Source organism: Coleofasciculus sp. E1-EBD-02 (assembly GCF_040218245.1).
Classification (GTDB): domain Bacteria; phylum Cyanobacteriota; class Cyanobacteriia; order Cyanobacteriales; family Coleofasciculaceae; genus Coleofasciculus.
Genome location: NZ_JAVJQN010000085.1, coordinates 1 through 57671, shown reverse-complemented (window position 1 = coordinate 57671; position 57671 = coordinate 1). Strand labels below are relative to the sequence as shown.

Below are 57671 nucleotides of genomic sequence, written 5' to 3'. Positions count from 1 at the left end.
AAAGCAGTAGGCGGACTTGCTTCGCTTTCGCTTCAATATCTGTATCTGTCTTCGCATCAACATCGTTGGACATCGTTGTTACCCTATCCGTCATGGAAATTTCTGAGTCTAAAGAATGAACTTTTGTAAAAATACTCCCTGCTATACTAACCCCATCATCTAATCACTTGCCAGTTCAGTCGCGATCGGTATAAAGCCAGTACAGCGTCAGTAGGAGGCAGTTTAGAGAAAAATCAATGCATTCCATTGATAACCCCCCAGTAAAACCCACCCTCACGCCACAAATGATGTGTTTTGCAAATAGTCTCTAAGTATTTTTACTTAATTCAGAGTCTCAATCGTTCAATTTGATCCTGTTTTCAACGGGTTCAGGATGATCACCTGCTCATCAATCGTTGCCCATAATCGTAACCTAACTTAATACTTTTCGGGCAAATGTTAACTTCCATGTCATTTCCTTGTCTTTCAACTTGAGAGTGGTAAAGTAAAAGTATGAAGCAAATAAAGCTTCACCGGACAGATACAAAAGCAACGTTTAGATTCACAGAAAGAGGTAAAAACGCTGGCTAAATCAATCAATCTGTCTTCTCTAAAAACAACAGCAGCAAACCATTTAGACGCTGATATTTCCTAAGCTAGTTAATAGGGAGTAAGGCAACTGAAACTTGAATTCAGTGCAACTCCAGATAGAATTACTAAAAGAAGGAAATCACTCAGCAAGTCGATCGGACGTGCTGCTGTTGTTTTAGCATTTCCAGCCAAATTAATAGGAGAGGGCGACCCAACCCAATTAAACGGATTGGAGTTTTGAATTAGTGGAAGCGGATCGTCCCTACAGGTGGTTAATCTTGCATTTCTAAACAGGAACGCGATCGCACTTCGGGGAACCTCCAGCTAGAGCGTCGATCCAGTAATAGCCGTTCGGTTGTAGGGTGCGTTCCTGGAAGTGAATTCTACTGCTCCATCGATCGCCGATTGGGAACGCACCAAGCTTATGGCTCGATGAATTACTCAGCTATACTTTGAGTAGTGACCTCGACTCATCCCTCCATGACTGATTCGCCAACCAATCTTCCCATCCGACGAGACTTGATAGACGACACCCAAGCTCTGGCTAAAGAGCTAAATATGTCTTGGAGTCGGCTGATTAGCCTTGCTCTGAGTGAATTTCTGCGTCGATACCGTGAACGAAAGGAACTGCTAGAACAGGTCAATGTGGCTTACTCCGATGGACTTGACGAAGAGGAGACGCAACTTCTACAAGCAATGCGTTCAACTCATCGTCGTGTCATCGAAGGAGAATGGTAGTTAAACAAGGTGATATCTATTGGGTGGATTTAGGAGATCCGGTTGGCTCGGCTCCTGGCTTTCTCCATCCTCATGTGGTGATCCAAAATGATGCTTTTAACCAAAGCCAAATCAGAACCATTGTGGTTTGCGCCTTAACATCCAATCTGAAGCGAGCCTCTGCACCCGGAAATGTGCTTCTGGAACAAAAAGAAGCAAACCTACCGAAGCAAAGCGTGGTCAATATTTCCCAAGTCTTTACAGTTGACAGGAGCCAACTGGCTGAAAAAATTGGCACTCTGTCGCCCAGACGAGTTCGTCAGATTCTAGATGGTTTGCAATTGTTACTGGAGCCTGATGAATTTGATGAGTGGGAAGATTGATTTGCAAGCATTCTGAATTTACTTTATCTTCTATACAGATTGTAGTTAAACCGTCAAGTAAGCGTAAGTTTTGCATTTTGTCAATATAAATGTACCTGGTAGGGGCGACCCGCTTGCATTAATTAACAATTGTAGTCCACTCAATTTGATCGGGTCGCCCTCTCCTCTCAGCTCAGATGTCAGCAAGTGTTTCAGGAAGGGAGAAACCGCGATCGCGAGGAGGCTCTCCTCTGCTCCTAGTGGTCTGTCAAGCATATCCAAATCGAGAAAGAATTAATCTAACTTCACATTTTCCTCCATAAAAGTAAACTTACGTATCATTCCCTTGTCCTTTCAATCAAAGGTGGTAAAGTAGAACTATGAAGCAAATAAAGCTTCACCGGACAGATACAAAAGCAACGTTTAGATTCAAAAGAAGAGGTAAAAACGCTGGCTAAATCAATAAATCTGTCTCATCTAAAAACAACAGCAGCCAACCATTTAAACGCTGATATTTCCTAAGCTAGTCAATGGGGAGCAAGGCAACTGAAACTTGAATTCAGTGCAACTCCACAGAGAATCATCAAGAACAGGAAATCACTCAGCTAGTAGAACTGAAATGCTGCTGTTGTTTTAGCATTAATTAGCCAAATTAATAGGAGAGGGCGACCCAACCCAATTAAACGGATGGGAGTTTTTAATTAGTGCAAGCGGGTCACCCCTACAGATGGTTAATCCTGGATTTGTCACCAGAAATGTGATCGCACTTCGGGGAACCTTCAGCTAGATGAAACCCGCTTCGGGGAACCTTCAGCTAGATGAAACCCGCTTCGGGGAACCTTCAGCTAGATGAAACCCGCGCAGGCGGGTTTAGTTTGTGTAGCTGCGGTTTTAACCGCCCCGTTCTATCATATCCGGTTCAACTCCTTAATGGGTTTGAGCCTTCAGTCGGATATTCATCTCCTGACTCACAGCAACTTTACGATTTTGTCGCACCGGAATCTCAATAATAAACTCTGTTCCTTGTCCAGGAGTAGAGTTACATTGCAAAATTCCCTTATGCTTGTCTACAACAATTTGATAACTAATCGAGAGTCCTAAACCTGTCCCCTTACCAATCGGCTTAGTCGTAAAAAACGGATCAAATAACTTTAACTTCACATCATCAGTCATCCCTGATCCATTATCACTAATTCTCACCCGAATATAATCAGCCGAGGGCGCTTCTGATTGAATCCGAATCATCGGCGAAAAATTTGTCTCATTCCGGGCGACAACTTCCTCTAACGCATCAATTGCATTACCCAGGAGATTCATAAACACTTGATTAAGCTGCGACGGATAGCACTCAACCAAGGGTAACTCCCCATACTCTTTCACTAATTCAATCTCTGGATTGTGACCATTCCCTTTTAGCCGATTTCGCAATAACAGTAAGGTACTCTCCATCCCCTCATGAATATCCATGGGTTGCATTTGGGCTTGATCCAAACGCGAGAAATTCCGCAAACTCAACACCAAATGACGAATTCGTTCCGCCCCAATCTCCATTGAACCCAAAGTTTTGGGCAAGTCTTGCATGAGAAACTCTAACTCAATCTCTTGGGCGTGATCTTGGATTTCGGGTGCAGGTTCAGGATAATACTCTTGATACAACTGCAGCATGTTTAATAAATCGTCGGTATATTCTTTGGCGTAGTGGAGATTACCGTAAATAAAACTGGTGGGATTATTAATTTCATGGGCTACCCCCGCCACTAATGTCCCTAATGTGGACATTTTTTCCGTCTGCACTAACTGCGCTTGATAGGCTTTTAAATCATGCAACGCTTGCTTCAGTTGTTCCGCTTGGGCGGTGGCTAAGGCGGCGGTTGTGCGACTATGGGCATACAGTTCAGCTTGATCAATGGCACTCGATAGTTGATCAACTACTGAAACAATTAATTCAACTTCCTGTTCACTCCAGTAGCGGCTTTCCTGATAATGTTCACAAACCACCACGCCAATTTTATTGCTGCGAGTTTGTAGGGGTACAATTAGCAACGCTTGCAGTCCATCATCCAGGAAGCGATCGCGAGTCTTACCCTTAAGCTGACTATCGCTGGCAATATCGTCAATCCGTAGCAACGATTGCTGCTGAATCATTAATGGAAAATCCGGCAAAAGTTCGTCCGCCGTATTCCATTGCACTCCCTTATTTTCACTTAACTCTCCCGCCACTTCCATGGGTTCAAAGCGAGGAGGAGTACCGTAAGGATGATACCACAAAAACTGGCAGCGATCGATATGCAATAAACTACAGATTTCACTCACCGCCGTCTTCAAAATCTGTTCTAATTCCAACGAACTGCGAATTTGACTCGACAAGCGACGTTTCAACAGTTTTTCTTGATCTTGTAACTCGCGAAATTGGGCTTCGGCTTGCAATAATTGGTCTTGAGTGCGTTGCAACTTTTCATTCGTCGTCACCAGTTGCGCCATCGCCGCTTCCAATTCACGGGACTTTTGTTCCAGTTGGCAGTTATATTGAATCGATTGGGAAACCTCTGCCAGCATATCAATAACCACGGGTGAGATCTGATTACTTAACTTCTCAATTCCCAACCAAGGCTGAGGTTTAAGGCGTCCGACACTGGTAAAGACAATTTCAAATTGACCACCCTCCAAAATCTTACCAATCCGGCAATGTTTGCTGACGTGGTTATTTGTCTCAATCCGAATCTTCCCTCCCGGCGCTGCAAAGGTTTGCCCATACGCCGCTTCTCGCACTGATTCCACATCAAAGCCACCCGCTTTTTCTACGGCTTGTTTCCAGAGATAAACCTGGGTATACGCCGACTCAATCGGATCACTAGTGACTTTATCGTGACCATAACGTGCCTGGAAATTCTGGACAAATTCGCGGTTTTTCGGGGTATTAATACTCTGAAAATAACTCCAACTGGCATAATGACCTGCTGCGATATTTCCCCCCATTCGCCGCAGTTCCTCTTCAGCGACACTCACCGCTAAGATGGGAATCTCCTCTGCTGTGATTCCGGCTTCTTGGTACTGTTGATAAAACGCTAAATTACTATCCCCATTCAGGGTATTAAAGACCACATCCGGTTTAGCTTCTTTAATTCTGGCGATTAAATCACCAAAATCGGTCATCCCTAACGGAACATACTCTTCCCCCGCTAAACTTCCCCCTTGCTGTTTAAGTTGCGCCTTAATTAACTTGTTAGCGGTTCGGGGAAAAACATAATCAGATCCAATCAGATAAAAACGTTTTCCCTTATGTTCCAGCAACCAGTTAACCGCTGGACCGACTTGTTGATTTGGACAAATACCCGTATAAAAAATGTGGCGAGAACATTCGAGTCCTTCATATTCAACCGGATACCACATCAGGGCGTTGAGTTCTTCTAAGATGGGTAAAACCGCCTTACGACTTGCAGACGTCCACCCGCCAAAGATTGTGGCAACCTGATCCTGTTCGATCAACTTTCTGGCTTTAATCGCAAACGTCGCCGATTCGGATGCGCCATCTTCGATCACGGGTTCTATCTGATGTCCTAAGACACCACCCGCTTGATTAATTTCCGCGATCGCCATCAATTCTGCATCCTTTAACGAGGCTTCGCTAATCGCCATCGTGCCGCTTAAAGAATGTAAAATGCCAACACGGATCGCAGCACCAGATCTGATCACTGACTGGTTGAATTCGCTCATTACTGATGTTCCCGAAATGTTCTCCCGTTAAGTGCCTCTCTACTGTCCAATAATCCTTTAACCGTTGCTTTTTATTGTTGACGTGATCAATTAATTAATCATCTTATTGCAATCTGGATTAATTATTCCGTTTAAGATTTCTCAGTTCTTCCCTGTTTAATTAAAACCTGGGGAAGTGACAAAAGCCAAACACCCTGAGCGCGAATCCCTGGTCTTCCATGAAGCTGCATAAAGCAACGATAGGCCAAATGCACGATTGAGGCAAATGCTAAACATTTGACTATTGCTTTTCACAATGTCCCTTTGAATACTAACCTACTGTACTGATGGGGAATTGTATCGATTTTTACCTTTGATTAAATCGGTGACAATTCTAATTATTCGTTACCAAAACTTTACAATTTCCCGGTTCCCTGTTCCCGGTTCCCTGTTCCCTGTTCCCCGTTCCTTGTAACTAATGCAAAACTTCCTCAATCTGGTGCTGACTCCACAAGTCTTGATAAAGCCCTGGACGTTGGATCAGTTCAGAGTGAGTCCCCATTTGCACAATCTTCCCCGCATCCATGACAAAAATCCGATCAGCGGTAGCGGCGGCGGAGAGTTGGTGGGAGATGAAAATCACCGTTTTGCGGTCAACGCCTGTGGAAAGATTTGCCAAAATTTGGGTTGCCGTCTGATTATCCACACTAGAGAGGGCGTCATCTAAAATCAGAATCGGCGCATCCATCACTAAAGCCCTAGCCAGGGCGATTCGCTGACGCTGACCACCAGAGAGAGTAATTCCCCGTTCTCCCACCATTGTTTCATACTGTTGGGGAAAATTGAGAACTTCGGCGTGAATTTGGGCTTGTTTAGCCGCCTGTTCTATCTCCGGCTGTTCGCTTCCCGGTGCGCCGTAGCCAATGTTATTTTTTAGGCTGGTACTAAATAAAAAGCTATCTTGGGGAACGTAGGCGATCGCGGATCTTAAATCGGGTAAGCGTATCTGAGTGACATCGGAGTTATCCAGAAATAACTGACTTGGCGCAATATCTAACAGGCGAGGCAAAACATTCGCCAGGGTTGATTTTCCTGAACCAATCGCCCCGACAATTGCCACTGTTTCACCGGGATGAATATGAAAGTCAACGGCTTGCAGGGCGGGAGTTTTGGCATCGGGGAACGTATAGCTGAGGCGATCGGCTTTCAACTCTCCCTGAATCGGTTGTGGAAGCGCGATCGCATCGGGGGCATTTTTAATTTTGGGTTCAATGGTTAAAATTGACTCTACTCGGTCAATACTCACCTCACCCCGTTGATAGGTAGTAATCGTGAATCCGAGTAAAGCGGTGGGGAAGACTAACCGTTCTGCATAAAGAATCAGGGCGACAAAATCTCCTATAGTAATCGCCCCCCGCGCGATCGCACCCGATCCAAACCACATCAACAGGAGTAAGCTGATATAGGATAGGGCTTCAATCACCGGAAACAGGACATTACGAGTGCTGGCTAATCCCAGATTTGCCGATAATAGTCGTTGATTCAAACCTCGGAAGGCACGGCGTTCATTTTCTTCCTGGGCGTAAATTTTAATCAGGGAGATACCACTCATATCTTCCTGAACCAATTCGCTGAGGTTGGAGAGTTCTTCCTGAACCGCCTGTTGTTGGGTACGCAGCTTATCACTAAACAGGCGCACTGTGATCAACATAACTGGATAAACCGCCAGCGCCAAGAACGTCAGCCGCCACTCAATCGACATCATCACGGGTAGCGTCAAACCGTAGGCAAAGACAATATTGGCTAAACTCAACACCGCAAACCCGACAAGACGGCGGATATTGTCCACATCACTCGTGGCGCGGTTAATCAAATCACCGGCTGTATTCGTAGAGAAATAAGACGGTTCTAGGGTAAGCAGATGCTGAAAAATCTTTTGCTTGAGGTCAAATTCTACCCGACGCCCCACTCCAAAGATGAGGATACGCGATCCCATGCGAATCGCCCACATCAAGGATGCCAGGATAAAGATTAGTCCGACTAACTGCAACACCTGATCAAAGGCGAAGGCGATGCGGAGTTCCTCAATGCTATCCCGAATCAGCAGAGGAATGTAGACCCCCACGGCGTTGACAATCAGCAGAGCCAGGATACCCAAGGATACCTGAGTGGTATGAGGGTGCAGATAGCCCAATAATTTTTGGATACGAGAATTAGCCATGTTACAAATCCTAACAATTTTTCGGCACAGACAATGGCTGATTTCTCGCGTTCAGGTTCCCAAAATAATCATTAGGGGCTACAGGATGCCGCGATCGCAGGTGCAGTGAGGAGTAGGGGCCACAAGCCTTGCGCGATCGCACTCAAGTTTTCTCTACCATTCCTTTGTCCCCCGAACAATTGAGCCACCAGGTTTAGGGATGCTCCCAGCCAACGCCAAGCTCATTCCGAATCAATCTATCATTCGATAGAGATTAACGATTAATTGTTCAGAGTTGATTGGGGAGCCTGTCAACTTTTTTCTAATCATTGATACCAAGTTGCCGTCTAAGGTAGAATCTGGGGCTAAAGCCCCTACTACTGGCGTGGTACATCTAAAATTGTGGAATAGACTTGACCATTGAATCGGGCGCAAGTCTTTGCGCCCCTACAGTTTCCGGGACTCAAACCAACATAATCTAGGGCTAAAATTCTCTACTACAAGCCGAATCTAATCTATCAAATTAAGTGTCCGGTTCCATCAGTTTACCCACTTCAGGTGACGGCAGCACATTTCCATTGTGCGCTGCCAACTGGGTGATTGTCTCGTTTTATCCCAAGTGCGGGGAGACAAGGCAGAGGACAGAAGGCATAAGGCAGGAGGCTCCAAGGCAGGTCAAATGACAAATGACAAATGACCAATCATGAAACCACTTGATAATTAAAACTCAAGGTTGCCCAAGCATTCACATCTAATGCATACACATCAGAACCGATACCTAGACTATCCGGAGTAATGTTACTGGCTTGATGCAAGTCTTGTAGAATCGCCCGTGTGACTTCTAGGGGATTAAACAAATCACCCACTCGTTCTCCCTCTCCCTTGGGACGCATGGCTGCTTCTAATGCCGCGATCGCACCTTTGAACGGAGAAGGGCTGCAAATCAGTTGAATTTCCGCCACACCCACAGGACCAGGAATCATCCAATTAAAGGATGTCGAAGGTTGGGGCAGAATCAGAGTTTCCCCAGGTTTGATCGCACCACTAATCAGCGGTGGATTTTGCTCTGACTCCAATCCTTCCGGGGAAGGGAGTTGTTGATAAAACGCGATCGCACCGCCGCTACTTTCCAAACCCAACACCATGAAATACAAAGGGCGATCGCTATAATTTTCTACGCGATACTGCACCCGACTACCAATGGGTAACTTGGGCATTGTTGCTGATCCCACCGAGGGCGATGTATTACTCGCATTTTTCTTCGTTTTATTGGTAGCGAACCCAACAGACGTGCGCCAGGTTTCCCGTTGGATGATTGTCTTAGTTTCCGGGGCAATCATTTCCAGCGACGCCCGAATCCCCAGGCGCGATGACCCTTCATTCGCGGTCAACCGCAGCCATTTCATTGCCAATAAGGTTTTAAATTTGGGATTTAAGCGATTCACTGCTGATTTAACTGCCTCCGCCTCCTCGCCTAGACTATTAGGAATTGGGTTCCGGGCAAGGGAAAAGAGTCCATAGCCTCCTTTAAACTTCGGTTCTGACGTTTCTGTTGCCTGTTTTTTTCCTCTGCCAAACACATAATCTGTTGCTTGTTCCCCAGCAACTACAACGGATGACACCGAAGGAATACTAGCAAAGGCACTGGTTGCATCCACCCGTTCAATGCGTTCTAAGTGAGTATCCAGGGCAATCGTTAAACCCATATTTCGGGGTAATACTCTAATCCGTTCGCGTACCAGTTGACCCACTTGCGGTTGCACTTTTTCCCCACCATTGCCACTCAGTATACGTGCCTTGGCGGTTAACCCGTCTTTGGATCGCAGTTGGAGTTGAACGGATTTAGGGACAGGTTGGGCGAGGTTATCCGTAGCTGAGGAATTTTCGGGCGGCGACGGCGGTAAACTCAGCGATTCCCCATCGAGCAACTCTAGAACCGAATTGGGACTATAGTACTCCAGCACAGGTGCAGGTAATCCCGCTAACCATAGCTGTGCCACTTTGCCATTTTCTTCAATCCCCGTGACAACTCCATCTGCCCCCAAGGGAGGATTGGGGGATAAGTAATAGGCAAGCAAGGAATTTTGGCTCTTTTGACCCGTTAACTGAGGCTGTTGATCATTACCCGCGAATTGATTAATCATCCCAGTGGTGCGACTGACGCTAATCTGAACACTGGTTGCAGCCGTGGCTTGCCAAAGATGCTGAGTTAGAGCATAGGTGAATAAACCCGCACTAAAGCCATTCCACTGCGTCTCAGTTGCGGGTTGAGACGAACCCGCCGCCGTTAACACCAATCCTGGCATTTGCATGGATTTATCTAATGATTTCCAGGGTTTGGATGAGGCTTTGATCCGCTGCACCAGTTGTTCTTGAAACGCCAGTTCGTCGGGATTAGGCGCTAGGGCGGGTTTGCGGGCAGAAGAGCGGACTTTGAGACTGCCTTTGAGGATATTCACCGCTTGCGTATGACTGGTATCAAGAACTGTTGTCACCTGATCCGTCGCTAGCGATCGCAACAGCAATGCCAAGGTTTCAGCTAAAAAATCATTAGCAGCGGGTTCGCCTTTTGTGGGTAAGATCCCATCAACGGGTACAAAACTGTTTTGCCAGCGTACCGCCGAGGCTACGGTTTCATCTTGCTGAGGCATCTGTACTTGGCTACCGTAACCACTAAAGTGGAAGACAACCACATCACCCGCCTCGGCTTGCTTGGTCAAATGTTCAATAAACGTGGTTTCAATCGTCTCGCGAGTGGCTTGGCTATTCGTCAGCGTCACGATATCGTTCGCCTGGAACCCAAACCGATGAATTAACAGTTCTCGTTGCAACTCCACATCCGTTACGCACCCCGCCAAAGCTGTCGTGCGCGGATACTCATTGATCCCCACCAGAAGTGCCAACTTACGTCCACCGGGTTGTGCCAGCACCTGAAAATAACGCTCCAACAAAGGCACGGCTAAACTTTTATCACCAAGGAGTGATAGTACCGTTTCACTGACTCCCAGTGCCGCTAGACCCCAGCCAGCTTTTTGCAGGAAAGTCCGCCGATTCAGTCCCATATTAGCCATCTACGCTGTTAATCTCAGCTATCAGCCTACCAGGAATAGGTTAGCGCGTTGTTAGAAAGTTTTGAGTTTTGATCCTTCGCTTCGGAAAGAAGGCATAGTGTGTAGGGGCGGGTTTTACCGATAACGTTTAGGAGAAAACCCTAATTTCACTAAACCCGCCCCGGCTGAATCCCCCATCTCCCCCATCTCCCCTATCTCCCCTATCTCCCCCATCTCCCCCATCTCCCCCATCTCCCCCATCTCCCCCATCTCCCCTATCTTCCCCATCTCCCCCAGCTTCTCCTGCTCAGATCTGTGGCGTCTTTCCCGACGACTGCTCCGAGTTGAGATTCAGAAAGAGGCGAATACAGTGAGCCACTTTTTTGTAGTCCCAGAATGGATCAGCATCGGGAGTGATAGCTAAATGCTTACCCGAATTCAAAACCAGAGCCACTCGCTCTATCTGGCGATCTTTGGCATCTCTAATCGTTTCTATCGTCACATCAACAATCTCGGCAAGAGGGAGTTCAATGGTTGTACCCCTGAGCAAACCCCGTTGCTTGAGCATCATGCGATCGCGCACTTTATCAAAGCTCAAGGTAACGACTTTCCCTTTACGCACCGCCACGAACAACCCCACCCCAATCAATAAACTGCCAAACAGATAACTAAACCAGCGATCGTCTTGCTGCACGTTCAGGGATACCTGGTCTTGATTCATAATAAAGGTATTAATTTGGGAAGCAATAGATTCTTGCTGATTACTATCGGCACTATAATCCGACGTCAAGGGAATCTCACTGCTTCTAGTCAAGAGGACAACCCGATAAGTCTCATTACTCTCATTCCTGGGATTGATCTCAATGCTGACATCTCGTAAACTCTCTAAAGGAATAGTTCTAACCTCGGCTCCGACCAACCTGGAGTTAACCAATTCACAACTGCCCGTTTGTCCAGTTCGCTGACAGGTTAGACCTGATCCCCCTTGAAAGGAAATTACCCCTAGCCCGACGGCGGCGAGAATACTACTCAAAAGCCACAGCAACAGAGGTCGATGGCGGATGGTCAGCTTGATGCGATTGTATTCTACGATATCCATTCGTTGTTTGCCTTTACCCTGAATTAGCCAATGAGCCGACTAATTTTTCTTTAGATAACGTCTAGGATATCTTGACTACAGATATTTTAAGTTAAAACAAAATAAATCTTAATTGTTTACTTGTTTTCAAAAATAGAGAACAAGTCAGCCTTGTTTTGGTTTTTTATTTATACTTTATTTTTGATAAATAGGACTTTTATTAATTCATAATTATCTGATAAATCCGCTGATAAGTACCGAGACATCAATTTTGTTAATTGAGTTAAAGATTATCAACACATCTAGATTCCTTGTTCTTTTTTCCTATTACATCATGCCTGCCTAAGTCGGTTGGTGGAAAAAGCCCAAACTATATTAAGTTCTGTAAATAATCCTCAAACCCTTACAAATGACCAATGACCAATGACCAATGACAAATTGCCCTTGTGTCAGAATAAGGTAACGTCTTGGATTTACAGGTAATGGCTTGGATAACGGGACAGACGTTACAAAATGGCAAGTACACGATACAACAGGAATTAGGACGGGGACGTTGTGCGATTACCTATCGGGTTCAGGATGATACCGGAAAGGATTTTGTCGTCAAAACCCTCAATCAGGATATTCTCAGTCAACTTCCGGATGCAGAACGAACCAGTATCGAGTCAAAGTTTTGTGATGAGGCGCTGAAGCTGGAACGCTGTAAACATCCTCATATTGTCCGAGTTTACCGCACGTTTAAAGAGGAGTCACTGTTTTGTATTTTGATGGAGTATATCGCCGGGATTAAACTCTCTGACTTGACGCTACCCATACCCCAACAGGAAGCCTTGGTTTATATCCAGCAGGTGGGTGAAGCGTTAATTGAGGTGCATCAACAGGGATTACTGCATCGGGATGTGAAGCCAGAGAATATTATGGTACGCGCTGGAAAGCAGCAGGCGGTGCTGATTGATTTTGATTTAGCCGGAGAGTTTAATAATCCGTTAACCTCTCGTTGGAAAGATAAGCAATTCGCCCCGGTGGAGTTAAGTTCAACGAACCGAGAACGGGGGGCGTATACGGATGTTTATTCGTTAGCTGCAACATTGTATGTTTTACTGACGGGGAAATTTCCCGCAACGGCGTTAGATCGTTTGGATGATATTGCTGAGTTAGTTGAACCAAAGACGCTAAAGTTTGATATTTCTGAGCGGGTGAATCAGGCGATTGTCCAGGGTATGAAATTGGAATATGGCGATCGCCCGCAAACAATGGAGGAGTGGTTAGCGTTATTGGGAATCAGGCGGGGGATAAGGGTTGCTGAATTTCCGCAAACGAAGGCGGAATGGGTGAAGGTGGGAAAAATAGTGGGGGGAATTCTGGGAATAGCCGCCGCCATTGCTGGGATTATATCGATGACGATTGATATTGGAGTTTGGTCTCCGGATTCTTCTTCTCCCTCACCAGAGGAAACCAACTGAAGGTAAGCCAGCCCTCACCCCCAGCCCCACACCCAAGCTTGGGAGAGGGGAGCAAGAAGGGAGCTAGAGAGATTAAAATTCTATAAAAATTATTGATTTTAATAACAATTACTTGAAAAAAGCACCAATTCGAGTAAACTGAAGCTCTTAAACATTATTTGTCTGTAAAATTGGTAACCGATGACATCAATCCCGTCGAAAATTCCCGAATTTGAAATTGTCCCCATCGAAGAATTTAGCAAAGAGAAAGCCGTTTGGGGGTACTACGTCAATAGTACTGCACCAATTAATGCTGAAGATCTGGTTCAAAAAGTTAATCAGAAGGAAAATCCCTTAACCCAACAGCGACTCCGAGAAATTGCTGACTATCTCGTCAATAGTAAAAATCCGCAAATCGTGATCTCGGTTCATGGCTATGGAACTCGACGCTCTGAGGCGCAAAAACGATACCGGAAAATTTATAAGTATGTTACAGAGAATTGCGAACCGGAAAAGCCGAAAGAGACTGTTTTTATTGGATATCGTTGGCCCGCAGAAAACCCAATGAAAGATGACCCCCAACCCCCTAGTAATAAACCGACGACTATTGGTGACAAGTTAAACTATGCCTTCCAGTCACTGCCAACACTTCTAGCCCTTGTCTTAAGCTTTGGGCTTATTCTGGGAGTCATTACGGCTTTTTTAATCGTTGCTCGACCCTCTTTATTGGGTCACTCGATGACTCAACTTATTACATTGGCGTTAGTTGCCATCATTTCCTTCTTTAGCACTAAAGCTGTTTTGAAGAAAACCGATTTACAGGATTTACTGCCTCGGTTACCGATTTACATCCTCTTAGGTGGGTTGCTCATCGGTGGGCTGGGAATTTTCCTACCTTTGCCACTCAATGGGGTAGTTAATGGGTTATTCGTCATTCTGTTAATCCTATTTATCCTGTCAGTGGGAATAATCCTGGCGTTACTAGCACTCAGGTTATCCACCTATTTGCGCGATCGCAACCGGGCGATGAACTATGGTGTTGTGGATTTAGTGGAATTAATCCGGCAAATTGACCAAGCTGTGATCGAATGCCAACAAAGCGAAGATATCCGAATTAAGTTAAATTTTTTGGGTCACAGTATGGGCTGTTTTGTGGTAACCAATGTGGTGCGAATTCTTTCCGATGTCTTCGATACAGAATCTATTAACAAACAACCCTCTAACTATATTGGTCGCGTTTTTAGTTTGGGTCGATTAATTCTGGTAGCCCCGGATATCTCTACCGATTCGATTATGCCTGTGCGGTCAAACTTCTTGCGATCGGCGTTACGTCGTTGCGAAGAGGCATATTTGTTTAGTAATGAAGGCGATTTAGCCCTGCGACTGGCATCAACGGCAGTGAATTACATTAATTTTCCCGCCAGAACTCGTTTTCGCGGTTACCGATTGGGAAATTTAACAGTGCAACGATTTGCTGATCAATATGACTATCGCAATCAACGTCTGACTGAGAAGGATTACGGAATTGTGAACAATAAAAATGGTCAAATTGAATCGCCGTATTGTTGTCTAGAAATTCGGGCGTCTAATCGGGAACATCAACAACTCGATGAACTGGTTCCCGTGGGTCAGGTTGACAAGGAGATTGTAAAGGGTTCTGATGTCTCAACTATCGATTTACAAGACGTGCGAGTTGCGGATCGGTTCACCTATTTTGATTGCACGGATTATTGTGATTTTACTGACTCAGAACCTAATAAACCAACAGGTGTAGTTAGCCAGTCTTTGAAAAAATCGGCATTAGTGGTGTTTGATTACGTGCGGTTGAGTATTGCGTATTTTGTTAAAGGGGAAATTAATACCCATGGCGGTTTCTTTTATGGCAAGTTAAGTCAGCAACTTATGTATGAGCTGGCTTTTCTCGGCTTTCAAGGCTTGTTGGATAACTTAAAACCGGGGAAGAACCGAGATGAGCAAATCCAGGAGTTATCTCAACAGTGTTGCGAGAAGTATATTCAGGTAGTTATTGCTCCAGAGCGGGTTTAAGATTCACATCTCTGGTTCGGTATTAGTAGGTTGGGTTGACGCGCCGAAACCCAACTTATTAGCAACGGATGAGTTTATGTAGTGGCGTGGCACACCTGAATTGATAGTTTACCGTTACATCCAAAAAATGTAGGGGCGCAAAGCTTTGCGCCCGATTCAATGGTGAAATCTATTCCACAATTTTAGCTGTGTCAAGCCGCCATCGTGTGTTAGCCAAGCGTAACGCACCAATGGCATAATATAAGCTTGATTTGTGTAAGTTATTAACCACATCCATTAGCAAAATAGTATAATCGTTATCTGTTGATATTTCCTCAAGCTTTGTGATTGGTGGGTTACGGCGGATATCAAATTAGAGGGTTGCTTTTGAGATAGTATGACCGCCTAACCCACCCTACTGAGACTTATTTTTTTAGGTTTTGGAAACGGATGAGGCAGAATAAATAAATAAGGGCAATTATCCTTAATTAACACGATTCATTAGCAATTTGATACATAATACGTATACCATCGAACGCCGTGAATGGTCAATTATAAGGGCGGGTTTAGGCACAATTGTAGGGGCGGGTTTAGGCACAATTGTAGGGGCGGGTTTAGGAAATAAAATCAGCCATTCAGAAATAACTGAGCAACAAAACCCGCCCTATCTCACCGCTAACTGACAAAGGAAACCCGCCCAGTTTCTCAATACTGCTAGGCGTCAGCGTTGCGTTAACTCTGACTTTGTATTCCCCGTGTCTTGTTTCTCGGTTTCTCATTCCCAGATTTTATACCTATATATGTAAGTGACAATTAATCTCTTAATATACACACCTATAAATCATAAAGACATGATAAAGTGATTTTGAAAAGAATATACACAGTAAATTACTGAGCGATAGGGCGCTGCATCGCTTGGCGGTCATTGTTGTGACATCTTAAATCCCAAATTTTCCCCTGAATTCAAGGAGGTGATGTCTAAACGCAAATCGTTTAGATCCAAGTTCTCATGGCTATTTCCAAGGGCGATCGCCTGTGTCTGTTGTGTCGTGTGCGATCGCCTATCCCCTGCAATCCCCGCAATCCCTTTGTCTGTCAGGAAGACAGCGCCAACAGCGAAGGATGCGCTAACTGTCATCTACCCCATGCAAACATAATGAAACACAGTGATTGGCTACGCCTACAAATCGAAGGTGAAAAACTTTGCGCCTTGCTGAGACAGCACAATTACCAATGCTTGAAACAACCCCGCCGTTTGTCTTGGACAATCCAAAAAAATGGCAATTCCTACACCTTAACCTGGCTACCTGAACCTGTAACGGATTGGAACTTACTCCCCCACGACACTACGCCAACCTATCAAACTCTGTGGAACTTGATCCAATCCACGCTGAATATTATCCGAGGTAAAAACCTGCCAAACCCAGTCCAGTCTACCATTCCAGCCTTGAACCGTCCCTGGGCGATCGTCCGCCTGCTTCCGAATGAGCAACGCTACACTATCGCTCGATTCTACAACCGTCAAGATGCTGAAGATTATATCAGAGTTCTCAACCGCTCTATTCCAGCCGCCCGATTTGAAATCACCTTTGATGTTTCCGCCGATTTGAGTTAATCCAGATCAGTTTTATTATCGGTAAACCTGCTTAATTTTTCATCTAATCCTACACCATTTACTATTGAACGGAAATGACTATTCTATTTCGCCGCATTAAACCTCGTACTTTCCCGATTACATTGGATATGATTGCCCAATTCTTAGGCATTCCCAAATCCATGATTATTCGTGCCGAACATTGGGCTTATGTACTGTTTGTGCATCGGCGCGATCGAGGTGGACAATTCATCATAAAAGATGTAGTTGGCAAAGTCTGGAACACAACTCCTCTCTTGCTCCCCTCTTGCTCCCCTCTCCCTATTCCCCCCTTTCAAAGGGGGGTTAGGGGGGATGGAGAGGGGTTGGGGGTGAGGGCTGTAGCTTAAGTTGATATCTGTTCCCTAATTAACGTTACAACGCCTCATCCAAGGCTTCAGCTTCTTCCTCAGAACCCGATAAAGGAACCAACGCCACCGCTGCGATCGCGTCATCCTCATCTAAGCGCTGGACTCGTATCCCTGTCGCCATTCGGGATTGGGGGGAAATGGCATCCAAGGCTTGGCGAATGATAATCCCTCGCATTGTCACCATCATCAACTCATCCCCTTCATTCACCACCCGCAATGCAGCGAGTTTATCTTTCTTATGGCGGAACTTAATTGCCACTAATCCCATTCCTGCCCGATTTTGCAGCCGGAATTGAGACACTGGCACTCGCTTACCTAAACCGCCTGTGGTAACTACTAAAACCCAAGGTCCTTGACCGGCGGTTTCGTGAACTTCTTCCCCATTCACTTCATCGCTGGTATCGTCTTCTGTTTCCACCTCTTCACTGTTAGCTGTAGCAATCAGCCTCTCGACCACTTGAGCCGGGAGAATATCCATACTGATCAACTCATCCTTAGAGCGCAGTTTCATCGCCTTCACCCCTCGTGTCGCCCGACCTAGGGGACGCAGTTGATCGTGATCGGCTTTAAAATGAATTGCCATGCCCTGACTAGAACCAATGATAATACTATCTTCGGCTCGGCATAGACGCACCCAGCGCAGTTGATCGCCTTCACCCAGAGAAATGGCAATTAACCCATTTGCCCGGATATTACTAAAGGCATCCAACACCGTTTTTTTGATATACCCTTTACGAGTTAACATCACCAAATACAAATCATCGGTGAACTCAGAAACGGGGACAACCGAGGTAATTTTTTCATTGTGGGGAATAGGAAGCATCTGCACGATGGGAACCCCTCTGGCGGTGCGAGATGCGGCAGGGATTTGGTAGGCGCGTAGGGAATAAACGACACCGCGATCGCTAAAAAACAGTAGGCTGTCGTGATCACAGCAGGTGAGGAAATGCTCAACCCCGTCATCCTCCTTCATCCGGGCAGCCGCTTTGCCTCGTGTTGCCCGGGCTTGGGCAGCAAAGGAGTGAATCGGCATCCGTTTAATATACCCTTGTTCGGTGACTAAAATCACCGCTTTTTCATTGGCGATTAAGTCAATATCATCCAGTTCCCCTTCCACCTCTTGAATCACCGTGCGGCGCGGTGTGTCGTGGGTGGTTTTAATCTGCAGCGCTTCGGTTTCGATAATTTCCAGAATCCGCGATCGATTTGCCAGAATGTCTTGCAGATCGGCAATGCGAACTTGTAACTCTTCGTGTTCCGCTTGAATTTTCTGGGCTTCTAATGCCGTCAAGCGTCGCAGTTGCATTTGCAAAATGGCGTCTGCTTGGGCTTCGGACAGTCCGAATTGCTCGATTAATTGACTTTTGGCAGTAGCGGTATCGGCGGCGGCGCGAATGACAGCAATTACCGCGTCTAAGTTCTCTAGGGCAATGAGTAACCCTTGCAGTAGATGATCCCGTTCCTCGGCTTTGCGGAGTTCGTATTGGGTGCGCCGGGTAATCGTTTCAATGCGGAACTCCAGGAAGACTTCGAGGAACTGCTTGATTGTCAACAGTTGGGGTTCATTCCCGACTAATGCCAACATATTGGCACCAAAATTGCTTTGCAGGGGAGTTTGCTTATAAAGATTATTGAGAACTACACGGGGATAGGCATCCCGCTTCAGTTCAATCACTATCCGCATTCCCCGACGATCGCTTTCGTCGCGAATATCGGAAATGCCTTCGATGCGCTTATCATTCACCAGTTCGGCAATTTTTTCAATTAATGCCGCCTTATTAGTTTGATAGGGCAGTTCGGTGACAATAATCGCCTCTTTATCCGGGCGTCCCCGGTGTTCAATAGTTTCCACTTGCGCCACACCCCGCATGGTGATTGAGCCGCGTCCAGTGGTGTAGGCGTCTTTGATGCCGGATCTGCCCAGGATTTGACCGCCAGTGGGAAAGTCAGGGGCGGGAATATACCGCATCAATTCTTTCTCGGTGATTTCTGGGTTATGGATTAGGGCGACTAAGCCATCTACCAATTCCCCCAGATTATGGGGAGGGATATTAGTTGCCATTCCCACCGCAATACCCGATGATCCATTCAGGAGTATCTGGGGAACCCGGGCAGGGAGGACAATCGGTTCTTGTTGTGATCCATCGAAGTTATCCAGAAAATCGACGGTTTCCGACTCAATATCCCGGAGGAGGGAGTCTGTGGCTAAGGATTGCAAGCGGCATTCTGTGTAACGCATTGCCGCAGGTGGGTCATTATCCACCGACCCAAAGTTACCATGTCCGTTAATTAGGGGCGATCGCATGGAGAAATCCTGTGCCATGCGAACTAAGGCATCGTACACCGCTGTATCGCCGTGGGGATGATATTTACCCAAGACTTCACCCACAACACGGGCGCATTTACGGAACGGGCGATCGGGCGTGAGTCCCAGTTCATGCATCGCATAGAGAATCCGCCGATGTACTGGCTTGAGTCCATCCCTCGCATCGGGTAGCGCCCGACCCACGATGACGCTCATGGCATATTCTAGGTATGACCTAGACATTTCGCTGCGAAGATTTGTCGGGACAATCCGCTCTTGGGAGGTACTCATAGAACGAAAAACTCCATAAAAATTCAGGATTTAGGCAAAAAAAGCGCAAAAAGTGAGCTAAACCGCCATGTTTAACCCAAATAGTTGCTAAAATGTGCTACTTTCTTTTAATATTTTAACACAACTTTACCCGGACTCGGAGTCAGGGAAAGCCTTATTGGGATAAGGGATAGGCGTGTTTTCCAGGGAGTGCGATCGCGTAGAGTCCAAATGAGCAGTTACTCACTACTGACTTATGAGCGGTTTTAAGATAGTTTAGAGTTACGTTGCCGAGTGCCGTATAGCGTACAGGGGAACCCGTACACAAGCCAGCCCGACCGAAACAGGCAAATCTTGCCAACGAGGAATCGGGTTAAAGGTAACGGCTGATTGATAGTAGGCGATCAGTTAGGCTTTCCGCCTTGCTAAGCGCCCTGTAATTACCCGAAACAAGGAAACAGGAACCATGGAAGTAGCCATTGCAATAATCGCATTTTGCATCATTGCGACTCTGGTAATGCCGGGGCTGCTGTCTCGGAATCTGACAATTGCGTTGCTTGGCTTTGCTGTCTTGTATCTAGTCAGACCGAATCTACTGACCACAGAACAAGCTCTGGCGATTATTGTTTTCGGTATTCTTTTTATGTTGGTTATCCCTGATCTGGCGAAAAAATAGTGAGCATTATCAACAGGATGGGTAGGGGCGCACAGACGTGCGCCCATCAATGTTTTCTATATAAGCAAATTTTCAGTATCATTTTTTCGTAAGCATCATTCCTTTTAGTCGAGGTGAGCCTGGGGAGACGAATTTGTAGATACTCCAACCATCCAAATCAAACAACCTAAAATGTGGTCTACTGGAGGTAGAGCATAATCCATCAAATCTATAGTTACTGTTGACCCTTCTAATTTCAAAAAACGCCATTGAGTCCCGTTACTAACTGACCCGTAAATTGTCGAGATACTCACCTGATTAGCTTGATTAAACATTTGAGCAGCAACCATTTCTGCGATGCACTGTCCCAAGCCTTCATTCAGATTATCTCGTTTGGCTTCCCCCACCACAACCACTGGTGCTTCAATCTCCAATTGTTCTTGAGAACTACTAATCAAGTAATCAACATAGCCATTCAATCCTTTACTCATATCCACCGTAAAATCCCGACCCGAAAAAAGGCTGATCTGATTTCTAAAAATTCGTCTCACCTCTTGCAAAATGGGATAAATAATCCCCTCTGACTTAGCCTTTTCTGAGCCAACCGCAATAGCCCACGGCAAATCGGTCAACGCTTCTTGTAGCCTAGCACTAGGAGCTATAGGATCAATGGGTGGTAGAAACCGTCCTCCTTCAACAGTCGTTAAGTTAAACTCTTTTTTAGCTTTAGCTAAGGTGAAACTACTGTATGCCATCGTTTAAATATTACGAATTTGATTTAACCGTCCATACACTTGCTCTTCAAGGGTAATGATCGTCACAGCAATTGTTTAAGTGATACTTGCACGGGTAGCGATCGCACCATCTAACAATCTCAATTCCTACAGCTTTGCTCCCGATTTGTTGTCTGAGACGTTAGCAATTCTTCTTTAGTAACCGGAGTTCTTCTCAGCGTATCTAAAGGAATTAAAAACTCCCCATTTTGAATTTTAATATCTAGGGCATTAATCACAAATCTGACATCCATGAAACTGGCATCTTCGTAATCATTACCTTCATAGCGTTTGATTTGCTCTTCCGTCAGTCCAGCTAAGTTCGCTAGTTCTTGATGGCTGAGTTTAGCCGCCATACGCGCTTTAATTAAAACTTGCGGTAAATAGTCAATGTCGTCGAGCTTCAGTACGATAGGGCTGTGGCGATCGTGGGATGTAAGTCTTTCATATTCAGCGATTTCTGCTTTTAATTTATCGAGATGAGATTGTAATGAACTTCTCATCAGCTCCCAGCCGTCAGGATAATTTGTTTTCCTGGCTTCATCTCTCTCTATTGTAGCTATAGATTTTTCAAATTCTCCGATCAGCTCCTGAGTAACTGTATACTCTTTTTTATCTTTAATCATAAGCTCCACCTCACTAAATCTATGGCAATAATCCCTTTTTTATTGTACTTTCTATCTTGCTGAAATAATTCAAAAGAATCCATTCCGTAATTGCCGATGGGTTGGTCTGATGGAAAGATTCAACCTCCATATTTAACTTTCTGTCCAGCACGGTCATAATAATTCAGTAATCGAGGAGCATGAATTCTGAGATAGTCTATATCTACCTCTTCTCTATCCCAACAGGCATCGAAATCCCCTGGGTCTGCTTTGATGGTAACAAAGCTGCCATTGATATACATTGTCCGGCAACCTGCTGCTTTTAGCTGCTCTATTGCCATTTGCAGTCCCCGTATTAAACGCAACCTAAGCGCATTGGTTCCAAATCGTTCTACAAATCCCTCCCATTCGCAAAAATGCACTCCTGGCGGTAGATTGCCGTTTTCGTCGAAGTCTGGAATCACTCCCTTACACCTGTTCCACAAGTTAATTGTCCAGCTTTTGAGCGTACCATTTAAGGTGGAGGCTTAGACCAGGTGCATGGCGGGTTGGCGGGTTCCCCGGATTGTGAATGAGCGTGCGGCTTTCGAGGCAAGCTGGCTCGGATGGATAAAATTGTCGCCAATTTCCTAGACAAAGCTAGAGAATTATTCTATACTGAGCAATTGTGACCAAATTGCCAGGTTGCGCGATCGCGACTTACTCGATCGCAACTTAGGTCAACAGAAGCTGTGGTCTTGGATTTATCCAGTCAAACCACCAAGTTGAGGTATGCTAGTTCTACAGTAGAACTACAGTGAACTCAGATCAAAAAGCCAGATAGCTCTTGTAGTGGCAGCTTCTGACCTTTGGCACTTGCACTGCGCCTCGTGGGGATACTGAGGAGATAACTCTTTAAGTCCCAGCGTTCAAAGGCGACGCGGTTAGTCAGGACTAACCAAAATTTCCACAACTAACCAGGCAAGAATTAACCTCAATCGAGGAAATCCCTGTCGATTAGTCAGGAAGATAACCTGCTGAGGTAGAGCGGATTCACTTGTGAATCAACGCCAAATTTGCCTCGCTGTACCGTCTAGAAAGGAGAAGCCAGTGTCTGTCGGTATCCTCGGCACGAAACTCGGCATGACCCAAGTCTTTGACGAGGAAGGACGCGCCCTTCCTGTCACAGTCGTTCAAGCGGGTCCTTGTCGGGTGACTCAAATCAAAACCAAGCAAACGGATGGCTACAGTGCTGTACAACTGGGCTATCACGAAGTTAAAGAAAAGGCAGTCAATAAGCCAGAAAAGGGGCATTTAGCCAAATCTGAGGCTCCCCCTTTACGTCACCTGCGCGAATATCGCCTAGATAGCACCGACGAATTCCAACTCGGTCAAGTTATTAATGCGGAGATATTTAGTGCGGGTCAACTGGTTGATGTCTCTGGAAATACCATTGGTCGCGGCTTTGCTGGCTATCAAAAACGCCATAACTTTAAGCGCGGACCTATGGCGCATGGTTCAAAAAACCACCGCTTACCCGGTTCCACTGGTGCTGGAACAACGCCCGGTCGTACCTTCCCAGGGAAGAAAATGGCGGGTCGTTATGGTGGTAAACGTCAGACCATTCGCAAACTACAGGTGGTGCGCGTAGACACAGAGCGAAACATACTGATTATTAAAGGGGCAGTTCCCGGTAAGCCAGGAGCGCTTTTAAATATTGCACCCACGAATAAAGTCGGGCGATAGTCATGGATTGTTGATTGTTGATTGTTCATTATTCATTGTTTATGCCCACCGATGAATCATGAACAACCAGAATAAAGACTAAGGACTAAAAACTATGGTCGATTGTATAGTGCGAAACTGGCAAGGGGAAGAAGTGGGACAGGCAACCCTAGAGCTGAAAGTCGCCAAAGAAGATAGTGCGTCTCACATTGTTCATCGAGCATTAGTTAGACAAATGACCAATGCTCGTCAAGGAACCGCATCCACAAAAACCCGCGCCGAAGTTAGAGGCGGCGGACGGAAACCGTGGCGGCAAAAAGGAACGGGTCGCGCTCGGGCTGGCTCAAACCGCTCACCCTTGTGGCGAGGTGGGGGCATCATCTTTGGTCCCAAGCCTAGAGACTATAACCTGAAGATGAACCGCAAAGAGCGGCGCTTGGCATTGCGAACAGCATTGCAGGGTCGAGCGGAGGATATGATTGTCGTCGAAGAGTTTGCCGATCAACTGCCCCGTCCTAAAACCAAAGACTTGATGGACGCGATCGCGCGTTGGGGAATTGATCCCAATCAAAAAGTCCTGTTGATTCTACCGCAACCCGCACAGCAGGTTTATTTATCAGCGCGTAATGTGCCAAGCATCAAGCTAATCTATGCTGATAGCTTAAATGTCTACGATGTATTGAACGCTGACAAAATTGTCACCACCAATACAGCCCTTGCCAAAATTCAGGAGGTTTACAGTGACTAAATCGACTAACCCCCGAGATCTGGCAGACATGGTGCTGCGCCCAATTGTAACTGAAAAAGCCACGTTGCTTTTAGAAGATAATAAATATGTCTTTGATGTGGTTCCCAAAGCCACTAAACCTGAAATCAAAGCGGCAATAGAAAGCCTTTTTGATGTCAAAGTTACGGGTGTAAATACCTTAATGCCACCTCGCAGAAAGCGTCGCGTCGGCAGATTTATCGGGTACAAGCCCCAGTATAAACGGGCAATTGTCACCTTAGCGCCTGAAGACTCAATTACGTTGTTCCCAGACGTATAAAACAATGGTGAGTGTTGAATGTGTCGGGGCGGGTTTGACTACTATCTTTTATTACCCAATCCAGATGCAACTAAAGCCGCCCCGACCGAGTTTTCAGGGACAAATGACGAATGACGAATGACGAATGACAAATGACTAAAGGATAGTTTTATGGGAACTCGTAGTTATAGACCCTATACCCCTAGTACCCGTCAGGTTACGCTCTCAGACTTTGCGGAGATTACCCGCGATGAACCAGAAAAATCGCTAACGAAATCTAATCACCGTCCCAAGGGTCGCAATAATCGGGGGGTGATTACCAGTCGGCGTCGAGGAGGTGGACACAAGCGCCTCTACCGGATCATCGACTTTCACCGGAACAAGCACAATATTCCGGCTAAAGTAGCATCCATTGAATATGACCCTAACCGGAACGCCCGGATTGCCCTGCTTTACTATCAAGATGGCGAAAAACGCTATATTTTGCATCCGGCTGGTTTAGAAGTAGGCGCTTCTGTGATTTCTGGACCCGATGCTCCAATTGAGGTGGGTAATGCTTTACCTCTGAGCAATATCCCTCTAGGAACCAGCGTGCATAACGTAGAACTGATACCCGGAAAAGGTGGTCAAATCGTCCGTGCGGCTGGGGTGAGTGCCCAAGTCGTTGCCAAAGAAGGAAAGTATGTCACGCTGAAGCTACCCTCAACAGAAGTTCGCATGGTGCAGCGAAATTGCTATGCCACGATTGGACAGGTGGGGAATAGTGATGCTCGTAACCTCAGTTTAGGGAAAGCCGGTCGTAGCCGTCGCTTGGGACGCCGTCCTAAAGTCAGAGGAAGCGTCATGAACCCGGTTGATCACCCGCATGGTGGTGGTGAAGGCAGAGCGCCTATTGGTCGATCAGGTCCAGTCACACCATGGGGTAAACCCACTTTGGGTGCTAAAACTCGGAAGCCGAAAAAACAAAGCACGGCTTTAGTTGTCCGCCGTCGGCGCAAATCCTCAAAGCGAGGACGGGGTGGGCGTCAAGCTTAACGGTTGCATCCAATTACTGACCATTTACCATATTGAGATTATGGGTCGTTCATTAAAAAAAGGTCCATTTATTGCCGACAGTCTTCTGAGTAAGATTGAAGCCTTGAATACTAAAGGCGAAAAGCAGGTAATTAAAACCTGGTCACGCGCCTCAACCATTCTGCCGCAAATGGTGGGTCATACCATCGCCGTTCATAATGGCAGAACCCATGTGCCGGTTTTTATCAATGAGCAGATGGTGGGGCATAAATTGGGCGAATTTGCTCCAACTCGTACCTTTCGCGGTCATTCTAAAAGCGATCGCCGGGCGCGTTAATCGACGCGGAGTTGGCAGCTTTTATCTCGCTCTTCCCCATTAGAGATCACAAAAACTATGGCGACGATAGATACGACAGTAGAAACCAAAGCGATCGCACGTTACATTCGCATGTCCCCCTTTAAAGTCAGGCGGGTTCTTGATCAGATTCGCGGACGTTCCTACCGCGAAGCCCTGATTATTCTAGAATTTATGCCGTACCGGGCGTGCGAACCCGTGCTGAAAGTCCTACGATCCGCCGTGGCGAATGCCGAACATAATGCGGGTTTAGATCCAACAAACTTGGTGATTAGCCATGCTTCTGCTGATATGGGACCCAGCTTTAGGCGATATCGCCCCAGAGCCCAAGGTCGAGCTTATCAGATTCGCAAGCCAACTTGTCATATAACGGTGGCGGTTTCACCTCAAGTTGAGGACTAGTTAATCGTCATCAATGATCACGATTGACAACGGACAAACAAAAAGTAAAGGAAGGATTCGTGGGACAAAAAATTCATCCAATTGGTTTTCGCTTAGGTGTCACTCAAGAGCATCGCTCCCGTTGGTTTGCTGATACCAAGCGTTACCCAGAAGTCCTGCAAGAGGACTACATCATCCGACAATATGTCGAAAAAAACCTGAGTAACGCCGGAATTTCGATGATCCGGATCGAACGCAAAGCCGATCAAATTGATTTAGAAGTTCATACAGCCCGACCCGGTGTCGTGGTTGGTCGGGGCGGTAGTGGCATTGAATCTTTGCGTACAGGTCTACAAGACCTTTTGGGGAGCAATCGCCAAATTCGCATCAATGTCATTGAAGTCGCTCGGGTGGATGCCGATGCGGAGCTAATTGCGGAGTATATTGCCCAACAGCTCGAACGCCGGGTATCCTTCCGTCGAGTTGTCCGTCAAGCGATTCAACGGGCGCAGCGGGCAGATGTCCAAGGCATCAAAGTGCAAGTGAGTGGTCGCCTGAATGGGGCGGAAATTGCGCGAACGGAGTGGACTCGTGAAGGTCGAGTTCCCCTACATACCCTGCGGGCGGATATTGATTATTCCTACCGTACCGCTAGCACTACCTATGGGATTCTCGGCGTGAAAGTTTGGATCTTCAAAGGCGAAATCATTCCGTCTACCGAAGATGTCGCCCCGCAACCCACCGCTCAACCCCGTCGTCGTCAACAACGGCGTCGCCAACAATTTGAAGATCGTTCCAATGAATAAGTCTTTTGTCTTTTGCCCTGAAGCAGGTGACAACAGGTAAAGGAGAAACAATCACGACTAACTGATAACGGACAAAAATCACTATGTTAAGTCCTAAACGTACAAAATTCCGCAAACAGCATCGCGGGCGGATGAGAGGTCAAGCGACGCGCGGCAACTCCCTCAATTTTGGGGACTTTGGCTTGCAAGCGATTGAACCGTCTTGGATTACGGCGCGTCAAATTGAAGCGGGTCGTCGAGCCATGACTCGCTATATTCGCCGGGGCGGAAAAATCTGGATTCGCGTGTTTCCAGATAAACCTGTGACCATGCGTCCGGCGGAAACTCGTATGGGTTCCGGGAAAGGGTCACCTGAATATTGGGTAGCTGTGGTTAAGCCCGGTCGAGTTCTCTATGAAATCGCTGGTGTTCCCGAACCCCTTGCCCGCGAAGCCATGCGTCTAGCGGCTAACAAATTTCCCATTAAAACAAAGTTCATTACTCGTGAAGGGGAATAAGTATTTATGCCTTTGCCCAAAATAGACGACGCCAGAACCTTAAGCGATCAAGAGTTAGCCGATGAAATTTTAGCTGCCAAGCGTGAGTTATTTGAACTGCGGTTGCAACAAGCCACCCGCCGTTTGGAAAAACCCCATCAGTTTAAGCATCTCAAACATCGCATTTCTCAGATGATGACTGTCGCGCGAGAACGGCAATTGGCAGCAGTGTCTGAAGAGACAACCCCACAAACGGTGAGTGATTCAGCCGATGCAGCGACAACGGCTACAGCCACGACTCAACCCCCTCCAGCCGAGGTAGAAGAGTCGGTTCAAGCCGATGAGCAAGAATCAGTGAGTGAACCCGAGGCGACTGAAGTCACCCCTGAATCCTCACCATCTGAGGAAAAAGAAGAGGAGTAAACCGCGATGGCAGTTAAAGAACGAGTTGGTTTGGTTGTGAGCAACAAAATGGATAAAACCGTGGTTGTTGCTGTCGAAAACCGATCGCCCCACCCGAAGTACGGCAAAATTGTTGTCAATACCAAGCGATACAAGGCACACGATGAAGAAAATCGCTGCCAAGAAGGCGATCGCGTCCGCATTCAAGAAACCCGACCTCTCAGTCGCACGAAACGCTGGCAGGTTAAGGATATTCTCAATAGTGCCTCAATTTAATTAAGGCGTATTGACCCTTCGCCACCCTCGAAGGAACTTGGTTTTGGGTTTTAAATGGTCACGAATCGGTGAGAAACGATCGTGAAATCCACTCAGACTTGCCTCACAACTCATAACTCTGAATCAAGAGTACAAATCAGATGATTCAACAACAAACCTATTTAAATGTGGCTGACAATAGCGGTGCGCGTAAAGTAATGTGCATTCGCGTCGTCGGTTCCGGAAATCGACGTTACGGTAGTGTGGGTGACGTGATTATTGCTGTGGTGAAGGATGCAATTCCTAACATGGCAATTAAAAAGTCCGATGTGGTTCGGGCGGTTATTGTCCGCACTCGTAAAGGATTGCGCCGGGAAAGCGGCATGAGTATTCGTTTTGACGATAATGCAGCTGTAATTATTAACCCGGAAGGTAATCCCAGAGGAACTCGTGTATTTGGTCCAGTAGCGCGAGAACTACGGGAAAGAAATTACACGAAAATTGTGTCCTTAGCGCCGGAGGTACTCTGATGGCTAAAAAGACAGAAAATGCGCCACCGCGTTACAAAATGCACGTAAAAAAAGGCGACACGGTGCAAGTGATTAGTGGTCACGATAAAGGTAAGGTCGGAGAAATTCTGCAAACCTTACCGAAAGACAGTAAGGTTGTCGTCAAAGGCGTGAACATTAAAACCAAACACGTCAAGCCTCAGCAAGAAGGGGAAACCGGTCAAATTGCTACCATTGAATCCCCGATTCACAGTTCCAATGTCATGCTGTATTCGGAAAAGCAAAAAGTGGCAAGTCGTATCTGTTACACCTTGACTGAAGAGGGACGCAAGGTACGAATGCTGAAGAAAACGGGTGAAATTATCGACTAAATATCTTCGTCAAGTCCTTTCAGTTATCAAAAACAAATGACAAAGGACAAATGACAAAGGACAAATTACCCTGACAAAGCCCAGGGAAAAAGGATAACCATCATGTCTGACCGATTGAAAACACTCTATCAAGAGACAATTGTTCCCAAACTTAAAGAACAGTTTGGGTATACAAACATTCATCAAGTCCCGCGTGTGACCAAAATCACCGTCAACCGGGGATTAGGAGAAGCATCTCAAAATGCTAAAGCCCTGGAATCCTCATTGAGTGAACTGGCGATCATTACCGGTCAAAAACCTGTGGTCACCCGTGCCAAAAAAGCGATCGCGGGATTTAAAATCCGTGAAGGAATGCCCGTGGGGGTCATGGTGACCCTGCGATCGAAACGGATGTACTCGTTCTTGGATCGCCTAATTAGCTTAGCCCTGCCGCGAATTCGTGACTTTCGCGGGATCAGCCCTCGCAGTTTCGACGGTCGCGGTAACTACACCTTAGGCATCCGAGAACAATTGATTTTCCCGGAAATAGACTACGACAGTATCGATCAAATTCGTGGCATGGATATCTCAATTATCACCACCGCAAACACCGATGAAGAGGGTCGCGCTTTACTCAAAGAGATGGGAATGCCTTTCCGGGAGAAATAAGCCTGTAAGAATAGGAAGGAACTAATGGCGGCAAACGATACAATTGCAGATATGCTGACCCGCATTCGGAATGCGTGCTTGGTGCGGCATCAAACAACAAATGTCCCAGCAACAAAAATGACCCGTGCAATTGCCCAGGTCTTGAGAGAGGAAGGTTTTATTGCCGAGTTTGAAGAAGCTGGGGAAGGCATCAAAAAATACTTAGTTATTTCTTTGAAATACAAAGGAAAAACTCGTCAACCCATTATCCGAGCGCTGAAACGGGTGAGTAAACCCGGTCTCAGAGTTTACAAAAATCGCAAGGAATTACCGCGAGTTTTGGGTGGTATTGGTATTGCGATTATTTCCACGTCCAGTGGCATCATGACTGACCGGGAAGCCCGACAACAAGGAATCGGTGGTGAAGTGCTGTGTTACATCTGGTAGCACGGCTCAAATCAGCACTTAAGCTCTTTTGAATTCTTTTGCCCGGATAAGGAGTATAAAATCATGTCGCGTATTGGCAAACGCCCAATAACAATTCCCAATAAAGTGACCGTGACCATTGAAGGTCAACAAGTTACCGTCAAAGGACCCAAAGGAGAACTCCAACGAGTTCTACCGAAACAAGTCATCGTTGAACAAGAAGGAGAAACCATCCAAGTGCGGCGGCGGGATGAATCCAAACTTGCCCGTCAGCGCCACGGATTGTCTCGTACCCTGGTTGCCAACATGGTTGAAGGGGTGTCTAAAGGCTTTGAGAGACGTCTAGCCATCCAAGGGGTTGGTTATCGCGCCCAGGTGCAAGGACGTAACTTAATTCTGAATGTCGGATACAGTCAACCCGTGGAAATTGTCCCTCCTGAAGACGTGCAGCTAGCGGTTGAAGGGAATACTAACGTGATTGTTAGCGGGATCAATAAAGAAATCGTCGGCAACACAGCAGCTAAAATTCGCGCGGTGCGTCCCCCTGAAGTTTATAAAGGGAAAGGCATTCGCTATGCCGGTGAAATGATTAGACGTAAAGCTGGTAAGGCAGGGAAGAAATAACCGATGAAACTTACTCGTAAAGAATCAGTCCGCCGTAGACATCGGCGCGTGCGCCGGACAGTCCAAGGTAGTGCTGAACGTCCAAGATTAGCGGTCTTTCGCTCAAATCAGCACATTTATGTGCAGGTTATTGATGATCATCAACAACATACCCTAGTGGCAGCTTCGACGTTAGAACCTGGACTGAAGTCAGAGGTAAAATCAGGTGCCACTTGTGACGCCTCGGTTAAAGTGGGTCAGTTAATTGCCCAGCGAGCGTTGGAAAAAGGCATATCTCAGGTTGTTTTTGACCGAGGAGGAAACCTTTACCATGGTCGCGTGAAAGCTTTGGCAGAAGCGGCGCGTGAAGCTGGGTTAGACTTCTAGAAGTAAGTAAAGCGAAATTTAAATTATGGCAAATCGTCGCAAAAGTAGCCGCGCTAAAGAAAAAGACAGCGCCTGGCAAGAACGGGTTATTCAAATCCGTCGGGTTAGCAAGGTGGTCAAAGGCGGTAAAAAATTAAGTTTCCGGGCAATCGTTGTCGTTGGCAATGAGCGTGGTCAAGTTGGTGTTGGTGTGGGCAAAGCCAGTGATGTGATTGGCGCTGTTCGCAAAGGGGTTGTCGATGCCAAAAAGCAAGTCATCGATGTTCCCTTAACCAAGTCGAATTCCATTCCTCACCCCTCTAATGGAGCGGCTGTTGGAGCCAAGGTTATGGTACGACCTGCTGCACCCGGTACAGGGGTAATTGCTGGCGGCGCGGTACGGACGGTGTTGGAATTGGCAGGAGTCCGTAATATCTTAGCCAAGCAACTGGGGTCTAATAATCCCTTGAATAATGCCAGAGCTGCCATTAACGCCCTAGATGCGCTACGGACATTCAAGGAAGTGGCGCAAGAACGCGGGGTTGAAATTGAGAAGCTCTATGTCTGATTGTGTAGGGGCGGGTTTAGGAACTCGCTTTTCGCCATGAATAGTAACCTTTGTCCAAAACCAGCCCTAAATGAGAGAGTTTTCAGTTTAACCATCTAAATTATGAGAATCCATACTGTAGCACCCCAAGACGGTGCAAAGAAACGTCGTCGTCGTGTTGGTCGCGGGATTAGCGCGGGTCAAGGTGCAAGCTGTGGCTTTGGCATGCGCGGACAAAAATCGCGATCAGGTCGGGGTACAAGACCGGGGTTTGAAGGGGGTCAGATGCCTTTGTACCGCCGCTTACCTAAGCTAAAACACTTTACGGTGATTAATCCCAAACATTACACTACGATAAATGTAGGTAAGTTGGCATCACTCCCTGCCAATACAGAGGTGACATTACCGTCACTGATGGAAGCGGGTATCGTCACCACTAACGACGGACCGCTGAAAATTCTGGGCGACGGGGAGTTGACTGTATCGCTAAATGTTAAAGCTGCTGCCTTCACGACTGGCGCTCGTCAAAAAATTGAGGCGGCTGGCGGGAGTTGTGAAGTGATTGAGGCGTAACTTTTTAGCGTTGGCGGGTAATGGTGATGCTAATCGTTTGAGAAAAGTATACAGTTAGGTTTTGATCTAACCAAGGTCTGTAAGGCGTTTTTGACCGCGCCATCCAGGTTATTGATCTGGAACTCTAATAAGATCCGAAGGGACGCGATGTTAAATGGTTCCGAAGTATCCTATTAGAATCCCTGTGTATACCAGGGAGAGGTCAACACTGTGTCATCTAGAGGTACCCCTTTATGGTCGTCAGTCGAGACAAAGCTCCAACGGCTCAAGAAACATTTATGCAGATGGCACAAGCTGCCGGTCTTAGAGGTCGGTTGCTTTTGACCATCGGCTTGTTGATCCTCGCCCGGTTTGGTGTCTTTTTACCCGTACCGGGAATTGATCGGGCAAAACTTTCCACAGATATCCAAAGTGGTGGTATTCCCATCGCTGGCATTTTAGATTTTTTCTCTGGGGGAGGATTCTCGGCTTTAGGCATTTTTGCCCTGGGAATCTTGCCCTATATTAATGCGTCGATTATCTTACAGTTGCTGACGGCAGCGATCCCTACGCTGGAAAATTTGCAGAAGAATGAAGGGGAAGCTGGACGCCGGAAAATTTCTCAGATTACTCGGTATGTTGCCCTGGGTTGGGCGATATTGCAAAGCGTGGGTCTGGCAATATGGGTAAATCGTGACTATGCCAAGAATCCTGGAACTCTCTTCTTTTTGGAAACCGTGCTGGCAATCACGGCAGGTTCAATGTTTGTGATGTGGCTTTCGGAACTGATTACCGAACGTGGGATTGGCAACGGCGCATCCTTGTTGATTTTTGTCAACATTGTGGCAGTTCTGCCTCGGACATTGGATCAAACGATTGAGTTGGCACAGACGGGGGGGCGAGAAATGGCAGGTAAGGTGGTCATTTTGCTCCTGGTTTTCCTGGTGATGATTGTGGGGATTGTTTTCGTTCAGGAGGGAACACGCCGGATTCCGATTATTTCGGCAAGACGACAAGTTGGACGTCGCCTCTATCGGGAACGGACGAGTTATCTGCCGCTACGACTGAACCAAGGTGGGGTAATGCCGATTATCTTTGCCTCAGCGGTGTTTATTCTGCCTACTTCCCTGGCTAACTTGCCTGGCGGTGGTAATGATGCAGGCATTTTCGGCTCATTCGTCCAAGCGGTCAATCAGGTGACTGTGTATATCAGTCCGACTGGTCCGACGCCGTGGCTGTATGTACTGGTTTATCTGGTGTTAATTCTCTTTTTCAGCTACTTCTATGCGTCGTTGATCGTGAATCCGGTTGATATGTCGCAGAATTTGAAAAAAATGGGAGCGAGTATTCCGGGAATTCGTCCAGGTAAAGCCACAAGCGACTATATTGAGCGAGTGCTGAATCGGTTGACGTTTTTGGGTGCCATTTTCCTGGGACTGGTGGCGGTTGTGCCAACGGCTGTGGAAAGTGCCACGGAAGTGACCACGTTTAGAGGGCTGGGCGCTACCTCGTTACTGATTTTGGTCGGTGTGGCAATTGACACAGCGAAACAAGTTCAAACGTATGTGATTTCACAGCGCTACGAGGGTATGGTCAAGCAGTAAAATTTCTGCTAGGTCATTGGTTACTTGTCCTTTGTTCATCGTTGATTAAGTAGGTGGACATAATTAAAGTTAGCAGTGGAGATTAGGGAACAGGGAACAGGGAATAGGGAACAGTAAGGGTTTGAGGCTTGTTTACATAACTTAATCTAGTTAAGTTTATTTCCACCAACCTACTTAAACCCAAATGGGGTGTCTCGATAATTCAAAGCTGGACTTGAGCAGACATCAAATTGACAAAGGACAAAGGACGAATGACAAAGGACAAATGACATAAGACAAATAACCAATGACACGATTAGTTTTTTTAGGACCACCAGGGGCAGGAAAAGGAACACAAGCTCAGCATATCGCTCAGCTTTATCAGATTCCTCACGTCTCTACCGGGGATATTCTACGGAGTGCGATCGCCGCATCTACATCACTCGGACAAAAGGCGCAGTCTTATATGGATGGCGGCGAGTTGGTGCCAGATAAATTGATTCTGGATCTAATTCGCGATCGCCTCAAACAACCTGATACTCAAATGGGTTGGATTTTGGATGGGTTTCCGCGTAATGTCAGCCAAGCGGCTTTTCTGGAAAATCTACTTCAGGATCTCGATCAGCGCTGCGATTATGCCATTTATTTGGATGTCCCCGATGAATCAATCCTGAAACGGTTACTCTCACGGGGACGCCAAGATGATAATGAGCAGACGATTCGGCGACGCTTAGATGTCTACCGTCAACAGACGGCGCCGGTGATTGAGTTTTACCGCGATCACTCAATCTTACGCGAGATTGATGGGGATAGACCAATGGAAGAGGTTACGGACTCTCTCAAGCAGGTGATGTCGAGTTAATGCTCAAACCGGAAAACGAACGCCGTCTCACTTTTGAGGGATGTTCTCCTCTGGGGTAAGTCGTTACTATTTCTAAGGCTTCCCGTAATTGGGACAGGCTCTTTGTGGGAGGATTTTGATAACATAAGTTAACACTCCCTGGACAAATCTCTATCTGTGTGGAGGGGAATTAGTGACCAATTGTATTGAGGAACGACAAAATTGGCTAAACAAGACTTAATTGAAATGGAAGGGACGGTAACCGAATCCTTGCCGAACGCCATGTTTCGGGTTGATTTGGATAATGGATTCAACGTCCTTGCCCATATTTCTGGCAAAATTCGCCGTAACTACATCAAAATCTTACCGGGCGATCGCGTCAAAGTTGAACTCACCCCTTATGACTTGAGCAAGGGGCGAATCACCTACCGACTTCGCAAAAAATAAAAATCGGTAGGGTTGATTTATGGAGTTATTTGACGAGAAAACAAAAAAATGATATGATAATGTGCTTGCGTTGTAACTAAAAAAACCATGAAGGTTAGAGCATCCGTCCGCAAAATTTGCGAAAAATGTCGCGTTATTCGACGTCGGGGTCGAGTAATGGTTATTTGTCCAAACCCCAAGCACAAACAACGTCAGGGGTAATCCACCAGACTCTATAAGACTCATTTGTAGCACAAAACCAGCAAAAGGGAGAAAAATACCGTGGCAAGAATTGCCAGTGTAGACCTACCTCGCGATAAACGAATAGAAATTGGTCTAACCTACATCTACGGAATTGGTCTATCTCGCTCCAAAGAAATTCTGGCAAAAACGGGCGTTAATCCGGATATCCGCGTCAAGGATTTAAGCGATGCTGACGTAGCCACTCTGCGATCGGTGGTCGAGGGCGACTATCAGGTTGAGGGTGACTTAAGGCGCTGGGAAGCCATGAATATCAAGCGCCTTGTTGATATCGGCACCTATCGCGGGCGTCGTCATCGCCAAGGGTTACCTGTGCGCGGTCAACGAACCCGCACCAATGCCCGTACCCGCCGGGGTAGACGTATTGCTGTTGCCGGGAAGAAAAAAGCACCAGCGAAGAAGTAACACTCTTATTCAGTTCACACCCATCATTAAGATAGCCAACTAAAGCGATATGCCGCGACCAACTAAAAAAACTGGTACAAAAAAGCAGAAACGAAACGTTCCCAATGGAATGGCATTCATCCAGTCCACCTTCAACAATACCATCGTCACCATTTCTGACACGCGAGGTGATGTTGTTTCCTGGGCATCAGCGGGATCAAGTGGGTTTAAGGGAGCTAAGAAAGGCACCCCCTTTGCCGCTCAAACCGCTGCCGATAACGCCGCCCGTCGAGCGACAGACCAAGGAATGCGTCAAATTGAGGTAATGGTTAGCGGTCCTGGTGCAGGTCGAGAAACGGCTATTCGCGCCCTGCAAGGGGCAGGACTAGAAATTACCCTAATTCGGGATGTCACGCCAATTCCTCATAATGGTTGCCGTCCCCCGAAACGACGCCGCGTCTAGGATCGGGAAATTGGGAATGGGAATTGGGGAAGCCCAACCCAGAGTTTGATTTAGGGTATATCTCAATCAAACCTTCACGTTGGTTTAACCCCCATCCGTCTCGACTCGACAACAAAATCAAGTGTCAGCATCGAGCGAATTATGCCAACCACTAATACTTTGCTTAGTGCCACTTGTACCAAATGGTGGGTTAGGCGCAACAACAATTCAAAAGTACTCGCTTGGTGCTTTTGATGGGTTCCTATGAATTAAAGGAGGGAGGTCACTCCGTGGCGCAGTTTCAGATTGAGTGCGTAGAATCCAAAACACTAAAGAATCAAAGTCAATATAGCAAATTTGTCCTAGAACCTCTCGAACGCGGTCAAGGTACAACAGTTGGCAACGCCCTGAGAAGGGTTCTCCTGTCTAACCTGGAAGGGACAGCAATTACCGCTGTCCGGATTGCGGGAGTCAATCATGAGTTTGCCACCATTGCGGGAATCAGAGAGGATGTCCTAGAAATTCTCCTGAATATGAAGGAAGTCGTCCTCAAAAGTTATACACCCGGTCCCCATATTGGTCGAGTCATGATCACTGGACCCTCAACCGTGCGATCGGCTCAGTTTGACCTACCGTCGGACGTAGAATTTGTTGATCCGGGTCAGTATATCGCGACCCTAGCCGACGGTGCCAAACTGGAAATGGAGTTTCGCATCGAACGAGGCAAAGGATATCGCTCTGTAGAACGGGGTCGTGATGAAACATCTTCAGTCGATTTCCTGCAACTTGACGCCGTATTTATGCCCGTGACAAAGGTCAACTACAGCGTCGAGGATACTCGGATTGACGGTTCCCTGGAAAAAGACCGCTTAATTTTAGATGTTTGGACAAATGGCAGTGTGTCACCCCAGGAAGCACTGAGTCAAGCCGCTAATATTCTGGTGGATTTATTCAATCCCCTGAAAGATATCGAGCTGAAGCCAGAGCCTGTGGGTCGTCCTGAAGATGAAGATCCAACCAGCCAAATTCCGATTGAAGAACTGCAACTGTCGGTGCGGGCATATAACTGCCTCAAGCGAGCGCAAATTAACTCCGTTGCTGATTTACTAGATTATAGCCAGGAGGATCTACTCGAAATCAAGAACTTTGGTCAGAAGTCTGCCGAAGAAGTCATCGACGCCTTGCAAAAACGCTTGGGGATTACATTGCCCCACGAAAAATCGGCTAAACCAACTTAAGGATTGAGACTAAATGGCTAATCGAGTTGACGATTAGCCATTCGATTGAGAAATTGTTCATTGTTGTGGGATTGTAGAGGAAGAAAAGACAATGCGTCATCGTCGTCGTGTACCCAAACTGGGAAAACCAGCTGACCAGCGTCGAGCGCTGCTCAGAAGCCTAGCTACGGAGTTGATTCGTCATGGTCGGATCACCACCACTAAAACGCGGGCAAAAGCTGTGCGTTCCCAAGTGGAAAAAATGATTACCTTGGCAAAAGATGGCTCCCTAGCCTCTCGCCGTCAAGCCTTGGGTTATATTTACGACAAGCAATTAGTTCATGCCTTGTTTGAAGGGGTGAATGATCGCTATGGCAACCGTAACGGTGGGTATACTCGCGTACTCAGAACCCTGCGCCGTCGTGGGGATAATGCGGAAATGGCAATCATCGAGCTGGTGTGAACTCAAGTCATGTCCGAGTGCGAGGTTAAGCCAACTCAACGCATCGCCCTGGTGATTCAATACCTGGGTACCAAGTTCTCGGGTTGGCAACGACAACCTCTCCATCGCACGGTACAAGCGGAGATTGAGCAAGTTCTGTCCACTGTCGAAGGAAAACCCGTAACCTTACACGGGGCGGGGCGTACTGATACAGGGGTTCATGCCGCTGCCCAAGTCGCCCATTTTAATAGTAGCCGTCCGATTCCCGGTGAGCGGTGGATGCATCTGCTCAATAGCCGACTACCGGAGGATATCCTGATTCGGGCATCAGCCCCCGTACCCGCCAATTGGCATGCTCGCTTTTCGGCGATTTGGCGTCGGTATCGGTACAGTATCTATACAGACGCTTGTCCCAACTTGTTTGTGCGACCGTTTTGTTGGCATTACTATCACGCTCCCTTAGATGAACATCAAATTCAGGAAGCACTGAATCCACTGCGGGGCAAACACCACCTGGCGGCGTTCCATCGCGCCAACTCTGGACGGAAGCATTCCTGGGTCACGGTTCAGGACACCCACTGTTACCGGAATGGTTCATTTATTCATATTGAAATTCAGGCGGATGGATTTTTATACGGCATGGTGCGGCTACTCGTCGGCATGCTGGTGGAGGTAGGGCGGGGCAACCTTAATCCCCACGAGTTTACTCAACTGTGGGTGAATCAACAGCGGGAGCGGATCAAATATTCAGCGCCAGCCAAGGGGCTGTGTTTGTTACGAGTGGGGTATCCCCATTCGCCGTTTCCGCCAAAAACCTGGTTTGATACTCAGCCTAAGTTCATCTTGCCGACTGAGATGCCCCCCCAATTGTGTTTAGGTTAACTGTATACGTAATCAAAAAAACTCATGCAAAAAACTTACCTGCCAACTCAGGATTCTTTAGAACAAAATTGGTACGTTATCGATGCCGAAGGTCAACGTCTGGGACGATTGGCAACTGAAATTGCCATGATTCTTAGAGGGAAAAATAAACCGACCTATTCCCCGCACATGGATACAGGGGACTTCGTTATCGTGGTCAATGCCGAGAAAGTCGTCGTGACCGGAAAAAAAAGCAGTCAGAAGCTCTATCGCCGCCATTCCGGTCGTCCGGGTGGGATGAAAACGGAAACCTTTGCCCATTTACAAGCCCGCCTACCGGAGCGGATTATTGAAAAGGCGGTGAAAGGGATGCTGCCCAAAAATTCCCTTGGTCGCAAACTTTTTACTAAGCTGAAAGTTTACGCGGGTGCAGCTCATCCCCATGACGCTCAAAAACCTCAAACCTTAACCATTGATACCATTCCAGGAGAACAAGACTAATGCAAGCAACAGAACCGATGGAAAATCGCGCTGTTTACTGGGGAACGGGTCGCCGGAAATCCTCAGTCGCCCGGGTGCGCCTCGTTCCAGGGACGGGTCAACTCGTTGTTAACGGGCGTCCCGGCGATGTCTACTTTAATCTGAATCCAGCCTATTTAATGGTGACCAAATCACCATTGGAAACTTTGGGTCTAGAAAATGATTACGACATTTTAGTCAATGCTCACGGTGGTGGGTTGACGGGACAATCGGATGCCATTCGCTTAGGTGTGGCACGGGCGCTTTGTGAACTTGACCCGGAAAATCGCTCTCCGTTGAAGATGGAAGGGTATTTAACCCGCGATCCCCGTGCCAAAGAACGGAAGAAATATGGCTTACATAAAGCCCGCAAAGCTCCCCAATACTCGAAGCGTTAGAATTGGGAGAAGAGAATACGAATCATCAGGGGTGATTTCGCCCCAAACGACACAAAGGACAGAACGAAGAAACGCTTGCTCACAGAGGAAAGTAACCATGCCAAAACCTGATATTCATCCCCAGTGGTATCCAGACGCCAAAGTCTATTGCAACGGAGAAGTTGTGATGACGGTTGGTTCAACCCAGCCCGAAATTCATGTTGATGTATGGTCGGGAAATCATCCCTTCTACACCGGAACCCAAAAAATTATTGACACGGAAGGTCGTGTGGAGCGCTTTATGCGGAAATACGGCATGTTAGAAGGGAATGCCTCGGAGCAGCAATCGTCTAAAGAGAAATAGCGAGTTGAAGTGTGTTCGACTGTAGCGGAGCCTAACTCTTAATAGTTAGACTTCGCTCTTCAATGCTTTTTTAGGCTATTTTAATGGAGCGATCGCTGTAACCATGGCGGAAACTTACCTACTCGATAAATTACAATCGGTTGAACAAACCTTTCACGAATTAACGCGCCGTTTGGCTGACCCTGATATTGCCACTGATCCGGTGGAAGTGCAGCGGGTGGCAAAAGCCCGTTCGTCCCTAGAGGAAGTGGTTAGCACCTACGAACTCTGGAAAACAGCCCAGGAGGAACTAACTGGCGCTCGCCAAATCCTCAAGGAAGCCAATGGGGATGGTGAAATGCACGACATGGCATCCCTGGAAGTTGAGGAACTGCAAACCAAGCTGGAGGAGTTGGAAAAACACCTGAAAATCCTACTTTTGCCCCGTGATCCCAATGATGATAAGAACATCATGTTGGAGATTCGCGCCGGAACCGGGGGCGACGAAGCCAGTATTTGGGCAGGGGATTTAGTGCGAATGTACTCCCGCTATGCCGAAACTCAGAACTGGCGGGTGAAGCTATTGAGCGAGTCCCCGGCTGACATGGGTGGGTTTAAAGAGGCGATTCTGGAAATTCAAGGGGAACAGGTTTATAGCAAGCTGAAGTTTGAAGCGGGTGTTCATCGGGTGCAACGAGTCCCGGTGACGGAAGCAGGAGGACGAGTTCATACCTCAACCGCGACTGTGGCGGTAATGCCAGAAGTGGATGATGTGGAAATTGAGGTTGATCCGAAGGATTTGGAGGTTTCCACAGCCCGTTCCGGTGGTGCTGGTGGACAGAATGTGAACAAGGTGGAAACAGCGGTTGATCTGTTCCACAAGCCGACTGGGATTCGGATCTTTTGTACGGAGGAGCGTTCTCAACTGCAAAACCGAGAGCGGGCGTTGCAAATTCTCCGCGCTAAACTGTATGAAATGAAGCTGCGGGAGCAACAGGAAGCTGTAACCTCGATGCGGCGATCGCAGGTGGGGACGGGTTCGCGATCGGAGAAGATTCGCACCTATAACTATAAGGACAATCGGGTGACGGATCATCGCTTGAGTCAAAACTATTCGCTGAATAGCCTGTTGGAAGGGGATATAGAGTCTGTGATTCAAGCCTGTATTACCCAGGATCAACAGGAACGGTTGGAAGAGTTGGCAACGTCGGACGAACAAGGGGAATCGCTTTTGGCTTAATTGGTATTTGTCATTTGTCATTTGTCATTTGTCATTTGTCATTTGTCATTGGTCATTGGTCATTTGTCATTTGTCATTTGTTTGTGTCATACTCGCTCTTCTTCAAGCAAGCTACGTCATTTGCCATTTGGCTCAAATCTAAACGACAAGAGGGCGGGTTTTGTTGATAACTTATCGGTAAGTAGGTTGGTGGAAATAAACTTAACTAGATTAAGTTATGTAAACAAGCCTCAAACCCTTACTGTTCCCTGTTCCCTGTTCCCTGTTCCCTGTTCCCTAATCTCCACTGCTAACTTTAATTGTGTCCACCTACTTATACCCGTCAATTAAACGGCTAAACCCGCCCCTACAATCCCCTACAATAAGGCATAACTTCTGCCTTCTGCCTTGAAGTCATCTGTCTTGACAACCATGTTAAATAATAAACTTGAACAACTCACCCGCTTATTTGCTCAAATGGATCGGGCATTGATTGCCTATTCTGGAGGAGTTGATAGCACCTTAGTTGCCAAGATTGCTTATGATGTTTTAGGCGATCGCGCTTTAGCGGTGACGGCTGAATCCCCGTCTCTGTTACCTGAGGAATTGGAAGACGCCCGGATTCAAGCAGCGGTAATTGGCATTCCCCATGAATTGGTGCAAACCGATGAAATGAATAATCCCAATTATACGGCGAATCCGGTTAACCGTTGCTATTTCTGTAAAAGTGAACTTCACGACACATTGAAACCCTTGGCGCTGCAACGGGGTTATCCCTATGTCGTGGATGGCGTCAATGCTGATGATTTAGGGGACTATCGCCCAGGAATTCAAGCGGCGCAAGAACGAGGGGCGCGATCGCCTTTAGCGGAAGTGGGGGTGACGAAAGCGGAAGTGCGTCAACTCTCGCAACAGTTAGGACTCCCGTGGTGGGATAAACCTGCCCAACCGTGTTTAAGTTCTCGCTTTCCTTATGGCGAAGAAATTACGATCGCGAAACTGCAACGGGTAGGGCGGGCAGAAGTTTATTTACGGAAACTAGGCTGGAAAAATTTGCGGGTGCGTTCTCAAGGGGATACTGCACGCATTGAATTATCGCCGGAACAAATTAAACAATTTGTCTTAACCATGGATTTACCCACCCTGGTATCAGCGTTTCAAGATTTAGGCTTTTTGTATGTCACCCTAGATTTAGAAGGGTATCACAGTGGCAAGTTAAATCGGGTCGTGAATCAAGACGATAAAGCAATAGTCTAGGGACAGGTTGAGGAACTGTGGAGGCAGGTTTAGGAACAATTGTAGGGGCGGGTTTAGGGACAATTGTAGGGGCGGGTTTAGGGACTAAATTTAGCTGCTCACCAATAAATGAACAACAAAACCCGCCCTCCTCACCAATAAATGAACAGCAAAACCCGCCCTCCCAACCAATAAATGAACAACAAAACCCGCCCTCCTCACCGATAAATGAACAGCAAAACCCGCCCTCCCCACCAATAAATGAACAACAAAACCCGCCCTCCCCACCGATAAATGAACAACATAAACCAGCCCTAGCTTGTCAATGCCCTTGCAATCTGCCGTAAGTAAGTGGAGGGCGACCCGACCCAATTGAATGGATACAGTTGTTCATTTATGCAAGCGGGTCGCCCCTACCCGAGTAGAGACGCGCCATGGCGCGTCTCTACCTTATCGTCGTCGCAACACCATCACCGATCGCGCGGTAACTGGAATCGGCTTATCCTCGGTATAGCTGATTTCTTCCTCGACAAAGCGAGGCTTGTCGGTGTCAATCACCACCACCCATTCTCTGGCTTGCAATCCTGGGGGGAGCGTAAATTCAATCATCTCATAGTGAGCATTGAAGCAGATGAAGAAACTCTCATCCATGACTCGTTCCCCCTCCTCTCCCGGCGTGGCAATTTCTTCACCATTTAAGAAAATACCGATCGCCTTGGTATACCCCGCCATCCATTGATCCTCGGTCATGTCGCCGCCATCGGGGTTGAACCAACCAATATCCTTAACGCTAGAACCATGAATCGCTCGACCGAGAAACCACTTGCGTCGCCGGAATGTCGGATGCTGGCGGCGGAAATAGATCAGTTCACGGGTGAAGTCGAGAAGGGCGGCATTTTCCTCCGGTAAATCCCAATCAAACCAGGAGATGTCACTATCCTGACAGTAGGCATTATTATTGCCCCCTTGCGTGCGCCCAATTTCATCGCCGCCTAGTAGCATGGGGACACCTTGGGATAACATCAGCGTGACCAAAAAGTTGCGCCGTTGTCTATTCCTTAACTGGAGAATCTCTGGATCATCGGTTTCGCCTTCCGCCCCACAATTCCAGGAACGGTTATGGCTTTCCCCATCCCGGTTTTCTTCCCCATTTGCCTCGTTATGCTTTTCGTTGTAGCTTACCAGGTCATTCAGGGTAAATCCATCATGGGCAGTAATAAAGTTAATGCTAGCACTCGGTCGGCGTCCATTGGACTCATACAAGTCAGAACTTCCCGTGAACCGATAGGCAAATTCAGCTAAACTGCTATCTTCACCGCGCCAAAAGTCGCGCACCGTATCCCGATATTGCCCATTCCACTCGGACCATAGCAAAGGGAATTTACCCACTTGATAGCCGCCCATACCCACATCCCAGGGTTCAGCAATCAACTTCACATTCGAGAGAACCGGGTCTTGGTGAATAATATCAAAGAATGCCGCCAGACTATCCACCTCATAGAGTTCTCGCGCCAATGCCGAGGCTAAGTCAAAGCGGAAGCCATCCACATGCATCTCTAACACCCAATACCGCAGGCTGTCCATAATCAGCTTGAGGACTTGGGGATGACGCACGTTCAGGGAATTACCACAGCCGGTAAAATCCATGTAATAGCGAGGGTCATCTTCCATTACGCGGTAATAGGCTACATTGTCAATGCCGCGTAGGGAAAGCGTGGGACCGAGATGATTGCCTTCGCCGGTATGATTGTAGACGACATCCAGAATCACCTCAATCCCCGCTTTATGTAGCGCCTTGACCATTTCCTTAAACTCACGCACCTGTTGCCCTTGAGTGCCACTGGCGCTGTAATTAGCATGGGGTGCCATATAGTTTATGGAATCATACCCCCAGTAATTCTTTAAATCCTTATCCACTAAATGTCCGGGTTGGGACAAAAAGTGATGCACGGGGAGCAATTCTACCGCCGTAATCCCTAAAGTCTGAAGATACGCGATCGCGGCAGGATGTGCGAGTCCTGCATAAGTTCCGCGTAAGGATTCGGGGATGTCTGGGTTTAGCTTCGTGAAGCCCCTAACATGGGTTTCGTAAATAATCGTTTCGTGAGCCTGTCGTTGCAGCAGTTCGTCCTCTTCCCAGTCAAAAGACTCATCGACAACCACGGCTTTAGGAACCAGGTGAGCATCATCGCTTTCAGACAAGACCAAGTCCTTTTCTGGATCATCCCACGGATAACCAAAGATTTCCTCCCCGTAGCCAATCTCGCCATCCAATGCCTTAGCATAAGGGTCAATAAGCAGTTTATTGGGATTGAAGCGATGACCCTCCTCCGGTGCAAAGGAACCATGGACACGGAAACCGTACCGTTGTCCCGGACCAATACCCGGTAAATAACCATGCCAGACGAAGTTGCTGACTTCTGTCAACTCGAAGCGTGTCTCCTCATCCTGATCATCGAATAAACAAAGCTCGACAGCCGTTGCGTTCTCACTGAACAAGGCAAAGTTTGTGCCTTTACCATCCCAGGTTGCTCCTAAAGGGTAACTTTTACCGGGCCAAACGGGTACGTACATGCATGAACCTCCTTACTCCATCATTATCCAATACTCAAGCTAAAGGCAACCTTTCTCCTAAGCCGTAAGATGGATCTAATTACTTATCGCATTTGCGCCTGATCAGGATCAACCTGTAATTTGGCAGATTATTCCCTTCCCTAACACTAGATGCCGTTGATTAATAATGGGTAGATCAGCCAATCAATTGTTTTGGGGATTGTTAACTACTGCTTTGAGACGTCAAACATCTAACAGAATGGATCTGCGCTGATGGATGAAACGTTGATTACACCCAATGGTATACGTTTAAACTGTTCACTCACTCATCCTTAATGTCTAAGCAATTCTAACCGCACATGACTCTCCCAGACCACTATGTCACATTGATGATTGGTAACTCTCGGCTGCACTGGGCTTGGTTTGCGGGAGATACTCTCCAAGAGGCTTGGGATACCAAGCATTTCCCAGCAGCAGAGGTGGAATCGATCATCCAACACTGGACATCTGGTCTTCTACCTACCACCATCTTCGGTGAACCTTTCCTTTCTGGTTATTCCTCCAATCCATACCTACCCCTTTATATCGCTTCAGTCATTCCTGAGCAAACTCCATTGTGGCAAACTTATCCAGTTGCCCACGTTATTACTCTAGAGGATATACCTCTGTTAGGCGTCTATCCCACCTTGGGTATTGATCGCGCCCTCGCTGTGTTAGGGGCGGGGGAAGCCTATAATTATCCCGTGCTGGTGATTGATGCGGGGACAGCCCTAACCTTTACGGGTGTCGATGATCATCGTCATCTTGTCGGCGGCGCTATTTTACCGGGACTCAAATTACAACTCGAATCCTTAGCCCACAACACAGCCGCTTTACCGTCTATCTCACTGAAGCGCCAATTACCCAACCGTTGGGCGATAGATACCTTGACCGCGATTGAAAGTGGCGTTATTTATACTCTATTAGCAGGAATTCGAGAGTTTATTGCCGATTGGTTACAGCGTTTCCCTAACAGCCCGATTGTCTTAACGGGTGGAGACGCTGACTTATTACTCTACTATTTACATAGTCGTTATCCTAAATTTTATTCTTATCTTGTTGCCGATTGCCACTTAATTTTTTTTGGGATTAAATTTGTGGCTATAACCAAGAATCTTGCAGGTTAAGATGTATAGCCGAAACGATAGATATTTAGGGCTTGCTGCATAAAGCCGAAACCCTTAGCTATCAACACTTAGAGCCGTAGAGAAAGTTGTTCATCTTCAAGGAAATGTGAACCTCTCTTCAAACCTCTCTCCTGCAAGAATAGAAGCTTTGAATTCTCCCCCTTCCGTGCAAAAAAAGCGAAGCAACATCTGGTCTCCCCCATGGAGCAAAAAGCGAAGCATCCTCTGGCTTCCCCCTTTTCAAGGGGAACGGGAGGTTAGGTTTTATTTCGATTTTTCTAGAGTTTAAGTTTTGTTTATCTACTTTGTCAAAGAATAATTGAATTAAATTTTTCAAGGAATATTTTCTTTATCATTTTTTAGCGATAACTTTACAAAAAAAACACAAGTAATACACTGAATTTATTAGTCAATCTGGAATACTGGAAATAGGCAAGGGTAAACAGTTAAGAGAATAAAAAAATGTCCTTTTCTAACCAACTCCAGCTACTTGATCTAAAAGATATGGAAGAAAATCTTGAAGAACTCCTTTCTAGATGCCGTCAAATCCGACAGGGTTCAGAAGATGACCAAGACACCGAGGTACGAAATCAAACCGCTTCTGCTGACCAAGAGTCAGACTCAGACGATACATACTGGAGTTGAGCATTCGGGAGCGCGATCGCATTAGCTAGATTAATTGGCAAGCTTTTGAGAAGTGACTTGATCGGTTTACCCAAATGCTTGCCTTTAAATTATGCAGATTTTGCACGTTCTGTCAAGTTATTTTACTGAGCCGACGCTCTAGCTGCCGTAGAGGACAATCGTTTCCTCCGGTTCCACCACAACCACTCGGTCAGCCGTAACATTACCCGCGACACCACCCGCGACAGCACCGCCAATGATTTCTTCAATGCCCGCATCGCCGAAAACTTCACCTAATATTGCCCCACCAGCAGCACCGATACCCGCATCTTCTGCGATTGATCCGGTGGAGGTATCCCGTGGGTCTTTTTGGTCTTCAATCACCTCTGAAGTGGCATCAAGGTTGTAGGTGCGACCGTTCATTCTCACGCCTGTCGCCACATAGCGCAATCCCCCACTTGCTGGTTCATAGCGACCCAGAATTGTTGCACCAGCAGGAATATACATCCCATCGACCGTTGTACCACGGGCAACTTCCAGATTGTACGAATAAGTTTTGTCATTATTCAAATGTAGCGTCTGGTTTTGAGCGCTCGTTGCTGGAATAGTAGCAGCCTGAGCGACTACCATCTGGTTTTGAGCCTGTGCTACCTCCGGTACGAGCAACGGTGTACCGAAAAGTAAAGCAGAACCAGCCGCTAGTGCAGAAATTCCTCGTGTCAGGGAGTTTTTTGAAGTTTGTGAATTTTGATAGAACATAGCGTATAGACCTTTATTAAACGACTCATCTAATTCTATGTTCGCTCTGTTCAGGGGTTTTCTACATCCCTTGATAGTTAGAAAATGCAGAAATCTTTTCTCTTATTAAAGTAGTATTTTATCTGCTGTCCAACGTTATTGGCTGGGGTTAAATCAGTTGCCGGATGGCATGTTCCTGTTTCCGATTGACAAATTTTACTTACGACAGAGGTGACTTGGTTCTAGATTAGATAGCCTTGACCATGTTGAGTGGTGGGCGCGTGATGAAATGATCCGCAAGCAGATGTATGCGGATGTAACCGATGCGGAAATTCAGGATGCGGTTAAGGATGCGCTACTGTATGACCCGCGTGTGGCTAGCTTTAATGTGAATGTGGCTGTAGATAATGGCGAGGTTATGCTTACGGGTAACGTTGATAATCTGAAAGCTAAGAATGCAGCGGCACAAGATGCGAGTAATACGCTGGGTGTCTGGAACGTAGAAAACCAGATTAATGTAGAACCTGTTGACGAGGTAAGCCAGAGTGATATTACCACGAATGTTAAGAATGCACTTGAGCGTGATCCCTATGTAGAAGCGAGTGAAGTGGATGTGGCGGTGAGTGATAGCATGGTTACTCTCACGGGTGTGGTGGATTCCTATTTTGAGAAGTGGCAAGCGGGTGATGCTGCGGTTCGGGCTAGAGGGGCGCTGGCGGTGGATAATAATCTCACCGTTGACTACGAACAATTAACCTACGAGACTTCTTTCTACGATTGGGACGCGACAGTCTTTGACTATGATTATGCGATCGCGTCCAAAACGGATGCCGAAATCGCTGAAGATATTGGAGATGAGTTATATTGGTCTCCTTTCGTTGACCGCGAAGAGGTGACGGTGGCGGTGAATAATGGAGTTGCTACGTTAACGGGTAATGTGGATACCTGGAATGAACGCAATCAAGCCACGGAAGAAGCCTACGAAGGCGGCGCGATGAGTGTGGTTAATCAGCTTGATGTTGATTATGATATTCAGTCCTAATCCGCAGGTTGGCGAAAATTAAGAAAAAACCCTCAACGCGAAGGAGAAATAGGCGTTGAGGGGAGTCATCAGGGTGCATCTACCTTTCTCTCATTCTCTATATGCCTGACTGCATCCGGAAAAACGTTAAATCGGGGGGAGAGAAGGCAGAAGGAAATAATCATTGTTTAGCGGGACTGGATATTTAATCCTGAATCATTTTAATAAGCTATTTAAATCTAAAACCTCCAATTAATATGTAAAGATAATTAAAAAGCAGAGTAAATGAAGTTGATATAAGAAAGGAGACAACCGATGGTCGCAGTAGCAGAGGGAATTCAGCGTCGGTTGACGATGCAGACTACCGAAATTGCCCCGGATACCACAGCAATCCGATCGCTGGATTGGGATCGCGATCGCTTTGATATAGAATTTGGTTTACAGAATGGTACGACGTATAACTCGTTCCTGATTCAGAGTGAAAAAACAGCGTTGGTGGATACGTCCCATGAAAAGTTTCGCCAACTCTACCTCGATACATTGACGGGATTAATTGACCCAGCCAGATTAGATTATCTGGTGGTTAGCCACACGGAACCGGATCACAGTGGCTTAGTTAAAGATATTCTGGCACTTGCCCCCAATATTACAGTTGTGGGTTCAAAAGTGGCGATCCAATTCCTGGAAAATTGGGTGAATCAGCCGTTTCAATCGCAAATCGTCAAAAACGGCGATCGCGTTGATTTGGGAAATGGGCATATCCTGGAAGCTGTCATTGCGCCGAATCTCCATTGGCCCGATACGATATTCACCTACGATACCAAAACCCAGGTTCTATTTACCTGTGATGCTTTTGGGATGCACTATTGTGATGATTACACCTTCGATGAAGACATCGACCTGATCGAAAACGACTTTAAATATTACTATGACTGTTTAATGGGTCCCAATGCCCGTTCGGTGCTATCCGCCCTAAAACGGATGGACAAGTTACCCGAAATTAGCACCATTGCTACAGGTCATGGACCCTTACTCTATCACAACCTGAGTGAACTCACGGGACGGTATCGGCGCTGGAGTGAGGAACAGGCAAAAGCAGACACGACGGTTGCTGTATTTTATATCTCTGATTACGGATATAGCGATCGCCTTTCCCAAGCCATTGCCCATGGGATTACCAAGACGGGTGTAGCGGTGGATATGATGGATTTGCGATCGGCTGATCCGCAAGAGATTAAGGAATTGATGAGTATTGCCTCTGGGGTGGTGATGGGTACACCGCCGACGACGGGAGAGGTTGCTGCTGTCGCCCAAACTGCGATGGGTACAATTTTAGGGGCAACGAATCCGAAGCAATCCTTTGGTGTGTTTGAATCGGGGGCGGGTGAGAGTGAATCGGCGTATCTGTTGATGAATAAGTTCCGGGATTTAGGACTAACGCCAGGGTTTGCGCCAATCTTAGTCAAAGATACACCCGACGAACAGGTTTATCAGTTATGTGAAGAAGCGGGGACGGATTTAGGACAATGGTTATCACGCGATCGCACAATTAAGCAAACGAAGTCCCTGGATAGTGATTTGGATAAAGCCTTGGGGCGAATCAGCAGTGGGCTATATGTTATTACTGCCAAAAAGGGGAATATCACCAGTGCAATGGTAGCGTCGTGGGTAGCGCAAGCGTCATTTAAACCCTTGGGCGTATCGGTGGCGGTGGCAAAGGATCGGGCGATTGAGTCGTTTATGTATGTGGGCGATCGCTTTGTTCTCAATGTCTTGGAAGCTGGGAACTACCAAGGGCTGATGAAGCATTTCCTCAAGCGTTTCCCGCCCGGTGCAAACCGTTTTGAGGGGATTAAAACCTATTCTGCCAGCAATGGTTCTCCGATTTTAGCTGATGCTTTATCCTATATGGAATGTGAAGTGAAAAGTCGCTTAGATTGTGGCGATCACTGGACTATTTATGCCACTGTTTCGGCGGGACGAGTGTCTAAGACGGATGCGATGACGGCGGTACATCATCGTAAGGTGGGGAATCATTATTAGTCATTAGTCATTTGTCATTTGTCCTTGGTTGGTGATGAACGGGTGCGATCGCTGATCTGGTCGTGGTTTGTCTGTCCTCTTGGCGATGTGCGCCTCATAAATTAAAGGATTGTCTCTTACTAAGTGAGGTACACAGACAGATCCCCCAGCTTCATCGTATTTACAAAGCTGCTCAAGTATTTCCGCAACCCGTCCTAGGTTGGGGATGTGTAGGGGCGCAAAGACTTGCGCCCTTTGCCAACGTGCATTCGTGCAATTTAAGCTGAAAACCAAGACGGTAACCCCCTCATCCCCTAAGTATTCCCAGAAACCGGGTTTCTCGTGAGGATGACAACGCCATATCAACCTTTCACCCAAAGAAACCCGGTTTCTTGACTAGAAGGGGAACCACTCAACGTTAAACAAAACTTTTCAATTTAACATTTTAGTTTTAATTTTCTAAAGACAAGCCAAAATACGGCTGATCCAAGCCATCGCTGACAATGCCTAATTTGACGTTGTTTTTCCCCTGTAGTATGCTTTATGAAGTTTTGTTTTTTAGGGTAATTTAGGATTTTATTGTCAATTTTCCCACCAAACGCTTCAACCTCCTAAAATCACGTCATTCTTTCTCGCCAGATCTCGAAAAATTCAAAGACTACAACCATACCCCAATGACCTAATTTCGGCACTGGCGAGAGGGGCATATTTGACAAAAAAACAATTTAATGCTAAATAAAGTGTGGAGAAGAATTGCACCGTTATATTATATAGGATGGAATTTTGTGCGATCGCGTCCCTCTTGGATCAAGCTTCATCTCCACACCATCTAACAAACGGGGGCTCTAACGCGACACGGCTTTCTTTATTTGCCGTCTAATTTTTAGAATGATGAGGGTCGTTGATGTAAGCTAAAATCACCGCTATCGAAACTTTACCCGTGGTGTCATGAAAGTATCCTCTTGTCCACATAGAGGGCATTCTTTTTAGATGAGGATACAAGGTTGCTGTTGTTGACATTTGTCTAAATTAAAACTATCCTGATTAAAAGGTCGATGCCAATCATTTTAGGCAACTAACATTCTCGATTTCTTCAGTACGATTTCTTCAGTACGATTTCTTCAGTATGGGGAAAAGCACTACCCCTTCATTCATTACAACCATTCCTCTTGTTGTAACCAGTCAATTAGAGTCAGAGTTGCTTTCTCGCTTTCAAGCGGGTCGGCAACTCTATAATGCTTGTTTGAACGAGGCAATGGTTCGGATGCGGTTAGTGCAGAAATCCTCCCATTACCAATTGGCTAAAAAACTGCCCAAGGGTAAAGCCAGAACAAAGGCATTTAGTGAAGCAAGGAGGCAGTATCGATATTCCGAGTATGAGCTTCAGGCTTATGCAACGGTAGTCGCCAACGCTTCTAAGTGGATTGCTCAAAAAGTTGATTCCAATACTCAGCAAAAGTTAGCGACTCGCGCCTTCCAAGCTTCCGAAAAGGTAATGTTTGGTCGTGCTAAGAAAGTACGGTTTAAGGTTCCTTCTCGGTTCCGAAGCATGGAGGGCAAGACCAACAAGCAGGGTATCCGTTGGAATGGGGATCACCTTCTTTGGGGAAAGCTCAAGCTCAACGCCCTGATTTGCCCCAATAACCCTGTAATGATGCATGGGCTAGCCAGCGAAATCAAATACGTCCGGATTCTCTGGAAAGAAATTAACGGTAAACGTCGCTGGTATGCTCAGTTAATCAACAAAGGGGAGCCTTATCAAAAAGCTGCTAATTTTGTTAATCCTGGAGTTGTTGGATTAGACCTGAATATTTCCAATGTGGCTTATGTGGCACACAGCAATGCTGGCTTGTTACCCTTTGCCGAGAAGGTTCCGACCTTTGAGCGTGAGATTAGTAGCTTGCAGCGAAAGATGCAACGGTCACAACGGCAGTCCAATCCTGACAACTACGAACCTGACTTCTTAGCAAGGAAGGGACGTAAGGCTGTCCTGAAAAAAGGGAAGCCGAAAAAAGGTTGCTCTTCGTGGAATAAATCCAAGCGTTATCAAAAACTTACAGCAACTAAGAGAGAATTAGAGCGGCGTAAAGCTGAGTATTGCAAGTCTCAAAACCGCCGCCTAGTTAATGATATTCTCAGAAACGGAAACCAAATCAAGACTGAAAAGGTTTCTGTAAAGGGATGGCAAAAGAATTGGGGAAAAGCAATTGGCGCTAAGTCCCCTGGTTTTTTCCAGTCAGAACTGAAGCGCAAAGCTGAGAAAGCTGGCGGTTCGTTCTATCAGTTTTCGACTCCGAAAACGGCACTCTCTCAAACTCATTTAACAGGAGAACGTATCAAAAAATCTCTGTCAGAGCGAGTTCATTACGATAAGTCAGGCGTAGTGATGCACCGCGACTTAATGAGTGCGTTTTTAAGTCGTCACGTTTATGACGATGTGTTGTCATTGCAGGATGCTCAATCTGAGTATCCAGGGATGGAAACCGCCCTGCTACGGGCATGGAAACAATATCAACAATCGGCAAATCGAGTAAGCGCGTCTGAAAGTCGGTGCAGTCATAGCCCCGTTGAGCCGATTCGTAGCGACTCAGAAAAGTCTAGCCAGATAGCCTCCTCCGGGACGGGCGAAAAGCTAGATATAAGGTTCTGAGGAATCTCCCGGTTTTAGCGAAGCGGAACCGGGAGAGGTTTCAATGAAAGCGTTAACCTTATATTTCAGTGCTACCCCTAATAACAATAAAATGCAACAGCCCCAAGCCGATCAACACACCAATCCTCCCCCAGCCTTCGCTAATACCGCCTTTGATGTCGTCGCCATCGCTGCATCTGCTGGCGGACTAAAGGCGCTATCTGAAGTTTTATCCCATCTACCGAGTGATTTTCCAGCAGCCGTTCTGGTTTTGCAGCATCTTGACCGCAGTCACCGTTCTTTAATGGCAGATATACTCCGCCGACGGATTTCTTTGCCGATTAAGCAGACAGAGGATGGAGACAAGCTAAGTCCGGGAGAAGTTTATATTGCCCCACCAGATTATCATGTTTTGGTCAACTCTGATGGTACGCTTTCCCTAACGCAGTCACCGATTGTCAATTTTGTCCGTCCCTCAGCAGATTTACTGTTGGAGTCGTTGGCAAATAGTTATCAAAATCGGGCAATTGCTGTTATTTTAACCGGGACAGGGAAAGATGGCACAAAAGGAGTAGAGGCGATCGCGAAAATGGGCGGTATGGTGATTAGCCAAAATCAAGAGACGTCGGAACACTTTGGTATGCCCCGTTCTGCCATTGACACCGGGATTGTCAATTTGATTTTACCCTTACCGGAAATTGCTGAAACACTCATCCAACTTGTAAAAGAAGGTAGAGGGTAGAAGATTTTAATAGTTCTGGGATTTGCTTTTAACTTTTTATTTTTAATTTTTGCTTTTACAATAAGTAATAAGTAATAAGTAATAAGTAATAAGTAATAAGTAATAAGTAATAAGTAATGACAACTGACAAAGAACAAGAAGAAAGTAGAATCTTTGAATCCCTACTGGAGTACCTGAAAGAAACACGCGGCTTTGATTTTACCGGCTACAAACGCTCTACGCTCAAGCGGCGGGTAACCCGGCGAATGCAGTCTCACAATATCGACAATTTTGGCGATTATTTGGACTACCTGGAAGTTAATTCAGAAGAATTTGAGCCGCTGTTTAATACAATTTTAATCAACGTTACCGCATTTTTCCGGGATACCGAAGCCTGGGACCATTTACACCAGCAACTCCTGCCGCAACTGTTGCAGCAAAAGGATAGGCAAGAGCAAATCCGCGTCTGGAGTGCGGGATGTTCTTCGGGGGAAGAAGCCTATTCTATCGCCATGCTTTTGGTAGAAATGATGGGGTTGGAACAATTTCGCCAGCGGGTGAAAATTTATGCCACCGATGTCGATGAAGAAGCCTTAAGTCAAGCGCGTTGGGCACGCTATGATTCCAAAGCCTTGGAAAACCTGTCCGAAGAATGGCGACAGCGCTATTTTGAACAAGTCGGCAATCAGTATGTATTCCGATCTGATATCCGCCGGGCGGTGATTTTTGGTCGGAATGATTTGGTTCAAGATGCGCCAATTTCCCGACTGGATTTACTGATTTGCCGCAACACGCTGATGTATTTTAATGCGGAAACTCAGAAACGGATTTTGGCACGGTTGAACTTTGCGCTAAAGGACAACGGCGCTCTATTTTTGGGCAAAGCCGAGATGCTGCTAACTAATAGCAATCTGTTTAGACCCTTAAATTTAAAGCATCGCATCTTTACCAAAGTACCCAAACCGAAACTAAGCGATCGCCTGCTGATGCTCGCCCAAGCTGGGAATGAAGAATCGAGTGCGCGTCTGTCTGAGCGGGTGCGGCTGCGAGAAGCGGCGTTTAATACCTCAGCCATTGCCCAAATTATTGTTGATACCAATGGTTACTTAGTCTTGGCAAATATCAGCGCCCGGTCAATGTTTAATCTCAAACAGCAAGATCTGGGCAAACGGTTTCATGACTTAGAAGTTTCCTACCGTCCCCTAGAACTGCGGTCGATCATCGATGATGTCTATCGCGATAGTAGGTCGATTACGATTAACGATGTGGTGCGGGAGCAGTCCGATAATACTCAGTATTTGGATGTGCAAATTACTCCCTTAAAGGAAAATGGCAATGGCGAGAAGTTATTGGGAGTGAGTGTTTCCTTTTATGATGTCACTTGCTACAACCAATTAAAAGATAAGTATAAAACGTCTAGCCAAGAACTGGAAACGGCAAATGAGGAACTCCAGTCGAGTAATGAGGAACTCGAAACCACCAACGAAGAACTACAATCCACGAATGAGGAACTCGAAACCACCAACGAAGAACTGCAATCCACCAACGAAGAATTGGAGACAATGAATGAAGAACTCGAATCGACCAATGAAGAATTACGGACGATGAATGATGAATTGCGCTTGCGGACGGATGAAGTCAACCAAGCCAATGCCTTTTTAAATTCAATTCTAGAAAGTTTCCAAACAGGGGTGATTATTGTAGACTGCGAATTTCATATTATCCGGTGGAATCAAGACGCCGAGGAATTCTGGGGACTACGCAGTGACGAGGTACAAGACAAATCCCTCCTTAGTTTAGAGATTGGCTTACCTGTGGATCAATTGCGCGAACCAATCCGTCACTGTTTTCAGGGCGAGGTCAATCATCAGACAATTATGGTGGATGCGATTAATCGCCGAGGTCAATCCATTCAATGTCGGGTTACATTGCATGGTTTGCAAGGGATAGAAGAACAATTACACGGCGCGATTATATTGATAGATGAGGTGAATCAAGGAGATGGGTGAGGGTGTCGGGTGTCGGGTGTCGGGTGTGGGGTGTCGGGTGTCGGGAAAGGTTGAAACTATTGCCTATTGCCTATTGCCTATTGCCTATTGCCTGTTCCCTGTTCCCTGTTCCCCCCCCCTTTTGAAATAACAGGAAGTAGTATTGTTGACAGGGCGCGTTTAGTCGCATCTTTTGTGAACGAAAGATAAGATTAAGTGTAAATCCTCACTTACGCAATTCTCATGAATAACCTAAACCAACCGATTCACCTCTCCCAACAACGCCTAGAATCCTTGATGAACCGGATCAATCAAGCGGCGAATCAACCCGAAATCCTCTCAACGATTCTAGAGGAGTTTTCGATCACACTGGAGAAACTCGATCAGCAACAGCAGGAGTCAGTCACCATAATTAATGCCAGCCAAATCGAACTCCAGCATTACCGAGAGTTATTTAACAGCACTTCAGAAGCCTACATAGTGACGGATATTACAGGAGAAATTCACACCGCCAATCCCGCCGCCAGTAAGATGTTGAACATCTCGCCCAACCATCTGATTGGCAAACCGTTACCTGTCTTTGTCGCTGAATCTCACCGCCAAGCCTTTCGTACCAAACTGGAACAAGTAAACCAATCCTGCCAATCAACGGCGTGGGAAGTGCAGCTACAGCCTCGCCACAGTGAATACTTTCCCGCCGCGATCGCAGTTTCTCCCATTCGCGATAATCACGGTAAGCTAACCAAATTACGCTGGTTAATTAGCGACATTAGACACCGCCAACAAGCAGAAGCCTTGCGCCAGGAATTAGCTGAACAACAAGAACTCAGTGAACTCAAATCCCGGTTTCTCAGTACCGTTTCCCACGAATTCCGCACGCCGCTAACCACGATTCTCTCCTCTAGTGAAATGCTACAACGGTATAGCGATCGCCTGAGTCCAGAACGCAAAGCCGTACATTTCCATAAAATTAGCCAATCTGTGGGCTATATGACCCAGTTATTGGAAGATATTTTAATTTACAGCAAAGCTGACGCCGAAAAACTAGAATTTAATCCCACGGTTGTCAATTTAAGCGAATTCTGTCAGAATTTAATCGAGGACTTGCACCTAGAAGCCGCGAATCAACAACGGATTCAGTTTAAGTGTAACGATGATGACATTTGCGGCAATTTTGACCCCAAACTGCTGCGGCAAATGCTGAGTAATTTACTCACCAATGCCCTGAAATACTCACCCAAGGGTGATCCCGTCGAATTTGAACTAAACCGTGAGGAAAATCAATCTATACTTAGAATTCGCGATCGCGGCATCGGCATTCCCCCAAATGACCAAGTTCATCTGTTTGAACCCTTCCATCGCGCCCAGAATACAGGTACAATAAACGGGACTGGACTAGGACTCGCGATCGTCAAAAAAGCCGTAGATTTACATCAAGGCAAAATTTCTGTCCAAAGTAAGATTGACGTAGGTACGACATTTACCGTCAAATTGCCACTCCTGAATGTAAAATATATAAAAAAAAATATATAAAAAAATTTGAGTCGGGAAACGACTTCATGAACCGCGCCTTACTTCGTGAAGACGCGGATTGGTAGAGATAACCTGCCAGGAAGTCATGAATAGGGCATGAGTTGGTAGGGGATAATCACTTCCAAGCATTTCTCTAGCTTGGCTTAAATGTAGGTCTAGGAATCTCTAGACACCCTCTAATTCCAGGACACACCCCTATCAATGCCTTAAGAGACGCAAACATTACACGAGTGGATTATCTCTATAAATCGTGTTATGCGTAGCGTAAAAAGTTGGATGCCTCCATTCTTCCGGCATCCCGCTATCCCTCCTCACCCTACGAGAGTTGAGGGTGAGGACTCCCGCGAATACGTTGAA

62 protein-coding genes and 1 pseudogene (1 of these 63 running past the window's edge) are annotated in these 57671 nt (G+C 46.6%); 49 read left to right on the top strand and 14 right to left on the bottom strand.

Going from position 1 to position 57671, the window contains the following annotated elements:
* Positions 1-73, bottom strand: partial view of a hypothetical protein gene (locus RIC07_RS13935; RefSeq protein ID WP_446395045.1) — the start only. The gene continues 617 nt to the left of window position 1, outside the view; the window shows 73 of its 690 coding nt (coding positions 1-73); its start codon is at positions 71-73; its stop codon lies beyond the left edge, outside the window.
* A gap of 977 nt (positions 74-1050) precedes the next feature.
* On the opposite strand from RIC07_RS13935, the gene RIC07_RS13930 reads away from it, so the two are divergent.
* Together RIC07_RS13930 and RIC07_RS13925 are read left to right on the top strand one after the other, a co-directional pair.
* Positions 1051-1308, top strand: coding sequence for a hypothetical protein (locus RIC07_RS13930; RefSeq protein ID WP_446373150.1), 258 nt, complete (start codon positions 1051-1053; stop codon positions 1306-1308).
* Positions 1302-1670: a type II toxin-antitoxin system PemK/MazF family toxin gene (locus tag RIC07_RS13925; protein ID WP_446395044.1), complete on the top strand. Its 369-nt coding sequence runs from the start codon at positions 1302-1304 to the stop codon at positions 1668-1670. The genes RIC07_RS13930 and RIC07_RS13925 overlap by 7 nt, the downstream gene beginning before the upstream one ends.
* A 906-nt stretch (positions 1671-2576) precedes the next feature.
* On the opposite strand, the gene urtA is transcribed toward RIC07_RS13925, so the two are convergent.
* From urtA to RIC07_RS13905, 4 genes are all read right to left on the bottom strand, one after another.
* On the bottom strand, positions 2577-5363 hold the full coding sequence (gene urtA / locus RIC07_RS13920; RefSeq protein WP_446395043.1) for an urea ABC transporter substrate-binding protein: 2787 nt from the start codon (positions 5361-5363) through the stop codon (positions 2577-2579).
* A gap of 454 nt (positions 5364-5817) precedes the next feature.
* Positions 5818-7563, bottom strand: coding sequence for an ABC transporter ATP-binding protein (locus RIC07_RS13915; RefSeq protein ID WP_446395042.1), 1746 nt, complete (start codon positions 7561-7563; stop codon positions 5818-5820).
* A 680-nt stretch (positions 7564-8243) separates the two neighbouring features.
* Positions 8244-10613 (bottom strand): caspase family protein, encoded by a 2370-nt coding sequence (locus RIC07_RS13910; RefSeq protein ID WP_446395041.1) that lies wholly within the window; start codon positions 10611-10613, stop codon positions 8244-8246.
* 286 nt (positions 10614-10899) lie between these two features.
* Entirely contained in the window at positions 10900-11691 is a 792-nt protein-coding gene (locus RIC07_RS13905) for a hypothetical protein (protein WP_446395040.1), read from the bottom strand.
* Positions 11692-12152: 461 nt separating this feature from the next.
* Here RIC07_RS13905 and RIC07_RS13900 point away from each other — a divergent pair, with 461 nt between their 5' ends.
* From RIC07_RS13900 to RIC07_RS13880, 5 genes are all read left to right on the top strand, one after another.
* The gene (locus RIC07_RS13900; RefSeq protein WP_446395039.1) at positions 12153-13133 is read left to right on the top strand and encodes a serine/threonine protein kinase; all 981 of its coding nucleotides are present in this window, start codon (positions 12153-12155) and stop codon (positions 13131-13133) included.
* A 180-nt stretch (positions 13134-13313) separates the two neighbouring features.
* Positions 13314-15158: an alpha/beta hydrolase gene (locus tag RIC07_RS13895; RefSeq protein WP_446395038.1), complete on the top strand. Its 1845-nt coding sequence runs from the start codon at positions 13314-13316 to the stop codon at positions 15156-15158.
* Between the two features lie 488 nt (positions 15159-15646).
* A complete protein-coding gene (locus tag RIC07_RS13890; RefSeq protein WP_446395037.1) occupies positions 15647-15820 on the top strand; it encodes a glycine zipper family protein in 174 nt (57 codons plus the stop codon).
* Between the two features lie 326 nt (positions 15821-16146).
* On the top strand, positions 16147-16752 hold the full coding sequence (locus RIC07_RS13885; RefSeq protein ID WP_446395036.1) for a hypothetical protein: 606 nt from the start codon (positions 16147-16149) through the stop codon (positions 16750-16752).
* Between the two features lie 74 nt (positions 16753-16826).
* The gene (locus RIC07_RS13880; protein ID WP_446395035.1) at positions 16827-17120 is read left to right on the top strand and encodes a hypothetical protein; all 294 of its coding nucleotides are present in this window, start codon (positions 16827-16829) and stop codon (positions 17118-17120) included.
* A gap of 25 nt (positions 17121-17145) precedes the next feature.
* On the opposite strand, the gene gyrA is transcribed toward RIC07_RS13880, so the two are convergent.
* Positions 17146-19737 carry a DNA gyrase subunit A gene (gene gyrA, locus RIC07_RS13875; protein ID WP_446395034.1) on the bottom strand — a complete coding sequence of 864 codons (2592 nt, stop codon included), beginning with the start codon at positions 19735-19737 and terminating at the stop codon, positions 17146-17148.
* Between the two features lie 154 nt (positions 19738-19891).
* Positions 19892-20077 carry a hypothetical protein gene (locus RIC07_RS13870; RefSeq protein WP_446395033.1) on the bottom strand — a complete coding sequence of 62 codons (186 nt, stop codon included), beginning with the start codon at positions 20075-20077 and terminating at the stop codon, positions 19892-19894.
* Between the two features lie 105 nt (positions 20078-20182).
* Between RIC07_RS13870 and RIC07_RS13865 the strand changes: the two genes are divergently transcribed.
* Complete coding sequence (locus tag RIC07_RS13865) at positions 20183-20392, top strand: hypothetical protein (RefSeq protein ID WP_446340198.1); 210 nt, start codon at positions 20183-20185, stop codon at positions 20390-20392.
* 104 nt (positions 20393-20496) lie between these two features.
* Here RIC07_RS13865 and RIC07_RS13860 read toward each other — a convergent pair whose 3' ends face one another.
* From RIC07_RS13860 to RIC07_RS13850, 3 genes are all read right to left on the bottom strand, one after another.
* Positions 20497-21126, bottom strand: a complete 630-nt coding sequence (locus RIC07_RS13860; protein ID WP_446395032.1) for a hypothetical protein — start codon at positions 21124-21126, stop codon at positions 20497-20499.
* Between the two features lie 119 nt (positions 21127-21245).
* On the bottom strand, positions 21246-21770 hold the full coding sequence (locus RIC07_RS13855) for a helix-turn-helix domain-containing protein (RefSeq protein ID WP_446395031.1): 525 nt from the start codon (positions 21768-21770) through the stop codon (positions 21246-21248).
* Positions 21771-21889: 119 nt separating this feature from the next.
* Complete coding sequence (locus tag RIC07_RS13850) at positions 21890-22213, bottom strand: DUF6932 family protein (protein ID WP_446395030.1); 324 nt, start codon at positions 22211-22213, stop codon at positions 21890-21892.
* A gap of 625 nt (positions 22214-22838) precedes the next feature.
* On the opposite strand from RIC07_RS13850, the gene rplC reads away from it, so the two are divergent.
* From rplC to larE, 32 genes are all read left to right on the top strand, one after another.
* The gene (gene rplC, locus RIC07_RS13845; RefSeq protein ID WP_446395058.1) at positions 22839-23474 is read left to right on the top strand and encodes a 50S ribosomal protein L3; all 636 of its coding nucleotides are present in this window, start codon (positions 22839-22841) and stop codon (positions 23472-23474) included.
* 94 nt (positions 23475-23568) lie between these two features.
* Positions 23569-24201, top strand: coding sequence for a 50S ribosomal protein L4 (gene rplD / locus RIC07_RS13840; RefSeq protein ID WP_446374143.1), 633 nt, complete (start codon positions 23569-23571; stop codon positions 24199-24201).
* On the top strand, positions 24194-24499 hold the full coding sequence (locus RIC07_RS13835) for a 50S ribosomal protein L23 (RefSeq protein WP_006100514.1): 306 nt from the start codon (positions 24194-24196) through the stop codon (positions 24497-24499). The genes rplD and RIC07_RS13835 overlap by 8 nt, the downstream gene beginning before the upstream one ends.
* A gap of 150 nt (positions 24500-24649) precedes the next feature.
* On the top strand, positions 24650-25513 hold the full coding sequence (gene rplB, locus RIC07_RS13830) for a 50S ribosomal protein L2 (protein ID WP_006100464.1): 864 nt from the start codon (positions 24650-24652) through the stop codon (positions 25511-25513).
* A gap of 40 nt (positions 25514-25553) precedes the next feature.
* A complete protein-coding gene (rpsS, locus tag RIC07_RS13825; protein WP_446374137.1) occupies positions 25554-25829 on the top strand; it encodes a 30S ribosomal protein S19 in 276 nt (91 codons plus the stop codon).
* 57 nt (positions 25830-25886) lie between these two features.
* The gene (rplV, locus tag RIC07_RS13820) at positions 25887-26249 is read left to right on the top strand and encodes a 50S ribosomal protein L22 (RefSeq protein WP_006100589.1); all 363 of its coding nucleotides are present in this window, start codon (positions 25887-25889) and stop codon (positions 26247-26249) included.
* 59 nt (positions 26250-26308) lie between these two features.
* Positions 26309-27034, top strand: a complete 726-nt coding sequence (gene rpsC / locus RIC07_RS13815) for a 30S ribosomal protein S3 (protein WP_446374134.1) — start codon at positions 26309-26311, stop codon at positions 27032-27034.
* Positions 27035-27117: 83 nt separating this feature from the next.
* Positions 27118-27531: a 50S ribosomal protein L16 gene (gene rplP / locus RIC07_RS13810; RefSeq protein ID WP_446374132.1), complete on the top strand. Its 414-nt coding sequence runs from the start codon at positions 27118-27120 to the stop codon at positions 27529-27531.
* 6 nt (positions 27532-27537) lie between these two features.
* Positions 27538-27933, top strand: a complete 396-nt coding sequence (gene rpmC, locus RIC07_RS13805; RefSeq protein WP_446374130.1) for a 50S ribosomal protein L29 — start codon at positions 27538-27540, stop codon at positions 27931-27933.
* Positions 27934-27939: 6 nt separating this feature from the next.
* A complete protein-coding gene (gene rpsQ / locus RIC07_RS13800) occupies positions 27940-28188 on the top strand; it encodes a 30S ribosomal protein S17 (protein WP_446374128.1) in 249 nt (82 codons plus the stop codon).
* A gap of 140 nt (positions 28189-28328) precedes the next feature.
* A complete protein-coding gene (gene rplN, locus RIC07_RS13795; RefSeq protein ID WP_006100476.1) occupies positions 28329-28697 on the top strand; it encodes a 50S ribosomal protein L14 in 369 nt (122 codons plus the stop codon).
* The gene (gene rplX / locus RIC07_RS13790) at positions 28697-29047 is read left to right on the top strand and encodes a 50S ribosomal protein L24 (protein WP_006100389.1); all 351 of its coding nucleotides are present in this window, start codon (positions 28697-28699) and stop codon (positions 29045-29047) included. The genes rplN and rplX overlap by 1 nt, the downstream gene beginning before the upstream one ends.
* Positions 29048-29149: 102 nt before the next feature.
* The gene (rplE, locus tag RIC07_RS13785) at positions 29150-29695 is read left to right on the top strand and encodes a 50S ribosomal protein L5 (RefSeq protein WP_446374125.1); all 546 of its coding nucleotides are present in this window, start codon (positions 29150-29152) and stop codon (positions 29693-29695) included.
* 24 nt (positions 29696-29719) lie between these two features.
* On the top strand, positions 29720-30121 hold the full coding sequence (rpsH, locus tag RIC07_RS13780) for a 30S ribosomal protein S8 (RefSeq protein WP_446374123.1): 402 nt from the start codon (positions 29720-29722) through the stop codon (positions 30119-30121).
* A 63-nt stretch (positions 30122-30184) separates the two neighbouring features.
* A complete protein-coding gene (rplF, locus tag RIC07_RS13775) occupies positions 30185-30724 on the top strand; it encodes a 50S ribosomal protein L6 (RefSeq protein ID WP_446395029.1) in 540 nt (179 codons plus the stop codon).
* A gap of 3 nt (positions 30725-30727) precedes the next feature.
* Positions 30728-31090 (top strand): 50S ribosomal protein L18, encoded by a 363-nt coding sequence (gene rplR / locus RIC07_RS13770; protein ID WP_044206597.1) that lies wholly within the window; start codon positions 30728-30730, stop codon positions 31088-31090.
* Positions 31091-31115: 25 nt separating this feature from the next.
* Entirely contained in the window at positions 31116-31637 is a 522-nt protein-coding gene (rpsE, locus tag RIC07_RS13765) for a 30S ribosomal protein S5 (RefSeq protein ID WP_446374117.1), read from the top strand.
* Between the two features lie 102 nt (positions 31638-31739).
* Positions 31740-32189 carry a 50S ribosomal protein L15 gene (gene rplO / locus RIC07_RS13760; RefSeq protein WP_446395028.1) on the top strand — a complete coding sequence of 150 codons (450 nt, stop codon included), beginning with the start codon at positions 31740-31742 and terminating at the stop codon, positions 32187-32189.
* A 233-nt stretch (positions 32190-32422) separates the two neighbouring features.
* Positions 32423-33772 (top strand): preprotein translocase subunit SecY, encoded by a 1350-nt coding sequence (secY, locus tag RIC07_RS13755; RefSeq protein WP_446395027.1) that lies wholly within the window; start codon positions 32423-32425, stop codon positions 33770-33772.
* Positions 33773-34058: 286 nt separating this feature from the next.
* Positions 34059-34613 carry an adenylate kinase gene (locus tag RIC07_RS13750; protein ID WP_446395026.1) on the top strand — a complete coding sequence of 185 codons (555 nt, stop codon included), beginning with the start codon at positions 34059-34061 and terminating at the stop codon, positions 34611-34613.
* A 201-nt stretch (positions 34614-34814) separates the two neighbouring features.
* Positions 34815-35039: a translation initiation factor IF-1 gene (infA, locus tag RIC07_RS13745; RefSeq protein ID WP_006100613.1), complete on the top strand. Its 225-nt coding sequence runs from the start codon at positions 34815-34817 to the stop codon at positions 35037-35039.
* Positions 35040-35126: 87 nt separating this feature from the next.
* Complete coding sequence (gene rpmJ / locus RIC07_RS13740) at positions 35127-35240, top strand: 50S ribosomal protein L36 (RefSeq protein ID WP_071777214.1); 114 nt, start codon at positions 35127-35129, stop codon at positions 35238-35240.
* 60 nt (positions 35241-35300) lie between these two features.
* A complete protein-coding gene (rpsM, locus tag RIC07_RS13735; protein WP_006100714.1) occupies positions 35301-35684 on the top strand; it encodes a 30S ribosomal protein S13 in 384 nt (127 codons plus the stop codon).
* 49 nt (positions 35685-35733) lie between these two features.
* Positions 35734-36126, top strand: a complete 393-nt coding sequence (gene rpsK, locus RIC07_RS13730) for a 30S ribosomal protein S11 (protein WP_446374109.1) — start codon at positions 35734-35736, stop codon at positions 36124-36126.
* 269 nt (positions 36127-36395) lie between these two features.
* Positions 36396-37343 (top strand): DNA-directed RNA polymerase subunit alpha, encoded by a 948-nt coding sequence (locus RIC07_RS13725; protein ID WP_446374151.1) that lies wholly within the window; start codon positions 36396-36398, stop codon positions 37341-37343.
* Between the two features lie 91 nt (positions 37344-37434).
* Positions 37435-37785: a 50S ribosomal protein L17 gene (gene rplQ, locus RIC07_RS13720; protein ID WP_006100605.1), complete on the top strand. Its 351-nt coding sequence runs from the start codon at positions 37435-37437 to the stop codon at positions 37783-37785.
* Positions 37786-37794: 9 nt separating this feature from the next.
* Positions 37795-38646: a tRNA pseudouridine(38-40) synthase TruA gene (gene truA / locus RIC07_RS13715; RefSeq protein WP_446395025.1), complete on the top strand. Its 852-nt coding sequence runs from the start codon at positions 37795-37797 to the stop codon at positions 38644-38646.
* 24 nt (positions 38647-38670) lie between these two features.
* On the top strand, positions 38671-39126 hold the full coding sequence (gene rplM, locus RIC07_RS13710) for a 50S ribosomal protein L13 (RefSeq protein WP_006100413.1): 456 nt from the start codon (positions 38671-38673) through the stop codon (positions 39124-39126).
* Entirely contained in the window at positions 39126-39542 is a 417-nt protein-coding gene (rpsI, locus tag RIC07_RS13705) for a 30S ribosomal protein S9 (protein WP_446374104.1), read from the top strand. The genes rplM and rpsI overlap by 1 nt, the downstream gene beginning before the upstream one ends.
* Positions 39543-39639: 97 nt before the next feature.
* Positions 39640-39885, top strand: coding sequence for a 50S ribosomal protein L31 (gene rpmE, locus RIC07_RS13700; protein WP_006100490.1), 246 nt, complete (start codon positions 39640-39642; stop codon positions 39883-39885).
* A gap of 103 nt (positions 39886-39988) precedes the next feature.
* Positions 39989-41104: a peptide chain release factor 1 gene (gene prfA, locus RIC07_RS13695; protein ID WP_446395024.1), complete on the top strand. Its 1116-nt coding sequence runs from the start codon at positions 39989-39991 to the stop codon at positions 41102-41104.
* 411 nt (positions 41105-41515) lie between these two features.
* Complete coding sequence (gene larE / locus RIC07_RS13690) at positions 41516-42340, top strand: ATP-dependent sacrificial sulfur transferase LarE (protein WP_446395023.1); 825 nt, start codon at positions 41516-41518, stop codon at positions 42338-42340.
* Positions 42341-42769: 429 nt separating this feature from the next.
* On the opposite strand, the gene glgX is transcribed toward larE, so the two are convergent.
* On the bottom strand, positions 42770-44893 hold the full coding sequence (glgX, locus tag RIC07_RS13685) for a glycogen debranching protein GlgX (RefSeq protein WP_446395022.1): 2124 nt from the start codon (positions 44891-44893) through the stop codon (positions 42770-42772).
* A gap of 338 nt (positions 44894-45231) precedes the next feature.
* Here glgX and RIC07_RS13680 point away from each other — a divergent pair, with 338 nt between their 5' ends.
* Together RIC07_RS13680 and RIC07_RS13675 are read left to right on the top strand one after the other, a co-directional pair.
* Positions 45232-46038 carry a pantothenate kinase gene (locus RIC07_RS13680; protein WP_446395021.1) on the top strand — a complete coding sequence of 269 codons (807 nt, stop codon included), beginning with the start codon at positions 45232-45234 and terminating at the stop codon, positions 46036-46038.
* A 462-nt stretch (positions 46039-46500) separates the two neighbouring features.
* Positions 46501-46683 (top strand): hypothetical protein, encoded by a 183-nt coding sequence (locus RIC07_RS13675; RefSeq protein WP_446374093.1) that lies wholly within the window; start codon positions 46501-46503, stop codon positions 46681-46683.
* Positions 46684-46821: 138 nt separating this feature from the next.
* Here RIC07_RS13675 and RIC07_RS13670 read toward each other — a convergent pair whose 3' ends face one another.
* The gene (locus tag RIC07_RS13670; protein ID WP_446374091.1) at positions 46822-47421 is read right to left on the bottom strand and encodes a hypothetical protein; all 600 of its coding nucleotides are present in this window, start codon (positions 47419-47421) and stop codon (positions 46822-46824) included.
* A 268-nt stretch (positions 47422-47689) separates the two neighbouring features.
* Here RIC07_RS13670 and RIC07_RS13665 point away from each other — a divergent pair, with 268 nt between their 5' ends.
* Complete coding sequence (locus RIC07_RS13665) at positions 47690-48442, top strand: BON domain-containing protein (protein ID WP_446395020.1); 753 nt, start codon at positions 47690-47692, stop codon at positions 48440-48442.
* Between the two features lie 294 nt (positions 48443-48736).
* Positions 48737-50464, top strand: coding sequence for a diflavin flavoprotein (locus tag RIC07_RS13660; RefSeq protein ID WP_446395019.1), 1728 nt, complete (start codon positions 48737-48739; stop codon positions 50462-50464).
* A 3-nt stretch (positions 50465-50467) separates the two neighbouring features.
* On the opposite strand, the gene RIC07_RS13655 is transcribed toward RIC07_RS13660, so the two are convergent.
* Both RIC07_RS13655 and RIC07_RS13650 read right to left on the bottom strand, forming a co-directional pair.
* Positions 50468-50821 (bottom strand): hypothetical protein, encoded by a 354-nt coding sequence (locus RIC07_RS13655; protein ID WP_446395018.1) that lies wholly within the window; start codon positions 50819-50821, stop codon positions 50468-50470.
* A gap of 498 nt (positions 50822-51319) precedes the next feature.
* A pseudogene (locus RIC07_RS13650) lies at positions 51320-51442 on the bottom strand (transposase); the annotation flags it as partial.
* 127 nt (positions 51443-51569) lie between these two features.
* On the opposite strand from RIC07_RS13650, the gene RIC07_RS13645 reads away from it, so the two are divergent.
* The 5 genes from RIC07_RS13645 to RIC07_RS13625 all read left to right on the top strand — a co-directional run bounded on the left by RIC07_RS13645 (position 51570) and on the right by RIC07_RS13625 (position 57314).
* Positions 51570-53093, top strand: a complete 1524-nt coding sequence (locus RIC07_RS13645; protein WP_446395017.1) for an RNA-guided endonuclease TnpB family protein — start codon at positions 51570-51572, stop codon at positions 53091-53093.
* 91 nt (positions 53094-53184) lie between these two features.
* Positions 53185-53814 carry a chemotaxis protein CheB gene (locus RIC07_RS13640; RefSeq protein ID WP_446395057.1) on the top strand — a complete coding sequence of 210 codons (630 nt, stop codon included), beginning with the start codon at positions 53185-53187 and terminating at the stop codon, positions 53812-53814.
* A gap of 116 nt (positions 53815-53930) precedes the next feature.
* The gene (locus tag RIC07_RS13635) at positions 53931-55802 is read left to right on the top strand and encodes a CheR family methyltransferase (RefSeq protein WP_446395016.1); all 1872 of its coding nucleotides are present in this window, start codon (positions 53931-53933) and stop codon (positions 55800-55802) included.
* Positions 55795-55932 carry a hypothetical protein gene (locus tag RIC07_RS13630; RefSeq protein ID WP_446395015.1) on the top strand — a complete coding sequence of 46 codons (138 nt, stop codon included), beginning with the start codon at positions 55795-55797 and terminating at the stop codon, positions 55930-55932. The genes RIC07_RS13635 and RIC07_RS13630 overlap by 8 nt, the downstream gene beginning before the upstream one ends.
* A 92-nt stretch (positions 55933-56024) precedes the next feature.
* Complete coding sequence (locus tag RIC07_RS13625; protein ID WP_446395014.1) at positions 56025-57314, top strand: PAS domain-containing sensor histidine kinase; 1290 nt, start codon at positions 56025-56027, stop codon at positions 57312-57314.
* Positions 57315-57671: the final 357 nt, after the last annotated feature.

Coding starts and splice junctions, on each gene's coding strand:
- rplX (WP_006100389.1), top strand. CDS start 28,697: ATGGCTAAAAAGACAGAAAATGCGCCACCGCGTTACAAAATGCACGTA.
- RIC07_RS13660 (WP_446395019.1), top strand. CDS start 48,737: ATGGTCGCAGTAGCAGAGGGAATTCAGCGTCGGTTGACGATGCAGACT.
- prfA (WP_446395024.1), top strand. CDS start 39,989: ATGGCGGAAACTTACCTACTCGATAAATTACAATCGGTTGAACAAACC.
- RIC07_RS13885 (WP_446395036.1), top strand. CDS start 16,147: ATGGCTATTTCCAAGGGCGATCGCCTGTGTCTGTTGTGTCGTGTGCGA.
- RIC07_RS13675 (WP_446374093.1), top strand. CDS start 46,501: ATGTCCTTTTCTAACCAACTCCAGCTACTTGATCTAAAAGATATGGAA.
- RIC07_RS13925 (WP_446395044.1), top strand. CDS start 1,302: ATGGTAGTTAAACAAGGTGATATCTATTGGGTGGATTTAGGAGATCCG.
- RIC07_RS13630 (WP_446395015.1), top strand. CDS start 55,795: ATGGGTGAGGGTGTCGGGTGTCGGGTGTCGGGTGTGGGGTGTCGGGTG.
- rplR (WP_044206597.1), top strand. CDS start 30,728: ATGAAACTTACTCGTAAAGAATCAGTCCGCCGTAGACATCGGCGCGTG.
- RIC07_RS13635 (WP_446395016.1), top strand. CDS start 53,931: ATGACAACTGACAAAGAACAAGAAGAAAGTAGAATCTTTGAATCCCTA.
- rpsK (WP_446374109.1), top strand. CDS start 35,734: ATGCCGCGACCAACTAAAAAAACTGGTACAAAAAAGCAGAAACGAAAC.
- rpsE (WP_446374117.1), top strand. CDS start 31,116: ATGGCAAATCGTCGCAAAAGTAGCCGCGCTAAAGAAAAAGACAGCGCC.
- rplB (WP_006100464.1), top strand. CDS start 24,650: ATGGGAACTCGTAGTTATAGACCCTATACCCCTAGTACCCGTCAGGTT.
- RIC07_RS13860 (WP_446395032.1), bottom strand. CDS start 21,126: ATGGCATACAGTAGTTTCACCTTAGCTAAAGCTAAAAAAGAGTTTAAC.
- rplO (WP_446395028.1), top strand. CDS start 31,740: ATGAGAATCCATACTGTAGCACCCCAAGACGGTGCAAAGAAACGTCGT.
- rplP (WP_446374132.1), top strand. CDS start 27,118: ATGTTAAGTCCTAAACGTACAAAATTCCGCAAACAGCATCGCGGGCGG.
- urtA (WP_446395043.1), bottom strand. CDS start 5,363: ATGAGCGAATTCAACCAGTCAGTGATCAGATCTGGTGCTGCGATCCGT.
- glgX (WP_446395022.1), bottom strand. CDS start 44,893: ATGTACGTACCCGTTTGGCCCGGTAAAAGTTACCCTTTAGGAGCAACC.
- RIC07_RS13645 (WP_446395017.1), top strand. CDS start 51,570: ATGGGGAAAAGCACTACCCCTTCATTCATTACAACCATTCCTCTTGTT.
- RIC07_RS13750 (WP_446395026.1), top strand. CDS start 34,059: ATGACACGATTAGTTTTTTTAGGACCACCAGGGGCAGGAAAAGGAACA.
- RIC07_RS13880 (WP_446395035.1), top strand. CDS start 16,827: ATGACTATTCTATTTCGCCGCATTAAACCTCGTACTTTCCCGATTACA.
- RIC07_RS13865 (WP_446340198.1), top strand. CDS start 20,183: ATGGAAGTAGCCATTGCAATAATCGCATTTTGCATCATTGCGACTCTG.
- rplV (WP_006100589.1), top strand. CDS start 25,887: ATGGCGACGATAGATACGACAGTAGAAACCAAAGCGATCGCACGTTAC.
- RIC07_RS13915 (WP_446395042.1), bottom strand. CDS start 7,563: ATGGCTAATTCTCGTATCCAAAAATTATTGGGCTATCTGCACCCTCAT.
- gyrA (WP_446395034.1), bottom strand. CDS start 19,737: ATGAGTACCTCCCAAGAGCGGATTGTCCCGACAAATCTTCGCAGCGAA.
- RIC07_RS13905 (WP_446395040.1), bottom strand. CDS start 11,691: ATGGATATCGTAGAATACAATCGCATCAAGCTGACCATCCGCCATCGA.
- RIC07_RS13680 (WP_446395021.1), top strand. CDS start 45,232: ATGACTCTCCCAGACCACTATGTCACATTGATGATTGGTAACTCTCGG.
- rplM (WP_006100413.1), top strand. CDS start 38,671: ATGCAAAAAACTTACCTGCCAACTCAGGATTCTTTAGAACAAAATTGG.
- rpsS (WP_446374137.1), top strand. CDS start 25,554: ATGGGTCGTTCATTAAAAAAAGGTCCATTTATTGCCGACAGTCTTCTG.
- rpmC (WP_446374130.1), top strand. CDS start 27,538: ATGCCTTTGCCCAAAATAGACGACGCCAGAACCTTAAGCGATCAAGAG.
- rpmE (WP_006100490.1), top strand. CDS start 39,640: ATGCCAAAACCTGATATTCATCCCCAGTGGTATCCAGACGCCAAAGTC.
- RIC07_RS13665 (WP_446395020.1), top strand. CDS start 47,690: ATGATCCGCAAGCAGATGTATGCGGATGTAACCGATGCGGAAATTCAG.
- RIC07_RS13625 (WP_446395014.1), top strand. CDS start 56,025: ATGAATAACCTAAACCAACCGATTCACCTCTCCCAACAACGCCTAGAA.
- rplE (WP_446374125.1), top strand. CDS start 29,150: ATGTCTGACCGATTGAAAACACTCTATCAAGAGACAATTGTTCCCAAA.
- rplF (WP_446395029.1), top strand. CDS start 30,185: ATGTCGCGTATTGGCAAACGCCCAATAACAATTCCCAATAAAGTGACC.
- truA (WP_446395025.1), top strand. CDS start 37,795: ATGTCCGAGTGCGAGGTTAAGCCAACTCAACGCATCGCCCTGGTGATT.
- RIC07_RS13930 (WP_446373150.1), top strand. CDS start 1,051: ATGACTGATTCGCCAACCAATCTTCCCATCCGACGAGACTTGATAGAC.
- rpmJ (WP_071777214.1), top strand. CDS start 35,127: ATGAAGGTTAGAGCATCCGTCCGCAAAATTTGCGAAAAATGTCGCGTT.
- RIC07_RS13895 (WP_446395038.1), top strand. CDS start 13,314: ATGACATCAATCCCGTCGAAAATTCCCGAATTTGAAATTGTCCCCATC.
- RIC07_RS13640 (WP_446395057.1), top strand. CDS start 53,185: ATGCAACAGCCCCAAGCCGATCAACACACCAATCCTCCCCCAGCCTTC.
- rplN (WP_006100476.1), top strand. CDS start 28,329: ATGATTCAACAACAAACCTATTTAAATGTGGCTGACAATAGCGGTGCG.
- RIC07_RS13910 (WP_446395041.1), bottom strand. CDS start 10,613: ATGGCTAATATGGGACTGAATCGGCGGACTTTCCTGCAAAAAGCTGGC.
- rplQ (WP_006100605.1), top strand. CDS start 37,435: ATGCGTCATCGTCGTCGTGTACCCAAACTGGGAAAACCAGCTGACCAG.
- RIC07_RS13900 (WP_446395039.1), top strand. CDS start 12,153: ATGGCTTGGATAACGGGACAGACGTTACAAAATGGCAAGTACACGATA.
- rpsH (WP_446374123.1), top strand. CDS start 29,720: ATGGCGGCAAACGATACAATTGCAGATATGCTGACCCGCATTCGGAAT.
- rpsI (WP_446374104.1), top strand. CDS start 39,126: ATGCAAGCAACAGAACCGATGGAAAATCGCGCTGTTTACTGGGGAACG.
- RIC07_RS13855 (WP_446395031.1), bottom strand. CDS start 21,770: ATGATTAAAGATAAAAAAGAGTATACAGTTACTCAGGAGCTGATCGGA.
- RIC07_RS13670 (WP_446374091.1), bottom strand. CDS start 47,421: ATGTTCTATCAAAATTCACAAACTTCAAAAAACTCCCTGACACGAGGA.
- larE (WP_446395023.1), top strand. CDS start 41,516: ATGTTAAATAATAAACTTGAACAACTCACCCGCTTATTTGCTCAAATG.
- secY (WP_446395027.1), top strand. CDS start 32,423: ATGGTCGTCAGTCGAGACAAAGCTCCAACGGCTCAAGAAACATTTATG.
- rpsQ (WP_446374128.1), top strand. CDS start 27,940: ATGGCAGTTAAAGAACGAGTTGGTTTGGTTGTGAGCAACAAAATGGAT.
- rplD (WP_446374143.1), top strand. CDS start 23,569: ATGGTCGATTGTATAGTGCGAAACTGGCAAGGGGAAGAAGTGGGACAG.